Below are 42,740 nucleotides of genomic sequence, written 5' to 3' on the forward strand. Positions count from 1 at the left end.
GCGGGAGCAAGCTCCCTCGCCACAGGTGTTAACCATGCCCCCCGGTCCAAACAGGGGGTTGCGGTGGTTGTGAGCATGTTGTGGGTTATCGTGCTCAGCAGTTTCCCAAGTTTTTCTCCACTCTTTGAGAATTTACCCATGCGCAGAACCCTAGGCTTATCCCTTCTCTTGATGCTGCTCAGCCTGAGCGCCTGCGCCCTCTTCCCGCACCGCGATCCGCTGAACATCACCGTGGTGGGCATCGAACCGTTGCCCAGCCAGGAGCTGGAGATGCGCTTTGCGGTGAAACTGCGATTGCAGAACCCTAACGAAACCACCATCGATTACAACGGTGTCGCGCTCGACCTCGAGGTTAACGGCCGAACGCTGGCATCGGGGGTCAGTGATCAGACCGGATCCATCCCACGGTTCTCCGAGGCGGTACTGAGCGTGCCGGTGAGCATCTCGGCTTTCTCCGTGCTGCGCCAGACGCTGGGCCTGAGCCAGACCCAAAGCCTGGACAACCTGCCTTACGTACTCAAAGGCAAACTGGCCGGTGGACTGTTCGGCACCCTGCGCTTCGTTGACCGCGGCACCCTGGATTTGCCGGGTACTGCGGCCACTTGGTAAATCAACGAGTGAAACGCACACCGGGTTTGGCCCGCTCGTCCACCACCAGTTCGAACACATCGGGCCGGGCGTAATGGCCGACCACGTCATAGTCGTAGCGCGCCGGTACCAGTTCATCGGTATCGATTTGGGCGGTCAACAACCCGCTCGTGCCTTTGAGCGGACCGGCCAACACGTCCCCCATGGGGCCGACAATCACACTGCCACCGGCAATCAAGGGACGCTCGGCAGGCCAGTTCGCTACCTCAATGCCCAGCGCCTGAGGCGAGGCCTGAACCTGACAGGCGCTGACCACGAAGCAACGACCTTCGTGGGCGATATGACGCATGGTCACCTGCCACATCTCCCGCTCATCCACCGTCGGCGCACACCAGACCTGCACCCCTTTGGCGTACATCGCGGTGCGCAACAGCGGCATCATGTTCTCCCAACACACCGCAGCGCCTACACGACCGACCTGACTGTCGATCACCGGTAGCGTCGAGCCGTCGCCCTTACCCCAAATCAGACGCTCGGTGCCAGTGGGCATCAGCTTGCGATGCTTGGCCACCAGGCCGGCATCGGGCTCGAAATACAGGGCGGTGCAGTACAAGGTACTGCCGTCACGCTCAATGACACCCAATACCAGACTTGCCCCCGTGCGCGCAGAAAACCCGGCCAATGCCTCGGTTTCACTGCCAGGCACGTCGATGGCGTTGGCAAAATAACGGGCAAAGGCCTCGCGCCCCTCGGGCAACCGGTACCCCAACTGTGTACCGAAGCTTTCTCCCTTCGGATATCCACCCAGCAGCGCTTCGGGCATCACCACCAGGCGCGCTCCGGCCTCACGTACGGCATCTTCATAGGAAAGAATCTGCGCCAGGGTGTCAGCTTTGCCGCCGGGCAACGAGCCGATCTGCAGGGCAGCCACAATGGATTTGGGCATGGTTTTCAACTCCTCGATCATCTGGGGTTGCTGATTTTCAGGTGCCGGACGATCATGAATAAACCCCCATACGCTGCTAAATGATATGAGTGTTATGAATATCGCGGATGTTGACCTCAATCTGCTCAAGACCTTCGAAGCCTTGCACGATGAATCCAGCGCCAGCCGCGCCGCGCTACGCCTGGGCGTGACCCAGTCGGCCATCAGCGCGGCACTGCGCAGGCTTCGAAACCTGTATAACGATCAATTGTTTGTGCGCACTGGCCGCGGCCTGGCGCCGACCTTACGGGCCAATCAGCTCAAACCGGTGATCAGCGACGCACTGAATAAATGTCGCCAGAGCCTCGCGATGGTGGACCCCGGCGCCAGTCATTACGAAGGTCGCTCGGTCATCGTCGGGCTGTCCGATGATTTCGAAATTGCCCATGGCCGGCGCTTGATCGAGGAAGTGGCACAACGCGCACCGGGGCTACGATTGATTTTTCGCCAGACCCATAGCCAGATCGTCGGCCGGGCCCTGATGGAGCGCAGTTTCGATCTGGCGATCACGGCGGGCGGGTTTACCGAACGCTTGCTCAGCCGTCAGGTACTGGGTGAAGGCGACTACGCCTGTCTCGTCGACCCGGCCAGCCTGACGCCAGACCAGCAGACGCTCACCCTGGAGGCGTTCGTGGCCCGCGAGCATCTGCTCGTCTCTTCGGGTGGGTTCATCGGCATCACCGACGAAGGGCTGGCCGGCCTTGGCCTGAGCCGGCGGGTAGGTGCCTCGACCACCCACTTCGCCGCCCTGCCGTTCTTGCTCAAGGGCAGTCAGGCCGTGGCAACCATTCCGCTGCATGCCGCCCGGGCGATCGCCTCGCTCAGTGGCCTGGCACTGCTGCCCTGCCCCCTGAACCTGCCCCGCTACCCTATCGAACTGGGCTGGCGAACCCATACGCAGATGGACCCGGCCGTGGTCAAGGTGCGCGAGGCCATCATCACGACCTTTGCCTGAGGTTTATTTGTTGGCAGCCATCAGACGATTGACTTCACTGCGCACCATGTTGGCGTACTCGGGGGGCGACATGCCGTCCAGTTCGGCACGCACCCATTCGGACCACTTGCCCTTGCGCTTGGAGCGCTCGCCGAACAACCGGGCCGCGTCGCCCTTGGCCTTGCCCAGATTGTTTTGCCACAGTTCAAAGAGTCGGGACTTTTCGTCTTCCAGTGCCGCGCGCTCGGCCAGGGGCTTGTCAGCCAGATTGAAACTCATGGGAAATACCTGTTGCGTAAATAGGCGCCATCTTACACCTTGCAGAGGAACGTCTTAACCACGATTTCGGGTGAACTGGGCTGCTATCGCCAGACGCTGCAACTTTTGTCCAGCCGCAGCACTCCATTGTTCACTGCCATCATCAGCAAGGAGTAACTCAATGGCTCGCAAAAGCACCGTGCAAGGGAATGGAGAACAGATCAAGGATCAAGCCTTCAGTGAACTGAAGGTTTTGATTGAGGAGTCGGAAAAGCTGCTCAAAAGCAGTGCTTCGCTGGTCGGTGAAGACGCTGAAAACCTGCGAGACCAGATTTCCCAAAAACTGCAACAGGCACTGGATTCGGTCGCCAGCGCACGGGAGCGCACCCGGCCGATGGTCGATGCCACCGAAGTCTATATCGGCGGACATCCATGGCAGACCGTGGCCATTTCCGCAGGCTTCGGCCTGGTGGTGGGGTTATTGCTCGGACGGCGTTAAGTGCTCTTGGCAAAACGGTGAATGATCACAGAAACTGTGGCGAGGGGATTTATCCCCGCAGGGCTGCATCGCAGCCCAATGCGACTTAGCTGCGCAAGGCGTGCGCAGGTTTGAGGGCCGCTGCGCGACCCGACGGGGATAAATCCCCTCGCCACAATCCATGATTCCTCGCCTCTCATTCGAAGCTGGCTTTACACTCCCGCCAACTCCCGCAACTGCACCAATGTCTGCTCGTCCAGTGCGATCCCCCGCTCATTGGATTTACTGCGCTCGCGATGCCGACGATCCCCCGGCAACCTCCGCAACCCAACACCATGCATCTGCCTGACCAGTTCCTGGCTGCGTTCGGCGAAGTTCTGCCCGGCGGCCTTGCTCGGGTCGATCACGATCAACAACTGACCGGTCCAGGGTGTCTTGGCCCCAGGATGGTTGTGCCAATCGAACTCGAAGGAAAAGTTGCCACCGGTCAGGGCGGCCGCCAGCAGCTCGACCATCATCGATAACGCCGAGCCCTTGTGTCCGCCAAAAGGCAGGAGCGCCCCGCCTTCGAGAATCGCCTTCGGATCGCAAGTCGGCTGACCGAGGCTGTCCACCCCCATTCCCGGCGGTAGCAACTCGCCTTTGCGCGCGGCAATCTGCACATCACCATGGGCGATGGCGCTGGTGGCCAGGTCGAAGACAATCGGCTCACCATCGGCCCGTGGCGCGGCGAAGGCAATGGGGTTGGTACCGAAGAGTGGCCGGTCAGCACCGTGAGGCACCACGCAGGTCATGCTGTTGACCACGCTCAATGCCACCAGACCTTCATAGGCAAACGGCTCGACATCCGGCCACAGGGCAGCGAAATGATGGGAGTTGCGAATCGCCAACACTGCAATCCCGGCGCTACGGGCCTTGGCTACCAACAAGGGACGTGCGGCGGCCAGGGCCGGCTGGGCGAAACCGTTACCGGCGTCCACCCGCACAAACCCTGATGCCACATCTTCAACCGTAGGTACTGCCTGACCATCGACCCAACCACTTTTCAGCGTCGAGACATAACCGGGAATGCGGAATACCCCATGACTGTGGGCGCCATCACGTTCGGCTCCGGCACAGTTTTCGGCCAGGGCCCGGGCGACCTCGGCCGAGGTGCCATGTCGCAGGAATACTTTCTCCAGCAAGCTCACCAAAGCGGAAAAAGACAGGGTGCTTGAACCGGCATGATCGGATAGCGCAGACATCTGAAGCTCCAGAGTGATTGTTGGAGGTAGCAACAGCGTAAGGGGAACCAGCCGGCTGATTAAACACCGCTTCACCGACGGAGCAAAGCATGCTCGTGCCGGATTACGCCTATCACCGCGCTTGCGTGCGGTAACTATGTACCACCTTTGCTCATTGATCGTTGCCTAGTCTGGCCGCTCATCCACCAAACGTGCCGCCTCCCGGCGCCTTGAGCGAGAAGCAACGATGACCACTGCAACCACGCCGCTATTATTTCCCGAGGTATTGGCCGCCAGTAACCTGGAGGACTTGAACGCTCCCCACGGATTGACCCAGGCAGACCTCGACTGGCTGCACCACGTGTCCCTGTCCAGCCACACGCTGCGCGCCGCACAGACGCCCCCCATGTCTGCCGAAGCGATTCTCTTGCAGGTCGACGAAAACGCGCCGATCCCGCTGGCCGGCTGCTTTATGCTCAAAGCGCTGACAACAGGCGCAGCGCAGACCCAGCCTGCGTTCCTCTACACGCCCTACGGCGGAATCAGAAAATTCGACAGCCCCGAAGCTCTCGAAGAGAAGATGGAAGAGATGCTGGACAGTCCAGCCGAGCGTGACGATCTTTTTCGCCTTTTATCGATTTCCCAGCGCGCCGAACTCAACAGCACCTCCGCGATCAGGACGACCCGGCAACGTATCGACGGTGACGTCTTCAACACCCAGGTCGAGTCCATCGAGTTCGCTCAAAGCCTCAACGGCCGAACAATGGTGGATGAACTGATCAAGTTACCCTCCCTCAGTGCGATGCTTGACGCGATCTTGAATGAGGTGCTGTCCAACTTTGATCATCGCCAGGCCCGCGTAACAATGAGCACGTGGAGTAGCGCGGGGAGTCAGAAGGCAAGCCAGTTGACCAGAAGCATGACGCTGAGCGAGGCGGTCCTGGTCTACTTCCACAGCCAGGGTCGGCCCGCCGGACATGACGTTGACTTCATCCATCCAGGCATCACCGTATCACCGCAAAACAAGCGCCAATGGGAGAGCGCGTTGAAGGTGACCGCCAGCAACCTGATCCCCAGGCTTGCCCACTGTATCGACGCTTATTGGGACGCCACCGGCCCGTTCAATACCTCGCGCCGGCGTTTTCTTTGCCAAGTTCTCAGCGATGCGCTACAAGCCACGATTCTGATCAAGCGGGAGAAACGTCAACTCACCGAGGCACACGCCCAGGAACTGCTGCGGCTGTACAGGCCATCTCGCCCGGACGAACCGCTGCTGTTTACCGAAACCGTGCGTCTTTGGGAATATGAGCCGCTCTACGTAGAGCTGGCGGGTTCTTTGATGATCAGCGCCAAGGGACACTATCTCTACACCCCCAGTCACGGCCTTGAGAAAGTAGACAACTACCTGGGTTTCAGGGAGGCGCTGCTCAATACCCCCTCCGGCGCAGAGCGAAAGGAAGAACTCTACAGCCTGCTGAGCCTGGAGGAGCGCAACCGCTTCCTGCGCCTTGACGATCCCCAGGTGTCAGGCAAGACGGTGACCTGGCCGGTATTCGAGTCGATGGCAGAAGGGATCATTGGCAAACAGTTGAAAAACCTTCATTTCGCAATGGAGATGTCCCGCCAAGGGGACATGGACGTCCACGCGCTCGTCGACAAGGCCCTGGACATACGCAGCCTGATCGGTAAAAGCCTGCTGACGCAAAAGGCCGATGGACACTGGGGCACGCAACCGGTTTTTTACGGGAACCTGCGCCCGTCCAATTTCATGGCTGATCAGCTGGAGAGGAAGATCAAGAGCTATGCCAGTGTCGAAGAAGCTTTGAATGCCGAACTGACCCGATTGCCATTGTCCAGCGAGATCTCACTGCGTCAGGCATTGAAAGAGCTGCTGCCTAAACTGACCAACGTTTTCTCCCTGGGACTACGTGCAGAAGCTGAACTCAGAGAACTGAACGCCACCCTGCCTCCGGCGGCGCGCGACCTTATCGCCGCGGTCTTTGCCTTTGACGCCGACTATCCGGACCGCACTCAACGCATCGGGGTCAAAGGCTTCCGGCCCGATGTCTATTCGCTGAGGCTGGCATGCACCGAAGCAGGTGAAACGGTTTCCATGCCCCTGGCCAATTGTTTCCTGCTGACCGAACGCGGCGGGCTGGATACGCCTTACTCGGGCCTGGCAATTCTCTGGACGCCGGCCGAAGGTTTGCAAGTGTTTGCGTCAGTCGAGCTTGCCACGAAGCAATTGAATCGACGCCTGCTCGACTCACGAAAGCGCTTTGGTTTGCTCGCCAACCTCTGGCCCGCGCAACGCAAGCCCCATGGACGCTATCAACTTGATGTGTTTGAGCTGATCGAAGACAACGTGCTGCTCAATCGGATGAATTCGTTCATCGCGCTGTTCGAGGCCCAATACAGGTATCTGAGCACGCTCAAGAGCGGGGACTGGCAGTTGACGGGGCCTGAACGACAAAAGAGCCTTGGCTCATTGCTCGAAAAAGCCGCTCCCACCAATCTGACACGCGCCAGTCGTATCGCCCAGGCGATCCGGCTGCAACAGAAACTCCCCGCCTGGCTTGGCGCCGCTCCCCTTGAAGAACAGCGCCTGCAGATTGACTTGCTTGAGCAATACCGAAGCAGTGTGGCCGATGACAAGGATTATCTGGACGGGATCGAGCCCCTGCACACCTATGTGAGTAAAAAGCTCAAAACGCTCCTGGACGCGCGTTTCGCCGTAAAAGACCTGGATCCCGCTACACTGCTGATCACCCCGAACCATGCGTTGGCGGGGCCCGCCAGCAGCTTGACCGAGTTCGCCCTCAATCATTCCGATTTCACTCAAAAGACAGGCTTCAAGGTGTCCTCGACCTCCGGGCGCGCGTTGCCCGACAGCTTGAACGAGACGGCTATCAGGCAAATGCTGTTGTCGTTGGACATCCCCACCACCTATAAAACAATCGTACTGGACGAACTCTCCGCCACCTCGACCGATGGCCAGAAAAGAAAGCAACGATTTCGCCGGCAGTTGCCTTGGCAGCTATTGCAACATGCTCACGCACTGCATCTACAACAGCACCTTTCTCCCACAGGGTTTGACTTGATTCGCCAGGTACTGGACATGCCGGATGCCATCGCTCGCCAGGCAGTGGACGGCGCCAGTGCGTTGATTCGTCCACTGGAGCTGATCAAAACCCAGGGAACTGCGGCGATCAAGGCACTGGGGCTTTACCTGATCGGATCAAGCACCGATGACAAAGCCCCCCATGTGCTGTATGCCCCCTACCACGCAGGCCATAACTTCACCGAGTTCAAGGACCAGGCCAGCCTCATTGCCGCCTTCAACACACCGGGCGCATTGCAGGACCTGCTGATTCGTCGACTTCCCGACAGCCAGCAAGCCACCTTCAAGAACCTGTTCGCCTCCACGGCCGGTGCACTATCGGAAATCACCCTGGCCTCCAATCCGATCAAGACCAACCTGCTCGACGTATTGTTCAACGACAACACCGCCCTGTTGGCGGACATGCTGAGCGCACAAGCGGATAAAAAGCGCCAGTTTGCCTGGGGAACGGCCCTGCATCTGTTCAGTGCGGGCGTCAAGCTGGTGGGGCGACAGTTGCCAGGCAAACTGACGTTTATCGAAACGCTTTGGGAAAGTTATCAAGACTTCAAGGCCTCTGCTGAATCACTGCAGCAGCATGACTGGAAAGCAGGTTTGCACGACTTCATCACCGGCGCGGCAGAGATGGTCTCACTCGGCTTCCTGAATCGCGACGACACCTTCGGCCTGCTCGACCCGATAGCACCGGGCGCGCAGAGCGCCCCTGCGGCAAGCCCGCCGCGTTGGCAGGACATCGCCTCCACCGCCCCGACGCGCACCAACCTGCGAGCCTTCGAAGCCATGGAGGTGAGCCTGCACAACCTGCAGAAGAACGTGATCGACGGAACCTACAGGGCCCCAGGGTCCGACAAGCTTTATGCGCCTGTTGCCGGCATCGTTTTTCAGGTAGCCAAAGCCAACCAGGTCTGGCGCGTGGTCCATGAACAGGGAGAGGGACCAATACTGAAACAGTCGCCTGATAACCAGCAATGGGCCGTAGATCCACAACGGCAGACCATTCGCTACGGAAAAGTGATGTCAACGCTGGCCAATTCCTACAGCGACTACAAGGCTTCAACGTCGCTCAACATTGAGGCGCGGGGCATGGCGCAAATACGTCGCAAATACCCGGCTTACGCAAACATGATCGAACAGGCCCTGGAAGTGGCCAGGTATTACTCATTCAACGCCCTGCATAATCTGGATCAGATCAAACATCAGGTCCCGCCGGGCTCTCGGCTGGATACTTTCCTGAAGGCCTTCTTTGGGGTGAAAAAAGTCGACGCCAGCCTGATCAAGAAAATACACACTGCCGTCTCGCCGCTGTGCCGGGCATTGGCCGACCCGTCCTGGGAAACGCGCAACGCCAAGCGTATTGTCATCGGCCGCTTGAAATACATGGACGATAGGGCGACCGCCTTCGTGCTCGAACCTGAAACGGCAGGAAGAATCTATCTCACCCAATATTTCTTCGAGGTCGGATTGGACTGGTACAAAGACGCGGTCCCGGACTCCTTCAATGTTGATGCCCACGCCCAGGCCGCGGTGCTTATCCACGAAGTTTCTCATCAGCTTTTCGACACGCTCGATATTGTTTATCTGGACGCGGCCCTCCCGTTCCTGGACTTGATTTCCAATGCCACTCAGTTCGGACATGCAAAATACAATTATCAAAAGGACCAGCAACGCAATGGGCTGTCGTTGACCACGCCGCGATACAAACTGTTCATGGGCTGGGACAGCGCTGCCGGCGGGCTCAAAAGCCTGGAGCTTTTCCCGGAACATCGGGATATGGCCCGGGAAATCCTGAAAATGACCGGCGCCAGGACCATGAGCGAGGCACGCAGTATCTTTCTGGATCCAGATTCACCGGCAGGACGCATCGACGTTATCTTGCGAAACGCCGATTCCATGACACTGCTGATCTGTGAGCTGGGTCGACAATTGGACTCCCCACCCATGAGTCCCGCTGCCACGTCTTGACAGCCTCTGCGACGGTGCGCGCTGACGGGTATTGATCTTTTTTTCACGAGATATATGCCACGCTACAAGCACGACCTACCGGTGTCCGAGCCTTTGACCGGAAAAAACAGGCTCATTTTGATATGCAAACGCCATGATGGCGGTTCTCGACAGGTCATGCCGAAGGTTAGAATGCGGCAAACCAGGAAGAGTCAATGACCGAACATACACTCTCGGAAGCCGAATACGACGCCATTACCGATGCGGCCGCGCATTGGTGCATGCGTTTGCACGCCGTCGACTGCACCGACGCCGAACGGCTGGCATTCAAACAATGGCACGATGCCGATCCCCTGCACGCTTTCGAATACCAAGCCATGCTGGAGATATGGGCCGTGGCCGATCATCTTCCGCGTGTCGAAGCGCCACCATCTCCCGCGCCAATACCGCGACCTCGGTCCCGTTGGAGCCGGATGGCTGTCGCCGCCGCGGTGCTTGTGCTGGGCGTGCCCCTGGCCGCCTACACGGGCTGGAACCTGGGCTGGGTTGCCAACTCCTACGAACGATTCGAAGCTGATGCAAGCGTGCGTCATATCACCCTGGGTGACGGCAGCCAGGTAGAACTGAACCTGGGCAGTGAACTGGTATTTGCCAATTACAAGAATGAGCGTCGGGTGACGCTGAAAAAGGGCGAGGCGTTTTTCGACGTCAGCCATGACACACAACACCCGTTCGTTGTACGGGCCGGCCAGGGCCAAGTGCGCGTAACCGGCACTCGCTTCAATGTATGGATGTATCAGGATCAGGTCCGGGTGACGCTGGTGGAGGGCTCAGTATGGGTGACCAGCAACCAGGCACTTGCCAGTAACGGCTCGCAACTGTCGCCGGGCATGCAGGCCAGCTACAAAGCCGGCGACTACCAACCGCAAATCCGTGAAGTCGATGTCAACGACAGCTCGCTGGCGTGGCGCAACGGCAAGCTGGTGCTGGACAACCTTGCCCTCAGCGATGCACTCCCGCTGATCAATCGTTATCTCGAACATCCCGTCATGCTGGCCGACAACAGCACTGGCGCCCTGCGTATCGGTGGTATCTACAACCTCAACGAAGTGAAGAACCTGGTGCCTTCGTTGCCCAAAGTCCTGCCGGTTTACCTGACGCAGAACAAGGATGGCAACCCGGTCCTCAACTCCATCGGTCAACGACCCTCCAACTGAAAAAGCCGCCACCGGCTCCGGTCGCGGCTTTTGTGTAAAACAACAGCGATTAGTGCGCGGCCACCCTGCCCGCCTCATCACGCTCACGGATAGTCACGGCCTGATAGTGCGGATCGGCTTTGATCTGCTGCTCGGTGAAGGGCAGCACACTCCACTGTTTCTTCGAAAATGCCTGGGTCTGGTCGGCCGAATACGGCGATGCAGGGTCGCTGGAAATGGAAAATGCCAACAGACCTTGAGCCCGGGGTCCTTTGCCATCAAAACTCACCACTTGCAGATAACTGGTGCCGCTGACCACTTCCCGCTTGCCGTTGGCCCCCGGCACGCTCTGAATCGCGTTATAGATCCCCAGCTCCCCGGGGCCGCCGTGGATGGGCGTCTGCCGGCTGCCACTGCTGGCAACCTGGACGTCCTGCCAGCGGCTGTCCTTCGGCAACCCTGCCGCCTCCACTGACGCCATCGAGGCCAGCATGGCCTGACGCACCGCCGCCAGCACCGCAGGACGCTCGATCGCCAGGCCGCGTGGGGTGTGTCGCGGATCTTGCGGATCGAACGGGACGCGCCACGAATCAGGCACCGCCTGCAACTGTTCCATGATGTGCTGGAAATGAATGAACCCCACCCCACTGTTCAGGCCGGCTGTTCGATCCCAAGCCTTGAGGCCGTTGCAAACCTGGGTCAACGCCAAGGCATCGGTCCCCAGGTCAGCGGCACAAAAGCCCAGCAGGTCCGGCATCACCTGATCAGCAAGGTAGACCTGATCGTCCATGACCATGCGCTGCAGATCACTCACCTTCACCGGCCCGTCCTTGGCCAGCTTACCCAGTCGGTCCAGGGCGAAACGCGTCCGCTGGCCCAGCGGCAGGTCTTGTTGGCTGATCACAGGCGAGTACCCGGACAAAGGCTGTGAGGGGTTGACCATCCAGGCCGAGTCGTTGGAATTTTGCACATAATCGCGGCGCAACAACTGCGGTAGCTTGTCGGCGGCGTAAATACCCTTCTGCACGGCGTTCGAATCAGTATCCCAGGCGCATTCGCCGCGCGAGCCGTCCAGTACGATGAGTTGCAGCCCTGCCCGCGGGTCGCTGCAGCGGGCCAACTTGTCGGCATCAACATTCGGCACCACCGACACGTTCATGTAGAGACTTTGCCCCTGATCGTCTACCGCCAAGGTGTTGACCCATGGAATACCGTGGATCTCATGGACCGCACTCTGCAAATCCTTGAGCGTGACGGCCTTGTTCATGGCGTACCACTGGGCCAGCACCCGATCATTTTCCAGGTTCGCATCGCGCAGGCTGTAGGCGAACTTGTCATCCCAGTCCAGCCGGCCGGGCCATTGCACGATCGGGCCGAACTTCGAGCCGTAGACCACCCGTGAAACGGTCTGCACCTGGCCATCGGGTTGTTTGATGTCCACCGCCACCGTCTGTTGGCTCATCGGTACGGATTGACCATCGAGCAGGTAGCGGGTCGGGTCTTTCGGGTCGAGTTGCAGACGGTACAGAGTGAAATGTTTGGAGGTATCGACGGTGTGGGTCCAGGCCAGGTGCTGGCTGAAACCGATGTTGATCACTGGCAAACCTGGCAGGGCCGCGCCCATGACGTCCAGTTTGCCGGGAATGGTCAGGTGCATCTGGTAAAAACGCATGCCCCCCAGCCATGGGAAGTGCGGGTTCGCCAGCAACATCCCACGCCCGTTGAAGGAGCGCTCACTGCCGATGGCGACCGCGTTGCTGCCGCGCTCCAGGGCGAAACGCTGCTGCCGGGTTGCTGCGCCTGCAAAACCTGCCCTCGGCTGGCCGGCGTCCGCCGTCGCTCGTGGCGGCTGAGCGCCCGCCAGGGCTTCGGCGAACTGGCCGACGCCACCTTCCACCAATAGACGTCGGGTCAATTTGACCAGGTCCAACGCCGTAATTGGCCGTACCCATTCGCTTGCACATTGTTCAGGCAAGCCTTCGGCCTTGCGCTCGGCCAGCGCGCGGTTGAAACCCGCCACATAGCCCTCGATCAGTTGCTGGACTTGCGGCGGCTGGGCCTGCCAGAAACCGGAAACGGCTTGCGGCGTGTTGAGCCAGTTGAAAAACATATCGCTGACGCGGTTCTCCCGCTGTTCGAGCGTGACCTGCTCCGGGCCGAAGTAACGCGAGCGCTGACCGTTGACCGTTACGATCTCATTGACCAGCAGGCATAAATTATCTTCAGCGTACGCATACCCGATGCCGTAGCCCAACCCGCGCTCATCCTGAGCCCGGATATGCGGCACGCCAAAACTGGTGCGGCGGATCTCGGCACTGGCCTGTTCTTTATCACCTTGAGCGCTGGCGACGCAGCTGAACCCCAGGCTCACTGCGAAAAACACACCTGCGAGGCGAAAGCTCGATAACTGCCCGGACATTCTCACGTTCACTCCTGATCCAATACTTTCTAAAACCAGGACGGCTGCCTGGGAATTCACATACCGCGTGCCTGAGCGGAATGTGCCTCCCTTGAAAACGAATCGGATGAAAAAAAATTAATGGCCTTGCACCGCCTGACTACGGGCGTTTGATCGCATCCGAACAAATTTTTCAGCTTTTCGCCTTCATGATTGGCCGCGTTCGTTCGTCCTATTACAGGAGAGTATCCGTGACCTTTTCTGATCAGGCTGGTAAGGAGTTTTTGCATGCATGACGCGCGTCAGCCCATGGAGGGCAAGCCCAGGTCGACCGGCGTTCCGGCGACAGCCACCCACAACCTGTTCGACAGGCCGGCAGAACGAGGGTGCAATGAGCACATCAGACTTTTGCTCAAGAGCTTCGGCCTCAGGACCAGCCTGATTCGCCTCAAGGTCATCGATGCATTGCTCAAGGCCGCCGATGAAAACCGCAGCCTGGGTGTGCGGGGCGTGCACAGTCAACTGCTGGGGTTGGACATTCCATTGTCCTTTCTCAGCGTGCGCGAGGTGTTGAAGCGCCTGTGCAGCGAGGGTGTCGTCACCCTTAACCCCGATAAGACCTACAGCCTGCACCGCAAGGCCATGCACGTGCTCCAGGGCGGGGAGTGACGCCTGCGCTCAGGACTTGACCTTGCGTCGCATCACGCCGTTGATCACGACCACGATGACCGCGACGGCAATCGCGATGTATTGAAACAGCTGCTCGCTGATCATGCCGTTGTTCTGCATCCAGGTCAGTCCCAGCATGATCGCCAAAACCACGAGGACCACCAGAATCGAGTATTTCAAACGTTGCGATTGAGTCATTGCCAATTTCCTGAATGTATCCGCTCTGTATCCCAGTGCTTGCCAGCCCCAATGCAGAGTTTTGGAGATGGCGGGCAGCAGACGGGGTCTCATGGTACAACCGAAGGGGCGTACTCATGCAACCGACGCCCATCAGATTAATTACCTGCATCTCCACAAAAGTCTGCGCCTATCGGACTTTTTTCTTACAGATTTAACTCACATTTCTGCCACAAACACAGGGGAAGACTTCTTTCGGCCCTGAATTTAACCAACGTATTCTCGAATAAGAGGCGCTTACCTCCTTACTGAAAATCAACGTTGGAAATCATGCAAAACTTGCTGGCAACTCTTTCGCCAATACGATTGACAGGTTTTTGCCTGGCTATCGCTCTTTTCGAACTATTGACTTACCTGGCCAGCGACCTGGTTATGCCGGCCATGCTCGCGGTGACCCAGGAACTGGATGCACCCGCGGATCAAATCCCCCACGCCTTCAATCTGTATCTCTTGGGCGGTGTTCTGCTGCCGTGGCTGATCGGTCCGTTATCGGATCGCTATGGGCGTCGTGCATTCATGCTCGCCGGTTGTGTCGGTTTTGTCCTGGCTTGCGCGGCGATCACCCTGGTCACCCACATGCAGGGATTCAACGGGCTTCGTTTGATCCAAGGTATGGGGTTGGGTTTCGTGATCGCGGTCAGCTACCCGGCCATACAGGAAGTATTCAACGAGTCGGACGCCGTGAAGGTCATGGCGTTGCTGGCCAATCTCGCCCTCCTCTCGCCCTTGCTGGGGCCGCTGCTGGGTGGCTTGCTGCTGCAATGGCTGTCCTGGCGCGAGCTGTTCCTGCTGCTGGCGGGCCTGGGTGCAGTGAGCTGGCTGGCCTTATGGACATTCATGCCCCCAACCCCCGGTCTGGCGCATTGCTGCCCCCGGCAACCGGCCCTGGAGCCGTTCGAGCTGCGCACACTCATCAGGCGCTATGGCGCGCTGCTGGGCCATCGCGGCTTCATGGCCGCGTGCGTGGCGCTGGGGTTGATGAGCCTGCCCCTGATTGCCTGGATCGGTCTGTCCCCACTGCTGCTTATCCAGGACCAGGGCCTGTCGCCCTTGGTGTACGGCCTGTGGCAAATCCCGGTGTTCTCGGGCGTGATCCTTGGCAATCTCCTGCTCAATCGCCTGGTGGAGCGAGTGGGCGTGCACAGGGTATTGCGCTACAGCCTGTGGCCCTTGTCTACCGGCCTCATTGCACTGGTGATCGCCAGCCCGTTCAACCTTGGCGTACCCGCGCTGGTCAGCGGCCTGGCGCTCTACGCCTTGGGGCTCGGCATGGGCAACGCGACCTTGTATCGATTAGCGCTGTTCGCCAGCGACGACAGCAAAGGGCTGGTCTCGGCCATGGTCGGGATGATTTCCATCGCAGTGATGAGCACAGCCGGCTCGCTGCTCGCGCTACTGGGCGCCGGAACGAGCCTGAACGCCTTTGCCTTGATGGTCGGCATTGCCGGGCTCAGCTGCCTGGTGGCGCTGCGTCTGTTCCTGTCGCAACCGACCGCTCACGTCTGAAAATCCCCTCTCTGAGGAACGTTACCCATGATTCATTTTCCCCACGCCGATGCGCTGTGTGCATTGGCGCAGCCTTACGATCCCGATTCGGTACCTGCTGGTCTATTTGATCGGGCCATGGCCCAAATCAGCCTGTTCCATTGCCACCACACCCCTGGCTACGAACACTGGCTCAACGCCAACGGCCTGGTGGTCGAGGACCTGGAGCATTTGACTGACTGGTCGCGCTTGCCGCCCATCTACGCCAATTACTTCAAACAGCGCTTGTTGCTCAGCCCCACCGGCGAGAACGCGCTGGAGCTGACGTCCTCCGGCACCAGTGGCCAGAAAAGCCGCATGCGCTACGACGAGCGCAGCATGGCTGCGGCCCAGGGCATGGTGGCGCGCATCTTTGAACACTACGGCTGGTTCACGCCGGATTCGCCCTGCAACTACCTGCTGTTCAGCCACGAGCCGGAACCGGTCAATCGCGTCGGCACCGCTCATACGGATCAGTTCTTGCGCAGCTTCGCACCGGCCAATCGGATTTTTCATGCGCTGCGGCGCACCGGAAAAGGTCATGAGTTCGATGTCTTTGGCGCGATCCGGGCCCTTCAGGAGTTCGCCGAAGAGGGTCTGCCTGTGAGGATCTTCGGCTTCCCGGCGCTGCTGTGTCATGCGCTTGAGCGCATGCGCGAGACCGCAACGCCAAACCTCAAGCTAGCTCCCGACTCCCTGGTATTTCTGGGAGGCGGTTGGAAAAAACAGGCCGCCCAAGAGATCCCCCGCCACGAGGTCTATGAACACATCACCCGGCAACTGGGCATTGAGGCGCACCGCTGCCGCGACGGTTACGGTGCCGTCGAGCACGCAGTGCCGTACATCGAATGTGCGCACCACAGGTTTCATGTGCCGGTCTATTCGAAAGCTTTCATACGTAAACCCTCGAACTTCAGCGTCCAGCCCTTCGGCAAGGCGGGATTGTTGTCATTCGTCTCGCCTTACATCTCTTCCAGTCCCGCCCATGCCGTGGTGATGAGCGACCTGGCGACCCTGCATCCAGCCAATTGTGAGTGCGGCCTGAACACCCAATGGTTCGAACTGCACGGTCGGGCCGGCACCAGTGCCAGCCGAAGCTGCGCCATGGCCGCTTCCGAATTGATCAAGGAGAATTGATATGTATCTTATCAACGGCCAACTGCACGCTGATCTGCCACTCGATGCAGTCCTTGAACGCCTGCAGACGCAACTGCCTGGTCTTCTGGACGTACCGCCCCCCAGCGATAGCGTGCTTGATTGTGCGCAGGCGTTCGCACAAATGCTGCGGGCCCCAGAGCAAACTCCGTTCCTGGACGACGGCCAGCGCCAGGCATTGATCGCCTTCTGCGAACGCAAGCATTTGAGCCGCAAACTCGAACGGGAGCTGGGGGCGGACGCGCGCTCGCTACGCCGAATCGACTATAGCGATGGCCCTTTCGAAAGCTGGCAACCCCTGGGGTTGGTGGTGCATGTCACCCCCGGCAATTCACTGCTGCTGGGGTTCTTCGCGGCACTGGAAAGCCTGCTGGCGGGCAACGTCAACTGGCTGCGACCCAGCACGCGCGATGCAGACCTGACGGCGCGGGTGTTGGCGGCGTTCCTCGATTGTGATCCAAGCGGCCAGTTGCGCGATTACGTTGCGGTGCTGCCAGTGCCCCACCACGAGTGCCGGCGTCTCTTCGCGCTGGCCCAGGGCGTCAGCGCCTGGGGTGGCGAGACCGCACTCAAGGCCATGCGTGACCAGCTTCCAAGCGGCTGCCGCTGGATCGATTGGGGACATCGCATCAGCTTCGCCTATGTCACGCCGCAAGCCGCCAACGAGCAGGCGTTGGACAGCCTGGTGGATGAGGTCTGCCGCCTCGATCAGCAAGCCTGTTCCAGCCCCCAGTGGCTGTTGGTGGACAGCGACGAGCCGGCTCAGATGCAGGCACTGGGTAACGCCCTGGCTGGTGCATTTGAACGACGCACCGGACAATGGCCGGCGCTGCAATCCAGTGCAGCCGAAGCGTGCGAGATCACCACCCGCACGGCACTTGCCCGACTTGACCACAGCTTTGCAGAACAAACCGGCCAGATTTGGGAAGGCCACGGCTGGCGCATTATTTGGGAGCATCACCGCGACCTGTTGCCATCGCCACTGTTTCGCACGCTTATATTACGACCGGTGCCCCATGGGCTGATCACCGAAACCCTACTGCCTTGGCGAAACGTGTTGCAGAGCTGCGCGCTGATCTGTGAACCGCAACGGGCGCCTGAACTTGCACGTCGCGTATTAGCCGCCGGCGTGACCCGCATCTCGGCAACCGCAGACATCCAGCAAGGCTACGAGGGCGAGCCTCACGACGGTGTCTACGCGCTGCAACGATTGAGTCGTCGGGTATCGGTCGGTCTTGAACCTGAGGTCGCCAGTCATCGTGTGACACTGGACGCCCCGCCGACAACGCCCCCCATTTCACCCTCGACGCCGATCATGGACAAAGCGGCATTCCTGGCGCTGCCTGCTGCACCCCAGGCCCAGTTGTTCTTCCGCTCAGGTGGTAGCAGCGGCGCACCGGTACTGTCGCCCTACAGCCACCGCGATTTTGATCGCCACATGCGGGCCGCCGCCGACGGACTACGCGCGGCCGGTCTGGATCCGGCGAAGGATCGGGTGATGAATCTGTTTTATGGCGGCAACCTCTACGGCGGCTTCTTCAGTTTCTCGAAAATACTCGAGCACATGAGCGCCGTGCATTACCCCATGGGCGCGACGTCAGATGCGGACTTTGAAGAGATCGCACGAATGATCGTCGCTCACAAGATCAATACCCTGGTGGGCATGCCAAGTACCTTGCAGCGCCTGTTTTCCAGCCAGCGAGAAACCCTTCAAGGCTACGGCGGCGTGCGCAAAGTCATGCTGGGCGGCGAGCACCTGGGCCCAGGCTGCCGTCAGTTGCTTGAGGACTGCGGCGTCACGAGTATTCGCTCAGCCATCTATGGCAGCGTCGACGCGGGCCCCCTTGGCCATGCCTGCACTGTCGGCGGCGAGGGTGTTTTCCATCTCATGGAGGACATTCAACACTTGGAGATCGTCCAGTTGGACCAGGACGCTCCGGTCGCGCCGGGGGAAACCGGACGGCTGCTGTTTACTTCTCGCCGACGCCAAGCGCAGCCCCTTCACCGCTATGAAGTCGGTGATTGCGGGCGCTGGCTCACCGCTCCCTGCCCCTGTGGTCTGGAGTCACCCCGGTTCGAGTTGCGCCAGCGCCATGGCGCCCTGATACGCATCGTGACGTACCTAATCAATACCCACGAGTTGGCCGAACAGGCACAAGCAGCCATTCAAATCGTGCTTGATTACCACAGCAGCGGCTGCGAACGCCTACTGATTCGCGCCGATGGCGACGCACCAACAGTTCGGCGCCAGGTCATGGGCCTTGAACTGCTGTCCACGCTGGTAGAGTCCCAAATGCTTGTACTGGACGTGCAATCCTGTCCGGCGGCGAGTTTCGAACATAACAAACACAGCGGCAAAGTCCCGCTGGTGATTGACCGCAGACTCACTGCTTGATGTTTTTTCCGTGTAATTGAACAAGCGGACGTTAGAGTCCGAGAGAACCCTGATGAGCACCTCTTTACCATTCGAACAATGGCTCGCCCATATTCGTAAGCATTCAACGTTCTACCGCAAATCTTTACGGCATTTACCCGCGCAGAACTGCACGTTGGAGGATGTCCCCATTGTCGACGTCGCCGACTATTGGGCCGGCAGTCATGACCTGGACAATTGGGACGTGCTGACCGGCAAAGTCGAAGACGCGCTGATCTACAAAACCGGCGGTACGACCAGCCAGGGAAAACTGTCGGTATACACCCACGCCGAATGGCAGCGGATGCTCGACTGCTTCGGTCAGAGCCTGTCAGCACAACTGATGGCTGGCGATCGAATCGCCAACCTGTTTTTTTCCGGAGACCTGTATGCCAGTTTCCTGTTCATTCATGGCGCCCTTGGCAAAGTCGATGTAGCCATCACCGAATTCCCGTTCACCGGGGCAGTGGATCTCGACGTGCTGACCGAGGCCGTGACCGGCCACCGCATCAATGTGCTGGCTGGTGTGCCTGCGCACCTGCTGGCGTTCGCCGACCACTTGGATCAACAGGGGCGGACGCTGCCCGGCATCACCACCGTGTTGTTCGGCGGGGAAAACCTGTTTGACAGTCAGTTGCCTGCGTTGCAGCGCGCCTTCCCCCAGGCACGCTTCGCCTCCATCGGCTATGCCAGCGTCGACGCCGGACTGGTGGGCGCCAGCGCACCGGACTGCAACCTGGGCGAGCACCGCGTGTTCGGCGAACGGATACGGGTAGAGATCATCGATGAACTGAGCGGTGAGGTCATCCAGGCATGCGATCGGCCCGGCACTCTGGTGGTGACCAACCTCACCCGGACCCTGATGCCCATCGTGCGCTATCCGGTGGGCGATCGAGCGTGCTGGCGCGAGCCGGTTGGAACTCCGCGACGCAAGTTCGCGCTTCAGGGCCGCAGCGCGAAAAGCCAGCGAGTGCGGGTAGGCGTTTTCTCGCTGTTTTCGCAGGAAATCAGCGACATCATCCGCAGCATTGGCGGTGACCTTCAATGGCAATTGATCATCGAGCACGCGCAGAACAACGACCGCGTGTTGCTCAGATGGGTGCCTGGTGGGCAAACGCAGACCTGCCAGTCACTCTCCAGCACATTGAAAGCCGCCTTGACCAAACAGTATCCGGGTATCGATCAACTCGACCTGCACGTCCAGGCCTGCAGCCTGCAAGCGTTGGAACGCCATCCACGCTCCGGCAAGCACCTGTCGATCATCGACCGCCGCGCCTATGCTCCGCTGGCAGCGAGGCACGCCGGATGAACAGCGTGGTCATCCGACCGTTCAGGCCCACGGATGGCGTCGGAACCAGCGAATTGTTCCGCCGGGTTTACGGCGATCACTACGTCTCGCCAGACGTCTACCTGCCACATATGATTGGCCTGCACAACCTGCTGAACCGTTGGCACTCCATGGTCGCCGTGGAGAATGACCGCGTGGTCGGCCATGCCGCATTGTGTCGGCAGACGGCCGAAGGTGAAGACGCGGAACTGGCCCTGATCGCGGTGGACCCCGCGGTGCAGGGCGGCCAGATTGCGACGCGGCTGGGGCAGAAGTTACTCGACAGTTGCCAGGACCTCGGGCTTGCCAGGTTGTCGATCAAGCAAGTCACCAGCCATTGCTACAGCCAACGTCTGGCACAACGCCTGGGGTTCCATGATACCGGGCTGCTGCCTGACCATGTGCCCTCACCTTTCGCCACGGTCGACGCCGAAACCATCGTAGTCGGCAGCCAGGTGGTCAGCGGCCATCGTCGCCCGCTGCCTCACCTTAAGTGGCCGGTGGCATGCCAATGGCTGACGCAACCCTTGGCATCGCTGTTTGGTACCTCGCTTGAGGTGCCTTTGCCTTCGGTACAGCCTTTTCAAATCCAACAACTGCCCGGAAGAATCGACATTGTGGCGGGGTACATAGGCCTTCGCCTGGCCGGGCAACTGCTGCGCTTGCCGGCCCATTGGTCGCTTTCAGTACGACTCGGACTGCGTCAGCAATTTGCCGACGATTACCAACGATTGATGGACGCCGGATTCATTTTCACCGGGATCATGCCTGCCGAAGGCAACCCCGGCTGGCAGGCGCTGTTTCACCGGGGCGCCCTGGATCGCCCGCTCACCTTGCACTCGGAACCGATGCAACGGCTCCACGAACAAGTGCAAGCCCAAGGGCACATTTGGAGATGCGCTCAAGCAGGTTCGGCGGCTTGAAAACGGGAGCAGGGATGCTCAACACATCTCCGAGGTTCTCGACAGGATGGCTCGCACACAGGGCTCAGCGCAGCCTGATGAGTTTGCACCGGATTTCGAATCACTGCCCCCAACCTGACAATTCTGTAATCCCCCCCTCAGCCCACTGTCAGCGCACGCTCGCTACTCTGTTATCCTCCTCCCAAACTGTTCGACACGAGACTGTCCCTATGGCCAACCCCCTGCACCTGCTTGCCCTGAGCGCGCTTTTTGTCACCACTCTGGCCCAGGCCGCCGAACCGATCACCATTGACGTACACCGCGATGCCAATTGCGGTTGCTGTAAAAAATGGATTTCGCATCTGCAAGAAAACGGCTTCAAGGTCAACGACCATGTTGAAACCGACATGGGTTCAGTCAAACAGCGCCTGGGTGTGGCGCCAAACCTGCGCTCCTGCCACACCGCCCAGATCAATGGCAAATTCGTTGAGGGGCATGTCCCGGCCGACCAGGTCCTGGCGTTGAGCCAACGGGACGACCTGCTCGGTGTGGCCGCGCCTGGCATGCCCATGGGTTCGCCTGGTATGGAAACGGACGGCATGAGTGATGCGTATCAGGTGATTGGCCTGAAAAACGACGGGACTCAAACCGTGGTGGCGGATTACCCGGCCCACTGATGGGCGAGGCTTACATCGGCTTGTTCCTGGCGGCATTCGGTGCCGCCACCTTGTTACCGCTGCAATCCGAAGCACTGCTGGTTGGGCTGTTGCTCAGCGAACGCTATGAAGCCTGGCTGTTGCTGGGAGTCGCCACCGTGGGCAACGTACTGGGCTCGCTGGTGAACTGGTGGCTGGGCACACGCCTGGAGCAGTTCAAGGATCGGCGCTGGTTTCCGGTCAGTCCGGCCCATCTGGACAAGGCCCGCGTGCATTACCAGCGTTATGGGCGCTGGTCGCTGCTGCTCAGTTGGATGCCCATCATCGGCGATCCACTGACCTTGGTGGCGGGGGTGATGGGGGAGCCGTGGCGGCGCTTTGTGTTGATCGTGACCCTGGCCAAAGGGCTGCGTTATGGCGCACTCGCCCTCGCGACCCTGGGCTGGATGGGTTGAACGTTCGCGTCTTTGGGTTGCCTGTGGTTAATGTCGCCATAATCGGGCCACGCCAGGATCGGCCGGATGCCCAAAGGAGATTGCCCATGTCGCGTTCCACTGCTCGCTGGTTGCCCAGCCTGTTTCTGACGGCCGCCCTGCCGCTGCTCGCCCAGGCGGAAAACCCGCCTGAAGGCCCGGCCTATGGCCCGGAACTCCAAGGCTTCGAATACCCCTACACACTCAAGCACTTCCCCCTTCAGTCCCAGGGCCAATCATTGCAAATGGGCTACATGGACGTGCCGGCCCAGGGCGAGGTCAATGGTCGCACCGTGGTCCTGATGCACGGCAAGAACTTTTGCGCCGCCACCTGGGGCGACTCGATCAAGACCCTCAGCGAGGCCGGTTACCGGGTCATCGCCCCGGACCAGATCGGTTTCTGCACGTCCAGCAAGCCCGCTTATTACCAGTACAGCTTCCACCAACTGGCAACCAACACCCAGGCCCTGCTCAAGGCCCTCGGGGTGCAGAAAAGCATTGTGCTCGGCCACTCCACCGGCGGCATGCTCGCCACCCGTTATGCCTTGCAGTTTCCCGATCAGGTCGAGCGGCTGGCGATGGTCAACCCCATAGGCCTGGAGGACTGGAAAGCCCTCGGCGTGCCCTACCGTACCGTTGACCAGTGGTACGAGCGCGAACTGAAACTCAGCGCCGACGGTATCCGCAACTACGAGCGCAAAACCTACTACGGTGGCCGCTGGAAACCGGAGTTCGAGCGCTGGGTGGACATGCTCGCCGGGCTGAACAAGGGGCCGGGGCACACGCAAGTCGCGTGGAATTCGGCGCTGATCTACGACATGATCTTCACCCAGCCGGTCTACTACGAATTCAAGGACCTGAAGGTACCGACGCTGCTACTGATCGGCACATCCGACACCACCGCCATCGGCAGCGACATCGCGCCGCCGGCCGTGAAAGCCAAACTGGGTCGGTATGAAGTGCTGGGCAAGCAGGCCGCTGAACTGATTCCCCAGTCGACCCTGGTGGAGTTCGCCCATCTGGGGCATGCCCCACAGATGGAAGAGCCGGACCGGTTCCACCAGGCCTTGCTGGGCTGGCTGAACAAACCCATTCCCTGACGAGGTGTTCCATGGCGGTGCAAATAGCAGTCATCGATGATTGGCAGGACGTAGCGCGGGACGTGGTGGACTGGTCGGTGCTCGATAGCATCGGCCAGGTGACATTTATTCATGAGTACCCTGCCGAGCGCGACACGCTCGCCGCGCGCCTGCACCGCTTCGAAGTGATCTGCGTGATGCGTGAACGTACGCTCTTCGACGAAGGCCTGCTGCGCCGCCTGCCCAACCTCAAGCTGTTGCTCACCGGCGGCATGCGCAATGCCGCCCTGGACCTCAAGACAGCCGCCGAACTGGGTATCCAGGTATGCGGCACCGAAAGCTACAAACACGCCGCCCCCGAACTGACCTGGGCGCTGATCATGGCCCTGACCCGCAACCTGGTGCAGGAGGCCAATGCCTTGCGCGCCGGGCTATGGCAGCAAGGCTTGGGCGGCGACCTGCATGGCAAGACCCTGGCGATCCTCGGCTTGGGCAGCATCGGCACACGGGTAGCTCAGTTCGGTCAGGTCTTCGGCATGCGGGTAATCGCCTGGAGCCAGAACCTCACCGCCGAACGGGCCGCAGAAGTGGGTGTGACCTACGTGAGTAAACAGGAACTGTTCGAACAGGCTGACATTCTCTCCGTGCATCTGGTACTCAGCGAGCGCTCCCGCGGTTTGGTGGACGCCCAGGCGCTGGGCTGGATGAAACCCCAGGCGCTGTTGGTCAATACCGCACGCGGTCCAATCGTCGATGAAGCCGCCCTGATCGACGCCCTGCGCGCCAAACGCCTGGCCGGTGCCGCCCTGGACGTCTTCGCCGAGGAACCCTTGCCATCCGACCACCCGTTCCGATCCCTGGAAAATGTACTGGCCACACCGCACGTGGGTTACGTCACCCGGCACAATTATCAGAAGTTCTATTCCTTGATGATCGAAGACCTGCAAGCCTGGGCGGCCGGCAAACCGATCCGCCTGTTGACCCCCACTGGCGACTGAACACGTCCTAAGTGGGAGCAAGCCTGCTCCCACAGAAACAGCGCATTTCAGGGCCAATAATGGCCACTAAAACGCCTCTATTCCACCCGCCCCCTGATGGTGCGTCGCGCCATTGCATCGCGCACGCCGATGAAACACCCCCTTCCCCCATACACCCATTACGTTTCCAGAAACTGCACTTCGTCGGTGCGTATCCCCCTTTGTCGTGTAAGACATTGCCGCCAATAAAGCTGATTGTCGGACAATTCGACGAAGCGCGCCGCACCGCTCTAGGTTCTGACCTAGACTGCCCAACCGGGGAGAAAACCGACCGGTCGTCCAGACGAAAAAAAGTCGAAACTTTTCGCAACGGCGACGGGTCAGGTTAGAGGTAGGGCAACAACGGCTGGTGCAGTCCTTGCAAGTCCTTGAAGCAGCCCCTTCACCTGATTCGCTTAACCGCATTGGGCAGCGCTTTGCTTACCTTGCGTAGCGCTTGTGCGCCTGGCCGCAGGATTCGGCCAATGAAACAACAGCTCTGGCGCTTGCCGGAAACAGATCGAGAAAATGGGAGAAAGTTATGATCAGTGCTGCCTTGGAACCACAGCAAGTCCGTTCTCAACTTCCGCCGGCGACTGACTCGCCGACGGCACCGGTGCTGGCCACCGGCGGCAAGGCACTGCTCCCGGTCGTCAGGCAGAATCCCAATCGCAAGAAGGTATTGTTCGTCACCTCGGAAATTGCCGATCTGGTGAAAACCGGTGGCCTGGGCGACGTTTCTTCCGCCCTGCCCCGGGCCATGGCCGGCCTGCATGACGTACGGGTGCTGATCCCCGGTTACCCGCAGGTGATGAACAGCGGCAACCCGATCCACATCATCGGCGAACTGGGCGGCCACGCCGCGCTGCCGCCCTGCAAGATCGGGCGCATGGACATGGCCGACGGCCTGGTGATCTACGTACTGATCTGTCCGGAACTCTTTGCCCGCGAAGGCTCACCCTACGGGGCCAACAACGGTCGCGACTGGCCCGACAATCACATTCGCTTCGCCCGGCTGGGCCTGGCCGCGGCTGATATCGCCGCCAACCTCGCCCAAATCCACTGGTGCCCCGATCTGGTCCACGCCCATGACTGGCCGGCCGGTCTGGCGCCGGCCTACATGCACTGGCGCGGGCAACGCACGCCGACCCTGTTCACCATCCATAACCTGGCGTACCAGGGCGTGGTCAGCCTGGCCTCCTGCCCGGAGCTGGGTATCCCGGAGCACGCGTTGCAACAGGAAGGCATGGAGTTCTACGGCAAGTTGTCGTTCCTCAAGGCCGGCATGGCGTACTCCAGCCATATCACCACAGTCAGCGCCACCTACGCCCAGGAAATCACCACCCCGGCATTCGGCTGCGGGCTCGACGGTTTTCTCGCGGCCAAAACCCAGCAAGGCCTGCTCAGCGGCATTCCCAACGGCATCGATGAGAGTTGGGACGCGGCCACCGATACGCACTTGTTCCGTCAGTTCGCCATGGGTGACTGGGAAGGCAAAGCCGTGAATGCGGCTCATGTGCGTGAGCTGTTCGGTCTCGACGACTCCAGCGGCCCGCTGTTCGCCGTGGTTTCGCGCCTGGTGTACCAGAAAGGCCTGGACCTGACCGAAGCTGTCGCCGAGTTCATCGTCGAATCCGGTGGCCAGATCGCGATCATTGGTCGCGGCGAACCCGAAGAAGAGCAAGCCATGCGTGAACTGGCGCTGCGTTTTCCCGGACGAATCGGTGTACGCATCGGCTTCAACGAAACCGACGCGCGGCGGATGTTCGCCGGCAGCGACTTTCTGCTGATGCCTTCGCGCTACGAGCCCTGCGGCTTGAGCCAGATGTACGCCCAGCGCTTCGGCTCGCTGCCGGTGGCACGCAATACCGGCGGGCTGGCGGACACCATCGAAGACGGCATCACCGGTTTTCTGTTCGATGAGTCCACGGTTGAGAGCTACAAACAGGCCTTGAGCCGGGCCTTCAAGGTCTTCGAGTTCCCGGACCTGCTCAACGCCATGCGCTGCCGGGCCATGTCAGCGCCATTCAACTGGTGCAAGGCCGTGGAACCCTACGCCGAACTCTATGAACAGCTAGTGGCCAAGTCACTGGGTAAATCGGCCAGACAATGAGGTAACAATGCCGTCAAGGACGCCTGAAACCTGGACCCATGGCGCGGTCATGCTCGATGCCGAGCACACGCGCTTCGCTCTCTGGGCCCCGGATGCTTTTTTTGTGAGTGTCGAACTCGACACTGGAGATTCAATCCCGCTACTGCCCCAGGCCGATGGCTGGTTCATGATCCAGACCCGCTGTCCCGCCGGCACCCGCTATCGCTACAACATCGACGGCGAACTGGAAGTCCCCGACCCGGCGTCCCGCGCCCAGGCCGGTGACATTGACCGCCACAGCGTGGTGGTCGACCCTCATGCTTATTCATGGCGCCATACCCACTGGTCCGGGCGCCCCTGGCACGAAGCCGTGATCTATGAGTTGCACGTCGGCGCCCTCGGTGGTTTCCAAGGCGTCGAACAGCACCTGGCGCGCCTGGCTGGATTAGGGGTGACCGCCATCGAACTGATGCCGCTGTCGCAGTTTCCCGGGGACCGTAACTGGGGCTACGACGGTGTCCTGCCCTACGCTCCCCAGGCCTCCTACGGCACGCCCGAACAGCTCAAGCATTTGATCGACAGCGCCCATGGCCACGGGCTGGCGGTGATTGTCGATGTGGTTTACAACCATTTCGGCCCCGACGGCAATTATCTGCACCGGTACGCAAAAGGCTTCTTCCGCGAAGACAAGCACACCCCCTGGGGCGCGGCAATTGACTTCCGGCGCCGCGAGGTGCGGAACTTCTTTATCGACAATGCGCTGATGTGGCTGCTGGAATACCGTTTCGATGGCCTGCGCCTGGACGCCGTGCATGCGATCGAAGATCCGGATTTTCTCCAGGAGCTGGCCGCCAGGGTGCGCGAACAGATAGATCCGGTTCGGCATGTCTGGTTGACCGTGGAAAACGAACACAACCAGGCCAGCCTGCTGGAGCACGGCTATGACGCGCAATGGAACGATGACGGGCACAACGCCTTGCACGTACTGCTGACCGGCGAAACCGACGCCTATTATGCTGACTATGCCGAAGAGCCGACGGAACAATTGGCCCGCTGCCTCAGCCAGGGGTTTGTCTTCCAGGGCCATATCAACCGCCACGGCGAATCCCGGGGTGAACCCAGCGGCCACCTGCCGCCCAGCGCTTTCGTGCTGTTTCTGCAGAATCACGACCAGATTGGCAACCGGGCACTGGGTGAACGCCTGCACCAACTGGCCTCGCCTCAGGCCCTGCAAGCGGCGACGGTCTTGTTGCTGTTGTCGCCGATGATTCCGCTGCTGTTCATGGGCGATGAAGTCGCCGCCCGGCAACCCTTCCTGTTTTTCACCAGCCATCATGGCGAGCTGGCGGAGCTGGTGCGTGAAGGTCGGCGCAACGAGTTCAAGGCGTTCAGTGCCTTTGCCGACCCCGAAAAGCGAGAGCGCATCCCGGACCCTAACGCGGCCGATACCTTCGAGGTGTCACGGCCTGATCTGGAGGCGCAGCACGCTGAGCAACACGCCAGTGAAACACTCTATCGACAACTGCTGAAAATCCGCCGTGAAGCGATCGTCCCGCGCTTGCCCGGCGCCCAGGCCTTGGGCACCGAAGTGCTGGGCCATGGCGCAGTCAGCGCACGCTGGCGCATGGGCGACGGCAGCGTTTTGCGCATTGACCTGAACCTCAGCGATCAACCGGTCAAGCATACCGCTCAAGAAGAGGCCGAGATTCTTTTCGAACATCCGCAGCACGCCATGGGTCTGTTGCAGCAGGGGGCCTTGGCGCCCTACAGCGCGCTGGTCAGTCTGACGCAAGCGGCAAACTTGCCCAATATCACTGGAGAGCGCCTATGAGCGATGCGCAACTGGAAATTCTCGCCGGCCGAGCGGGCCTGGCGGTGGACTGGATCGACGCCAACGGCCGGGCGCAAAAAGTCTCGCCCGCCGTCTTGCGTTCAGTCCTCATCGGTCTGGGCCATCCAGCCGGGACCGCCCAGGAAATCGACGCCAGCCTGCTGCAATTGCAGCAGGATCAACAGAATCATCAATTACCACCGCTGATCACCGCCGATGTCGGCGTCAGCGTGGATCTGAGCCGCTACTTCGAAGCCGCCACGCCCTGCGAAATCCAGCTCGAGGATGGCGCCACACTGAACCTGAACCTCGACGCCGACGCCAGGCTGCCGGGGATGGTCCCGGTGGGTTACCAGCACGTCAGCATCCAGGACCAGCATTTCACCCTGGCGGTCGCGCCAGCACATTGCTATAGCGTGGCCGATGCCGTGGATGATCCGACGCCCCGCGCTTGGGGCCTGAGCGCGCAGTTATATGCGCTGCGCCGCCCCGGCGACGGAGGTTTCGGTGACACCCAGGCCCTGGAAGAGCTGGTACGGGTCGCCGGCGAGCGCGGTGCCGACGCCCTGGCGATCAGCCCGATGCACGCGATGTTCAGCAGTGACACCGGTCGTTACAGCCCCTATTCACCGTCCAGCCGGCTCTTTCTCAACAGCCTCTATGCCGCGCCGGGCACCGTTCTCGGCGAACGCGCGCTGCGCGCGGCTATTGACGCCACCGGCCTGACCAACCAACTGCGCAACCTGGAAGAACAACCACTGGTGGATTGGCCCGTGGCGGCCCAGGCCAAGCAGAAAATCCTGCGCGCCCTGTACGACGGCTTCAGCCAGGGCGAGCACCCATTGCATGAGGATTTCAGCAGTTTCCGCCACACCAGCGGCGAACCCCTGGAGAATCATTGCCGCTTCGAAGCCCTGCAGGCCGAACGCGCGGCTCGGGGAGAAAGCCTGGACTGGCGCCATTGGCCCGAAGAATGGCGCAACCCGCGGAGTTCGACGCTGGCGCATTTTGCTGAGGAGAACGCCGACGAAATCGGTTTCTACGCATTTTGTCAGTGGCTGATTACCCGATGCCTGGAGCGCGTCCAGAGCGCGGCTAAATCCAGCGGCATGGGCATTGGCCTGATCGCTGACCTGGCCGTAGGCGCCGATGGTGGAGGCAGCCAGGCCTGGAGTCGGCAGGATGAACTGCTCGCCTCGTTGACCGTGGGCGCACCGCCGGACATCCTCAACCGCTCCGGCCAAGGCTGGGGCATCTCGGCATTCTCGCCGGAGGGGTTGGTACGCAATGGTTTTCGCGCGTTCATTGAGATGCTGCGGGCCAACTTCGCCCACGCCGGCGGCTTGCGCATCGATCATGTGATGGGCTTGCAACGCCTGTGGGTGATCCCCAACGACGCCCCGCCCAGCGATGGTGCCTACCTTTATTATCCGGTGGACGACCTGCTGCGCCTGCTGGCCCTTGAATCCCATCGCCATCAGGCCATCGTACTGGGCGAAGACCTCGGCACCGTGCCCGAGGGTCTTCGCGAGAAGCTCAGCGCCCGGTCGATCCTCGGCATGCGCGTGCTGTTGTTCGAGCAGGACAATACCCACTTCAAGCCCATCCTCGACTGGCCGGACAATGCCCTGGCCACGACCAGTACCCATGACTTGCCGACCCTCAATGGCTGGTGGCACGGCCATGATATCGACTGGAACGCCCGGCTGGACCTGATCGACTCCCACACCGAGATGGACTGGCGCAAACACCGCGCACGTGAACGCGAAGGCCTGAGCAATGTGTTGAATCAGGACCCGCAGAACTTTCGTGAAGAACACCAGGATACCGACGAGATACTCGACGCCAGTGTGCGTTTCCTCGGCCACACCCGTGCACCGCTGGTGTTGCTGCCGCTCGAAGACGCCCTGGGCATCGACGAGCAGGCCAATCTGCCTGGCACCACCGATACCCACCCCAACTGGCGGCGTCGCCTGGCGTGTGACAGCCAGGTGCTGCTGGATGACCCGGGCGCCGCCCGGCGTCTGGAAGTACTCGCCTGCGCACGGCTTCAGGCGAACGAGCGTGACCGATGAATCAGACGTTGATCCAACCATTGCGGGCGACCCTTCGCCTGCAGTTTCATAAAGGCTTCACCCTGGACGATGCCATCCCCCAGGTGCCGTACTTCGCATCGTTGGGCATCAGCCATATTTATGCCTCGCCACTGCTCAAAGCCCGCGCCGGCTCCATGCACGGCTACGATGTGGTCGATCCGACCCAGGTGAACCCGGAACTGGGCGGTGAAGCCGCGCTTCGACGCCTGGTCGCCACCCTGCGTGAGCACCGGATGGGTTTGATCCTCGATGTCGTGTCCAACCACATGGCCGTCGGCGGCAATGACAATCCCTGGTGGCAGGACCTGCTGGAATGGGGACGCTTGAGCCCCTTCGGCGAGTTTTTCGATATCCAGTGGCATTCTCCCGACCCCTTGATGGAAGGCCAACTGTTGCTGCCATTTTTAGGCAGCGACTACGGGGTGGCCTTGCAGGAAGGCACGCTCACGTTACGCTTCGATGCCACGCAAGGCAGCTTCCTGGCCGAGCATTACGAGCATCACTTCCCTATCTGCCCCATGCAGTACGGCGAATTACTCAAACCTGCCGAAACGCTGCCATCCGAACAGGCCGAATCCCTCAGGGCGTTGGCCGAGCGTTTTACCACGTTGAACTACCAGACTGACGCCCATACCCTGGCCCGACCGCTGCAGCAGCAATTGCAAGAGTTGGTCTGCCAGCCGGGTATCCAGGCCACCATTGAAGAGAACTTGCGCACCTACGACTCCCGGCAACCCGAGGGATTCGAGCGTCTGCATCAGTTGCTGGAGCGCCAGAGTTACCGGCTCGCCAGTTGGCGCACGGCGGCGGACGACATCAACTGGCGGCGCTTTTTCGACGTCAATGAGCTGGGAGGCCTACGGGTCGAGCGCCCAGCCGTGTTCGAAGCTACCCACGCCAAAATTTTCGAATTGATCGCCGAAGGGCTGGTGGACGGCTTGCGGATCGACCACATCGACGGTCTGGCCGATCCTCGCGGCTACTGCCGAAAATTGCGCAGGCGTCTTGATTCGCTTTCACCCTCGCGGCACCTGCCCATTTTCATTGAAAAAATTCTCGGCGATGGCGAGAGCCTGCGTCAGGACTGGAACATCGACGGCAGTACCGGTTATGAGTTCATGAACCAGATCTCGTTGCTGCAACATGACCCGGCCGGTGCCGAGCCCCTTGCCGAGTTCTGGAGTCGACACAGCGAGCGACCGGCGCACTTCATCGAAGAAGCCCGTCTGGCCCGTCAACAGATTCTCAATGGTTCCCTGGCCGGAGACTTCGAAAGCGTCGCCCAGGCCTTGTTGCAAGTCGCGCGGGACGACGTGATGACCCGTGACCTGACCCTCGGCGCCATTCGCCGCGCGTTACAGGAACTGATCGTGCACTTCCCGGTGTACCGCACCTACATCAACCCGCTGGGCCGTTGTGGCGAAGACGATGTGTTTTTCCGTCAAGCCCTGGAAGGCGCCCGACAAACCCTCAGCGAAGCCGACTGGCCGGTGCTCGACTACCTGGCCGACTGGCTCGGCGGGATGCGCTGGCGGGATCGCCCGCGGGGCAGTCAGCGCAAACGGCTGCGCCATGCTTGCGTGCGCTTCCAGCAACTGACCTCGCCCGCCGCCGCCAAGGCCGTGGAAGATACGGCGCTTTATCGTTCGGCAGTGCTGCTGTCGCGCAATGACGTGGGCTACAACACCGAACGGTTCAGCGCCCCGCCGCAAGCGTTTCATTACGCCTGCCTCGAGCGACTGGAGCACTTCCCTGACAACCTGATGACTACCGCCACCCATGACCATAAGCGCGGCGAAGACACCAGGGCGCGACTGGCGGTCATCAGCGAACGAGCTGATTGGTACATGGCGTGCGTAGACCAATGGCGCATTCTTGCGCCCTCGCTGCACAGCGACCCCGCCGCTCCTTCAGCCGGTGATGAATTGATTCTGTACCAGGCACTACTGGGAAGTTGGCCGCTAGACTTGGATGTGCACGACCACACGGCACTGGCCGATTACAACGAGCGCATGTGGCAATGGCAACGCAAGGCTTTACGCGAAGCCAAGTTGCAAAGCAGTTGGTCGGCCGTCAACGACGCTTATGAGCAGGCGACCCAGCTCTTCCTGGAACGGCTGTTGCTCGGTGATGAGGGGCTGCCCCTGCGCAATGCCCTCGCCGAGGCGGTCCAGGTCATCGCCCCGGCGGGGGCCCTCAACAGTTTGGCGCAAACCTTGCTGCGCATGACTGTCCCTGGTGTACCGGACCTGTACCAGGGTAATGAGTTCTGGGATTTCAGCCTGGTGGATCCGGACAACCGCCGCCCAGTGGATTTCCTGGCGCGCCGCGAGGCGATGCAAACACCAGGCACCCCGGCGGAACTGGTAGGCACCTGGCGCGATGGCAGGATCAAACAAGCGTTGATCGCCAGGACACTGGCCGTGCGCACCGAACACCTGCCACTGTTCCAGCAAGGTCGCTATCAGCCACTGCAAGTGGTTGGCGCGCAGGCCGAACGGGTCCTGGCCTTTATGCGCGAGCATGAGCAACAACGGGCAATCATAGTGGTACCGATCCATGCAGCCAGCCTGCTGGAAAACGGTGCCGTGCCGCTGGTGGCTGCATCGGACTGGGGCGACACCCGCGTATCACTACCGTTTGCCCGTGGGGATGAAAAACTGAAGGGACTTTTTTCCAGCGCGGCAGTCACACCCCAAAGGGAGCTGATGGTCAGCGACGCACTGGGGGATTTCCCGGTCAATGTCTTTATCCAAACTTGAGTTCAGTCAGGAGCACTGCGATGAGTACCGACGATAAACGCATTCGTGAATTCGCCTATCAGATCTGGGAGTCCGAGGGTAAGCCCGCCGGGCAGGAAAAACGCCACTGGGAGATGGCCCGCAAACTTGCCGAAGCCGAAGCCCTGGCACCGAGCAAGCCCGCCAAAGCGGCCGGCAAACCAGCGGTCAGCAAGACGGATGGCCTGAAGTCTGGCGCTGCCAAGAGCAGCGCCGCCACCAAGACCGCCCCGAAAAGCACTACGCCCAAGGCCAAGCCTGCGGCCAAACCTGCCGCTGTCAGCACCGCGGCGGAAAAACCTGTGGAGAAAAAGCCACGAGCGGCGCGCAAGCCGCCGGCTAACTGATCCATTCCTGACATCCGCCTCAAGGGCATGCGCCCCCGTTCTGACAAGGGCGCGTGCTGACGCCACACCGGGCCGACGCCTGGATGCGCGGTGTCCATCAATGGTGCCGCTAGGCGGCACAGCGGGAGCAAGCTGCCTCGCCACAGTGAAACGAATAGATTTTAAGTGAACAGCATTGCCGTATCTGTCTGTCTTTTGCAGGAGCAACTATGACCCATCCAAAAAACACTACGCCGCCGCCCGTTATCGAGGCTTCGCGGATTCGTGAAGGGCTGCCTTTCCCGCTGGGTGCGACGTGGGATGGCCTGGGGGTCAATTTCGCGCTGTTCTCAGCGAACGCCACCAAGGTTGAACTGTGTATTTTCGATGATACCGGCGAAGTCGAGCTCGAGCGTATCGAGCTGCCGGAGTACACCGACGAGATTTACCACGGCTATCTGCCTGACGCCCACCCGGGGATGATCTATGGCTACCGGGTCTATGGCGCTTACGACCCGGAGAATGGCCACCGCTTCAACCCCAACAAACTGCTGATCGACCCCTACGCCAAGCAATTGGTCGGCCAGTTGAAGTGGTCCGAGGCACTGTTTGGCTACACCATCGGCCACCCGGATGGCGACCTGAGTTTCGATGAGCGCGACAGCGCGCCCTTTGTACCCAAATGCAAAGTCATCGACCCGGCCCATACCTGGGGCAACGACCAGCGCGTCAGTGTGCCGTGGGACAAGACCATCCTGTACGAAACCCATGTTCGCGGTATCAGCATGCGTCACCCCTCGGTACCGGAAAACCTGCGAGGCACCTTCGCCGGATTGATGGTGGACGATGTGCTCGAGCACATCCGCAAGCTGGGTGTTTCATCGGTGGAGCTGCTGCCCGTCCACGCGTTCGTCAATGACCAGCACCTGTTGCACAAGGGCATGACCAACTACTGGGGCTACAACAGCATTGCCTTCTTCGCCCCAGACCCGCGTTACCTGGCCAGCGGCAAAATCGCCGAATTCAAGGAGATGGTTGCGCACCTGCACGAGGCCAACCTGGAAGTCATCCTCGACGTGGTCTACAACCACACCGCTGAAGGCAACGAGCAAGGCCCTACCCTGTCCATGCGCGGCATCGACAATGCCTCGTACTACCGGCTGATGCCGGATGACAAACGCTACTACATCAACGATTCCGGCACCGGCAACACCTTGGACCTGAGTCACCCGTGCGTGCTGCAGATGGTCACCGACTCCCTGCGCTACTGGGCCACGGAAATGCATGTCGACGGCTTCCGTTTCGACCTGGCGACTATTCTGGGTCGATACCACGATGGCTTCGATGAGCGCCACAGCTTCCTCGTCGCCTGTCGCCAGGACCCGGTGTTGCGCCAAGTGAAAATGATCGCCGAGCCGTGGGATTGCGGCCCTGGTGGTTATCAGGTCGGTGGGTTCCCGCCAGGCTGGGTGGAGTGGAACGACAAATTCCGCGACACCGTGCGCGCATTCTGGAAAGGCGACGACGGCCAACTCGCCGACTTTGCCAGCCGCATGACGGCCTCCGGCGAGATGTTCAACCAGCGCGGTCGTCGTCCATACGCCTCGGTGAACTTCGTAACGGCCCACGACGGTTTTACCCTGCACGACCTGGTGTCGTACAACGACAAACACAATGAAGCCAACGACGAAAACAATCAGGACGGCAGCAACAACAACCTGTCCTGGAACCATGGCGTCGAAGGCCCGACAGACGATCCTGAGATCAATGAACTGCGTCAGCGGCAGATGCGCAACTTCTTTGCGACCTTGCTGTTGGCCCAGGGCACGCCGATGATCGTCGCTGGCGATGAATTCGCCCGGACCCAGCACGGCAACAACAACGCCTATTGCCAGGACAGCGAGATCGGCTGGGTCAATTGGGACCTGAGCGAGGATGGCGAGGCGCTGCTCAAGTTCGTCAAGCGCCTGATCAAACTGCGCCTGACCTACCCGATCCTGCGGCGCGGGCGGTTCCTGGTGGGCAATTACAACGAAGACCTGGGCGTCAAGGATGTCACCTGGCTGGCCCCCGATGGCAGCGAGATGACCACCGAGCAATGGCACGATAGCCACGGTCGGTGCCTGGGCATGCTGATGGACGGGCGCGCCCAGGAAACCGGCATTCGTCGCAAGGGTGGCAACGCGACCCTGCTTCTGGTGGTCAATGCCCATCACGACATCGTCAACTTCCGCCTGCCGGAAGTGCCCGAAGGCAGTTTCTGGACATGCATGGTCGACACTAACCAGCCGAAGGTGCGTGGCCAGGAGCGTTTCGATTTTGACTACGAATATTCCGTCACAGGCCGCTCGCTATTGTTGTTCGAGTTGCAGCGTGAGGAGGAGGAATGAACCTTCGATAGACGGGTGAAAAAACACAACCGCAGGGACGCGGTTGTTCACCCGCTCAGTCTCCACGCAGAAAAACAGCATTCGCAACAACATGGGGCGCGACGAATCGCCCAACATGATCAATACTTGTCGAGCGGTAGATTCCAGGATCGGAACATCGCAGCTCGCAGTCAGGCCCTGGTGGGCACCACCAGGCAATCGGCCCGATGCATGGCTGAAAGATTGAATACAAACAGGGACGTCTCTCATGAAACTCGCTTCTCGCTTGCCAGGTCGACAGCATCCGCAAATATGGAACAGCGCCCCCCAGCTGGCCGACATTCCCATTATCAGTACCCAGACCCTCACTCCCGCTGGCGCTCGCGCCGTGATCCTTGCTCCGCATCCGGGTGATGAGGTCGGCGCCTGTGGCGGTCTGCTCCAGTTACTGAGCAATCTGGGTCATCCCATCTTGCTGATCTCGGTCACCGACGGCAGCATCAGCCATCCCGGCTCACCGCTGTGGACCGATGAGCGCCAGCATGCCTACCGCCCCCATCCCCAGGAAAGCGTGGACGCCCTGCATCGCCTGGGGGTATCGGCCCGTGGCATGCAATGGGTGCGCGGTGGTTTCCCGGAAAAAAGCCTCGCCGAACATGAGGCCCAACTGAGCACTTTCATCGCTCGGTACTTGAAGCCCGGAGACGTTGTGTTCAGTACCTGGCGCAAGGATGGTGACAGCGACCATGATGCCGTTGGCCGCGCCGGAGCCCTGGCCGCCGAAAGCATCGAGGCCGTGTTCATTGAGTTGCCGGTGTGGGCCTGGCACTGGCCGCTCCGTGAGCAAAACAAAATCCCTTGGCACCGGGCCCGCAAGCTGCGCCTGGATATCTGGACCACCGCCCGCAAACGCCACGCCATGCACGCCTATGCCAGCCAGCTCAACGGCGAACCCGCCAACGGCATCGCACCGCTGGTGCCACGGGTGATTCTCGATCGCATGGGTTTGCCTTATGAGATTGTGTTCATCTGACCACCGCGCCGTTGTGGGCTTGCTCACGAAAACGGCGGCACATGCAACGTCTTCTGTGGGAGCAAAGCTTGCTCGCGATAGCGGTGAGTCAGTTTGCATCAATGTTGAATGAACCTAAGTCATCGCGAGCAAGCGGTGCTCCCACAGTGGCGAGGTGGTTGACTCGGCAACGGGAAAAATCCGGAACTGCGCCAGCCCCCAAAAGTCGCATGAACAGGTACGTCTGATTCAGGAGTGAACGTGACTGGCGATCCCAACCGGCATGCCGCCAAATCAACGCCTTTGGACACGCCCGCAGCGGTCCATCGGCTACGGGTTCTGACGGTCAATACCCACAAGGGTTTTACCGCCCTCAACCGTCGTTTCATACTGCCCGAGCTGCGTGAAGCGGTACGCAGCACCGGTGCCGATCTGGTGTTCCTGCAGGAAGTGCTGGGCGAACACGACCGCCACGCTTCGCGCTACGAGAACTGGCCGCAAATGTCCCAGTACGAATTCCTCGCCGACAGCATGTGGAGCGATTTTGCATACGGTCGTAACGCGGTGTATCCCGATGGCCATCATGGCAATGCATTGCTGTCCAAATACCCGATCCGTGAGTTTCGTAACCTCGACGTCTCCATCACCGGTCCCGAGCGACGCGGGCTGCTGCATTGCGTGCTGGACGTTCCGGGTCATGCCGAAGTCCACGGCATCTGCGTGCACCTGAGCCTTCTGGAAAGCCATCGCCAATTGCAGCTCAAGTTGCTCTGCCAACTGCTGGATTCGTTGCCCGAAGACGCCCCGGTGATCATCGCCGGTGATTTCAACGATTGGCAGTTGCGCGGCAATACTGCCCTCGCCCGTCGCCAATACCTGCACGAAGCCTTCGAACACCACCACGGTCGTCCGGCGCGGACCTACCCGGCCCGTTTCCCTCTCCTGCGCCTGGACCGCATTTACCTGCGCAACGCCACCAGCCATGCCCCGCAGATCCTGGGCAACAAACCCTGGACACACCTGAGCGATCACCTGCCGCTTTGCGTGGAGGTGCATTTGTGACGCTGATGCTGCGCAACATCTGGCGTACCGGGAGTCGGTGAACCAGAGGGGTTGAAACGGTTGCTTGACGTCAATTCACTGATCTTAATAAACGAAAAAAATCAGTTATTTATTGGCACTGATTTCAGTTTGCCATTCATCGTTCATTTTCTTGACGCGACGGCACCGGTCTTCTTGACTACAACGTACTACCCCCGGAAATACAGTCAGGGGCAAGCCTCGGAACCCCGCTACAGCGGACCGCCCGAGGCATGCCTCAATCCATTCGGTCGCCCCTCGTTCGGGGTAGGAGAGACGCCATAAGCGAGAAACGCATGCGATTGCAAGGCAGGCCCCCATGAAAACTTCCCTCCGTCCACAAGAGATCACTACCACTTTCTACACAATCTCGACTTCGTTGTTGCTGTGTTCGTCCATGGAGGTGTGGGCCTGGCCCGCCGAGCAGACGTCGCAACCCTGGTATGACCGAACACAGGCCGACAGCCAGGGCGTCGCATCCATAAACACTGATCCCACCTCCAGCAAGAGCCCCGCCCTCTTTACCTTGCGAAACGACAGCGGCCATACCCAACGCGTGGGGCTGATCAGTGGACAGAATCAGGTCATCACCCGCGTCGATGGCACGCTGGTGACACCGGCCATGGCCGAGCCCGGCAAAGAAGCACTGAACCTGCAAGGCACCCATCTGGGCGCGTACTGGAGCCTGACCGGTCCGGCAGGCTGGCATGTGGACCTGAGTGCCAGCGGCGGGCGGGTCAACGGTTACAGCCGCACCGAACAAGGCCAGCGTCAGGCCGCTGAAGGCAATGCCGTCACGTTGTCGGTCGAAGGCGGTTTTCCCATCGGTATCAGCGACCATTGGGTGGTCGAACCCCAGGCGCAACTGATCAACCAGCGCATCACCCTCGACAGCCCCAATGCCGAGAACGGCTCCGGTAACGAACTGAGCACCTGGAGCGGGCGCGTCGGGGCACGCCTCAAAGGGACGTATCAGGTCAACGGCCTGGGCGTGGAACCCTACGTGCGTACCAACCTTTGGCACACGGTCCAGAGTGCCGACACCTTGACCCTGGACAAAGTCGACAAGATCAGCAGCAGCCGCAAATCCTCCACCGTCGAGGTAGGGCTGGGGTTGGTGGCGCGGGTTACACCGGTGGTGAGCCTCTACATCAGCGCTGACTACAGCAGCGACGTCGACGACAACGACCTCAACGGGCTGATCGGCAGCCTGGGAGTACGGATGCGTTGGTAAACCCTCGCTTCAGGGCGGGTCGCAGCCAGGTGCTGGCGGCTCGCCATGCCAAACGGCAATGAGTCCAGCCTGCCCGCCTCCATACTTCCCTGACGCCGATAAAATCCTGTCCCTCGCCCCCCGGCACTTAAAAAGCACCGCCATTTGGGCGTATAACCCTAAAAGCGATTTACGCCTGCAAGCCGTCAGCCCATGGCTCATTTCATTGATGGAGTAACGACATGACCCAAGCCAACCTCTTCGCCAACCTGTTTCCCAGCGCTGCCGATGTTCCGCAGGCCTACCGCCTCGAGGGACAGATCGAGCAGCGCGAATACCTGATCGATGGCGTGCTGCAAACCTGGCAAGGGCCGCTGGCAGTTGTTCGCAGCCCGGTCTACCTAGCAGGCCCGCAGGGGGACGAGCAAGTGATACTGGGCAGCACACCACTGCTGGATGCTCAGACCGCACTCACCGCCCTGGATGCAGCCGTGCGCGCGTATGACCGCGGCCAGGGCCAGTGGCCAACGATGCGCGTTGCTGAACGCATCCGCCATGTGGAGGCTTTCCTGGCGCGCATGCGTGAGCAACGCGAGGTGGTAGTCAAACTGCTGATGTGGGAAATCGGCAAGAACCTCAAGGACTCCCAAAAAGAATTCGACCGCACCTGCGATTACATCGTTGACACCATCAACGCCCTCAAGGAACTGGACCGCCGCTCCAGCCGCTTCGAGCTGGAACAGGATACGCTCGGGCAGATCCGTCGCGTGCCGCTGGGCGTGGCCTTGTGCATGGGACCCTACAACTATCCGCTGAACGAAACGTTCACCACGTTGATTCCGGCATTGATCATGGGCAATACCGTGGTGTTCAAGCCGGCCAAGCTCGGCGTACTGCTGGTGCGGCCGCTGCTGGAAGCGTTTCGCGACAGCTTCCCGGCCGGTGTGATCAATGTGATTTACGGCAGCGGCCGGGAAACTGTCAGCGCGCTGATGGCCAGCGGCAAGATCGACATCTTTGCCTTCATCGGCACCAACAAAGCGGCCAGCGATCTGAAAAAACTCCATCCGCGCCCGCACCGTTTGCGTGCCGCCCTGGGCCTGGACGCCAAGAACCCCGGCTTGGTGCTGCCGGATGTGGATCTGGACAACGCCGTCAGCGAGGCGCTGACCGGCTCGCTGTCCTTCAATGGCCAGCGCTGCACAGCGCTGAAAATCCTGTTTGTCCACGAAGACCTGGCACCGGCATTTATCGAGAAATTCAACGCCGGGCTGGCCGCCCTGAAACCTGGCATGCCGTGGGAAGACGGTGTGGCACTGACACCGTTGCCCGAGGCGGGCAAGGTCGATTATCTGCATGCGCTGGTGGCCGATGCCGTCGCCAAAGGCGCAGAGGTGACAAATAAACACGGTGGCGAATCCCGCGGCTCATTCTTCTATCCGGCCGTGCTCTATCCGGTGAACACTGCAATGCGGGTCTACCACGAAGAACAGTTCGGCCCGGTCGTCCCCATCGTGCCGTACCGCGACCTCAATACCGTGGTCGATTACGTGCTTGAGTCCGATTTCGGCCAACAGCTGAGCATCTTCGGCAACAACCCGGCCGAAGTCGGCAAACTGGTGGACATCTTCGCCAACCAGGTCGGACGCATCAACATCAACGCCCAATGCCAGCGAGGCCCGGACACGTTCCCGTTCAATGGCCGGAAAAACTCGGCCGAGGGCACGTTGTCGGTCCACGATGCGCTGCGCACCTTTTCGATCCGCACGCTGGTGGCGACCAAGTTCCAGGACAGCAACAAGACGCTGATCAGCGACATCATCCGCGGGCGGGACTCTAACTTCCTGACCACCGACTACATCTTCTGACCCGCGCCGAAGGATGGGTTATGGCAGGGCTGGACGGCGCACCTTGATGCCCCAGCCCTGCTGCATGCCGGCTGCCGCCAGCAGGATCGCTGCCACACCCAGCCACTGCAGCAACTCGAGGCGATGACCGAAGGCGAACCAGTCGACGAAAATCGCCGCGATCGGGTAGATGAACGACAACGCGCCGGTCACTGCGGTGGGTAGCCGTTGAATCGCGCTGTATAACAACACGTACATCACGCCGGTATGAACCATGCCCAGGGTTACCAGGCTAGCCCAGGCCTCAGGCTGCTGAGGCAACGCCGAAAAGTTCGCCCAAGGTGCCAACAGCAACACACCGGTGCTGACCTGGATCAGCGCGATCAAGTGCGGCGGTGTCCCGGTCAGATGTTTGATGATCAACGCCGCAATGGCGTACAGCAAGGCAGCGCCCAGCGCCAGAGCGATACCCGTCAGATAGTCTCCGCCCCCCTGCCCTTGCTCACCGTGGGCGCTGACGATGGCCAACATGCCGAGGAACGACACCGCCAGCCAGAACAGCTTTTGGGCGGTGATTTTTTCCCCCAGCAACAACGCTGCCAACCCCACCAGCATGAACGGCTGAACGTTGTACACCGCTGTACCGATGGCAATCGAGGCGCGGGAGTACGAAGCAAACAGCAGCACCCAGTTGCCCACGATCGCCACGCCACTGAGCACCGCCAGCAGGAAGGTGATGCGCGTCAGGATACCCGGACGCAAGAAGCCGAAACCGGCGCAAATCAGCAGCAAGGTCGCAGCACCGAACACGCAGCGCCAGAACACCACGTCCAGCACCGGCACACCGGAAATCAGCACGAACCAGCCTATGGTTCCGGAAATCAACATGGCGGTGGTCATTTCCAGCGAACCGCGACGTAAGGTCTTGTCCATCTTCAGGCTCCTTCAGCAAGTGGGCACAGTATGCCGAGCCGAAGGGGCGATCCTCCATGGCAGGAAAAAGGCTAAACTGGCTTTTGACCTTTTTTATCAAGGCAACTTCGGACATTGGCCTAACGGAGTGGAAAATGACTGACGACATCGACCAGATCCTCATCAGCGCCCTGATGGAGGACTCCCGACGTTCCCTCAAGGCCCTGGCAAACTTGAGCGGCCTGTCCTCCCCCAGCGTCGCCGAGCGCCTTCGCAGGCTCGAAGAGCGCGGCGTGCTCAGGGCATACACCGTTGAAGTGGACCCCAAGTGCTTCGGCTACCAACTCCAGGCGATTGTGCGTATTCGCCCGCTACCGGGGCAGTTGCAGGAAGTGGAACGGCAGATCCAGGCCATCGCTGAATTTACCGAATGTGACAAGGTCACCGGCGAGGACTGCTTCATCGCCCGCCTGCATGTGCGCTCGATGGAACAACTGGACACGTTGCTGGACAAGCTCAATGTTCTGGCAGAAACCAATACCGCTATCGTCAAGAAGACCCCGGTCAAGCGGCGACTGCCGCCCATGGCATGAGCCTGCCCCCCCCCCC

The 42,740-nt window shown here is 60.5% G+C and carries 32 protein-coding genes; 26 read left to right on the forward strand and 6 right to left on the reverse strand.

The genetic code is table 11. The annotated features are described in order from the left end of the window. The first annotated feature begins 138 nt into the window (after nucleotides 1-138). A complete protein-coding gene (locus HU811_RS07020) occupies nucleotides 139-609 on the forward strand; it encodes an LEA/WHy family protein (RefSeq protein WP_092397914.1) in 471 nt (156 codons plus the stop codon). A 1-nt stretch (nucleotide 610) separates the two neighbouring features. Here the strand turns inward: HU811_RS07020 and HU811_RS07025 are convergent, their stop codons facing one another. Then, complete coding sequence (locus HU811_RS07025) at nucleotides 611-1,534, reverse strand: carbon-nitrogen hydrolase family protein (protein WP_186654890.1); 924 nt, start codon at nucleotides 1,532-1,534, stop codon at nucleotides 611-613. Nucleotides 1,535-1,628: 94 nt separating this feature from the next. Between HU811_RS07025 and HU811_RS07030 the strand changes: the two genes are divergently transcribed. Then, nucleotides 1,629-2,528 (forward strand): LysR family transcriptional regulator, encoded by a 900-nt coding sequence (locus HU811_RS07030; protein WP_186654893.1) that lies wholly within the window; start codon nucleotides 1,629-1,631, stop codon nucleotides 2,526-2,528. Nucleotides 2,529-2,531: 3 nt separating this feature from the next. Here the strand turns inward: HU811_RS07030 and HU811_RS07035 are convergent, their stop codons facing one another. Continuing rightward, on the reverse strand, nucleotides 2,532-2,786 hold the full coding sequence (locus HU811_RS07035; RefSeq protein WP_076384979.1) for a hypothetical protein: 255 nt from the start codon (nucleotides 2,784-2,786) through the stop codon (nucleotides 2,532-2,534). A gap of 160 nt (nucleotides 2,787-2,946) precedes the next feature. Here HU811_RS07035 and HU811_RS07040 point away from each other — a divergent pair, with 160 nt between their 5' ends. Next, nucleotides 2,947-3,264: an ElaB/YgaM/YqjD family protein gene (locus HU811_RS07040; RefSeq protein WP_092397910.1), complete on the forward strand. Its 318-nt coding sequence runs from the start codon at nucleotides 2,947-2,949 to the stop codon at nucleotides 3,262-3,264. Between the two features lie 191 nt (nucleotides 3,265-3,455). Here the strand turns inward: HU811_RS07040 and HU811_RS07045 are convergent, their stop codons facing one another. Further along, the gene (locus HU811_RS07045) at nucleotides 3,456-4,487 is read right to left on the reverse strand and encodes an Ldh family oxidoreductase (RefSeq protein ID WP_092397908.1); all 1,032 of its coding nucleotides are present in this window, start codon (nucleotides 4,485-4,487) and stop codon (nucleotides 3,456-3,458) included. A 226-nt stretch (nucleotides 4,488-4,713) separates the two neighbouring features. Here HU811_RS07045 and HU811_RS07050 point away from each other — a divergent pair, with 226 nt between their 5' ends. Both HU811_RS07050 and HU811_RS07055 read left to right on the forward strand, forming a co-directional pair. After that, on the forward strand, nucleotides 4,714-9,549 hold the full coding sequence (locus tag HU811_RS07050) for a dermonecrotic toxin domain-containing protein (protein ID WP_186654896.1): 4,836 nt from the start codon (nucleotides 4,714-4,716) through the stop codon (nucleotides 9,547-9,549). A gap of 194 nt (nucleotides 9,550-9,743) precedes the next feature. Further along, nucleotides 9,744-10,745, forward strand: coding sequence for a FecR family protein (locus tag HU811_RS07055; RefSeq protein WP_092397904.1), 1,002 nt, complete (start codon nucleotides 9,744-9,746; stop codon nucleotides 10,743-10,745). A 49-nt stretch (nucleotides 10,746-10,794) separates the two neighbouring features. On the opposite strand, the gene pvdQ is transcribed toward HU811_RS07055, so the two are convergent. Then, on the reverse strand, nucleotides 10,795-13,143 hold the full coding sequence (gene pvdQ / locus HU811_RS07060; RefSeq protein WP_186654899.1) for a bifunctional acylase PvdQ: 2,349 nt from the start codon (nucleotides 13,141-13,143) through the stop codon (nucleotides 10,795-10,797). A 267-nt stretch (nucleotides 13,144-13,410) separates the two neighbouring features. Here pvdQ and HU811_RS07065 point away from each other — a divergent pair, with 267 nt between their 5' ends. Continuing rightward, nucleotides 13,411-13,791: a fe2+ zn2+ uptake regulation protein gene (locus tag HU811_RS07065; protein ID WP_092397900.1), complete on the forward strand. Its 381-nt coding sequence runs from the start codon at nucleotides 13,411-13,413 to the stop codon at nucleotides 13,789-13,791. Between the two features lie 9 nt (nucleotides 13,792-13,800). On the opposite strand, the gene HU811_RS07070 is transcribed toward HU811_RS07065, so the two are convergent. Beyond that, on the reverse strand, nucleotides 13,801-13,989 hold the full coding sequence (locus HU811_RS07070) for a hypothetical protein (protein ID WP_186654902.1): 189 nt from the start codon (nucleotides 13,987-13,989) through the stop codon (nucleotides 13,801-13,803). 309 nt (nucleotides 13,990-14,298) lie between these two features. Here HU811_RS07070 and HU811_RS07075 point away from each other — a divergent pair, with 309 nt between their 5' ends. The 19 genes from HU811_RS07075 to HU811_RS07165 all read left to right on the forward strand — a co-directional run bounded on the left by HU811_RS07075 (nucleotide 14,299) and on the right by HU811_RS07165 (nucleotide 41,240). Next, nucleotides 14,299-15,534, forward strand: a complete 1,236-nt coding sequence (locus tag HU811_RS07075) for an MFS transporter (protein WP_186654905.1) — start codon at nucleotides 14,299-14,301, stop codon at nucleotides 15,532-15,534. A 27-nt stretch (nucleotides 15,535-15,561) separates the two neighbouring features. Continuing rightward, nucleotides 15,562-16,689, forward strand: coding sequence for a LuxE/PaaK family acyltransferase (locus tag HU811_RS07080; protein ID WP_186654907.1), 1,128 nt, complete (start codon nucleotides 15,562-15,564; stop codon nucleotides 16,687-16,689). 1 nt (nucleotide 16,690) lies between these two features. After that, a complete protein-coding gene (locus tag HU811_RS07085; protein WP_186654910.1) occupies nucleotides 16,691-19,102 on the forward strand; it encodes an acyl-CoA reductase in 2,412 nt (803 codons plus the stop codon). Between the two features lie 52 nt (nucleotides 19,103-19,154). Next, nucleotides 19,155-20,429, forward strand: a complete 1,275-nt coding sequence (locus tag HU811_RS07090; protein ID WP_186654912.1) for a phenylacetate--CoA ligase family protein — start codon at nucleotides 19,155-19,157, stop codon at nucleotides 20,427-20,429. Next, nucleotides 20,426-21,370 carry a GNAT family N-acetyltransferase gene (locus tag HU811_RS07095; RefSeq protein WP_186654913.1) on the forward strand — a complete coding sequence of 315 codons (945 nt, stop codon included), beginning with the start codon at nucleotides 20,426-20,428 and terminating at the stop codon, nucleotides 21,368-21,370. The genes HU811_RS07090 and HU811_RS07095 overlap by 4 nt, the downstream gene beginning before the upstream one ends. A gap of 209 nt (nucleotides 21,371-21,579) precedes the next feature. Continuing rightward, nucleotides 21,580-22,026: a DUF411 domain-containing protein gene (locus HU811_RS07100; RefSeq protein WP_186654914.1), complete on the forward strand. Its 447-nt coding sequence runs from the start codon at nucleotides 21,580-21,582 to the stop codon at nucleotides 22,024-22,026. Next, nucleotides 22,026-22,460, forward strand: coding sequence for a YqaA family protein (locus HU811_RS07105; protein WP_186654915.1), 435 nt, complete (start codon nucleotides 22,026-22,028; stop codon nucleotides 22,458-22,460). The genes HU811_RS07100 and HU811_RS07105 overlap by 1 nt, the downstream gene beginning before the upstream one ends. 86 nt (nucleotides 22,461-22,546) lie before the next feature. Continuing rightward, nucleotides 22,547-23,578 (forward strand): alpha/beta fold hydrolase, encoded by a 1,032-nt coding sequence (locus tag HU811_RS07110; protein WP_186654916.1) that lies wholly within the window; start codon nucleotides 22,547-22,549, stop codon nucleotides 23,576-23,578. An 11-nt stretch (nucleotides 23,579-23,589) separates the two neighbouring features. Continuing rightward, complete coding sequence (locus HU811_RS07115; RefSeq protein ID WP_092397884.1) at nucleotides 23,590-24,555, forward strand: D-2-hydroxyacid dehydrogenase family protein; 966 nt, start codon at nucleotides 23,590-23,592, stop codon at nucleotides 24,553-24,555. 559 nt (nucleotides 24,556-25,114) lie between these two features. Next, entirely contained in the window at nucleotides 25,115-26,686 is a 1,572-nt protein-coding gene (gene glgA / locus HU811_RS07120) for a glycogen synthase GlgA (RefSeq protein WP_186654917.1), read from the forward strand. Nucleotides 26,687-26,693: 7 nt separating this feature from the next. Beyond that, a complete protein-coding gene (gene treZ, locus HU811_RS07125) occupies nucleotides 26,694-28,496 on the forward strand; it encodes a malto-oligosyltrehalose trehalohydrolase (protein ID WP_186654919.1) in 1,803 nt (600 codons plus the stop codon). Beyond that, a complete protein-coding gene (gene malQ / locus HU811_RS07130; RefSeq protein ID WP_186654921.1) occupies nucleotides 28,493-30,571 on the forward strand; it encodes a 4-alpha-glucanotransferase in 2,079 nt (692 codons plus the stop codon). The genes treZ and malQ overlap by 4 nt, the downstream gene beginning before the upstream one ends. Further along, entirely contained in the window at nucleotides 30,568-33,354 is a 2,787-nt protein-coding gene (locus tag HU811_RS07135; RefSeq protein ID WP_186654923.1) for a malto-oligosyltrehalose synthase, read from the forward strand. Before malQ ends, HU811_RS07135 begins: the two co-directional genes overlap by 4 nt. Before the next feature lie 20 nt (nucleotides 33,355-33,374). Next, on the forward strand, nucleotides 33,375-33,719 hold the full coding sequence (locus HU811_RS07140) for a DUF2934 domain-containing protein (protein WP_186654925.1): 345 nt from the start codon (nucleotides 33,375-33,377) through the stop codon (nucleotides 33,717-33,719). Between the two features lie 209 nt (nucleotides 33,720-33,928). Next, nucleotides 33,929-36,088 (forward strand): glycogen debranching protein GlgX, encoded by a 2,160-nt coding sequence (gene glgX, locus HU811_RS07145; RefSeq protein ID WP_186654928.1) that lies wholly within the window; start codon nucleotides 33,929-33,931, stop codon nucleotides 36,086-36,088. Between the two features lie 247 nt (nucleotides 36,089-36,335). Further along, a complete protein-coding gene (locus HU811_RS07150; RefSeq protein WP_186654929.1) occupies nucleotides 36,336-37,100 on the forward strand; it encodes a PIG-L deacetylase family protein in 765 nt (254 codons plus the stop codon). Between the two features lie 240 nt (nucleotides 37,101-37,340). After that, complete coding sequence (locus tag HU811_RS07155) at nucleotides 37,341-38,141, forward strand: endonuclease/exonuclease/phosphatase family protein (RefSeq protein WP_186654931.1); 801 nt, start codon at nucleotides 37,341-37,343, stop codon at nucleotides 38,139-38,141. 337 nt (nucleotides 38,142-38,478) lie between these two features. After that, on the forward strand, nucleotides 38,479-39,393 hold the full coding sequence (locus HU811_RS07160; protein WP_186654934.1) for an autotransporter domain-containing protein: 915 nt from the start codon (nucleotides 38,479-38,481) through the stop codon (nucleotides 39,391-39,393). Nucleotides 39,394-39,614: 221 nt separating this feature from the next. Beyond that, complete coding sequence (locus HU811_RS07165; protein WP_186654936.1) at nucleotides 39,615-41,240, forward strand: NADP-dependent glyceraldehyde-3-phosphate dehydrogenase; 1,626 nt, start codon at nucleotides 39,615-39,617, stop codon at nucleotides 41,238-41,240. An 18-nt stretch (nucleotides 41,241-41,258) separates the two neighbouring features. Here HU811_RS07165 and HU811_RS07170 read toward each other — a convergent pair whose 3' ends face one another. Beyond that, complete coding sequence (locus HU811_RS07170) at nucleotides 41,259-42,152, reverse strand: DMT family transporter (RefSeq protein WP_186654938.1); 894 nt, start codon at nucleotides 42,150-42,152, stop codon at nucleotides 41,259-41,261. Nucleotides 42,153-42,286: 134 nt separating this feature from the next. Between HU811_RS07170 and HU811_RS07175 the strand changes: the two genes are divergently transcribed. After that, nucleotides 42,287-42,724: an Lrp/AsnC family transcriptional regulator gene (locus HU811_RS07175; RefSeq protein WP_092397860.1), complete on the forward strand. Its 438-nt coding sequence runs from the start codon at nucleotides 42,287-42,289 to the stop codon at nucleotides 42,722-42,724. The last annotated feature ends 16 nt before the right edge of the window (nucleotides 42,725-42,740 follow it).

Origin of the sequence: Pseudomonas tehranensis (assembly GCF_014268615.1) — a bacterium.
GTDB lineage: Bacteria > Pseudomonadota > Gammaproteobacteria > Pseudomonadales > Pseudomonadaceae > Aquipseudomonas > Aquipseudomonas tehranensis.

Bases quoted from the DNA above. Each gene is read 5' to 3' on its own strand.
- HU811_RS07020 (WP_092397914.1), top strand. From the start codon at position 139: ATGCGCAGAACCCTAGGCTTATCCCTTCTCTTGATGCTGCTCAGCCTG.
- HU811_RS07025 (WP_186654890.1), bottom strand. From the start codon at position 1,534: ATGCCCAAATCCATTGTGGCTGCCCTGCAGATCGGCTCGTTGCCCGGC.
- HU811_RS07030 (WP_186654893.1), top strand. From the start codon at position 1,629: ATGAATATCGCGGATGTTGACCTCAATCTGCTCAAGACCTTCGAAGCC.
- HU811_RS07035 (WP_076384979.1), bottom strand. From the start codon at position 2,786: ATGAGTTTCAATCTGGCTGACAAGCCCCTGGCCGAGCGCGCGGCACTG.
- HU811_RS07040 (WP_092397910.1), top strand. From the start codon at position 2,947: ATGGCTCGCAAAAGCACCGTGCAAGGGAATGGAGAACAGATCAAGGAT.
- HU811_RS07045 (WP_092397908.1), bottom strand. From the start codon at position 4,487: ATGTCTGCGCTATCCGATCATGCCGGTTCAAGCACCCTGTCTTTTTCC.
- HU811_RS07050 (WP_186654896.1), top strand. From the start codon at position 4,714: ATGACCACTGCAACCACGCCGCTATTATTTCCCGAGGTATTGGCCGCC.
- HU811_RS07055 (WP_092397904.1), top strand. From the start codon at position 9,744: ATGACCGAACATACACTCTCGGAAGCCGAATACGACGCCATTACCGAT.
- pvdQ (WP_186654899.1), bottom strand. From the start codon at position 13,143: ATGTCCGGGCAGTTATCGAGCTTTCGCCTCGCAGGTGTGTTTTTCGCA.
- HU811_RS07065 (WP_092397900.1), top strand. From the start codon at position 13,411: ATGCATGACGCGCGTCAGCCCATGGAGGGCAAGCCCAGGTCGACCGGC.
- HU811_RS07070 (WP_186654902.1), bottom strand. From the start codon at position 13,989: ATGACTCAATCGCAACGTTTGAAATACTCGATTCTGGTGGTCCTCGTG.
- HU811_RS07075 (WP_186654905.1), top strand. From the start codon at position 14,299: ATGCAAAACTTGCTGGCAACTCTTTCGCCAATACGATTGACAGGTTTT.
- HU811_RS07080 (WP_186654907.1), top strand. From the start codon at position 15,562: ATGATTCATTTTCCCCACGCCGATGCGCTGTGTGCATTGGCGCAGCCT.
- HU811_RS07085 (WP_186654910.1), top strand. From the start codon at position 16,691: ATGTATCTTATCAACGGCCAACTGCACGCTGATCTGCCACTCGATGCA.
- HU811_RS07090 (WP_186654912.1), top strand. From the start codon at position 19,155: ATGAGCACCTCTTTACCATTCGAACAATGGCTCGCCCATATTCGTAAG.
- HU811_RS07095 (WP_186654913.1), top strand. From the start codon at position 20,426: ATGAACAGCGTGGTCATCCGACCGTTCAGGCCCACGGATGGCGTCGGA.
- HU811_RS07100 (WP_186654914.1), top strand. From the start codon at position 21,580: ATGGCCAACCCCCTGCACCTGCTTGCCCTGAGCGCGCTTTTTGTCACC.
- HU811_RS07105 (WP_186654915.1), top strand. From the start codon at position 22,026: ATGGGCGAGGCTTACATCGGCTTGTTCCTGGCGGCATTCGGTGCCGCC.
- HU811_RS07110 (WP_186654916.1), top strand. From the start codon at position 22,547: ATGTCGCGTTCCACTGCTCGCTGGTTGCCCAGCCTGTTTCTGACGGCC.
- HU811_RS07115 (WP_092397884.1), top strand. From the start codon at position 23,590: ATGGCGGTGCAAATAGCAGTCATCGATGATTGGCAGGACGTAGCGCGG.
- glgA (WP_186654917.1), top strand. From the start codon at position 25,115: ATGATCAGTGCTGCCTTGGAACCACAGCAAGTCCGTTCTCAACTTCCG.
- treZ (WP_186654919.1), top strand. From the start codon at position 26,694: ATGCCGTCAAGGACGCCTGAAACCTGGACCCATGGCGCGGTCATGCTC.
- malQ (WP_186654921.1), top strand. From the start codon at position 28,493: ATGAGCGATGCGCAACTGGAAATTCTCGCCGGCCGAGCGGGCCTGGCG.
- HU811_RS07135 (WP_186654923.1), top strand. From the start codon at position 30,568: ATGAATCAGACGTTGATCCAACCATTGCGGGCGACCCTTCGCCTGCAG.
- HU811_RS07140 (WP_186654925.1), top strand. From the start codon at position 33,375: ATGAGTACCGACGATAAACGCATTCGTGAATTCGCCTATCAGATCTGG.
- glgX (WP_186654928.1), top strand. From the start codon at position 33,929: ATGACCCATCCAAAAAACACTACGCCGCCGCCCGTTATCGAGGCTTCG.
- HU811_RS07150 (WP_186654929.1), top strand. From the start codon at position 36,336: ATGAAACTCGCTTCTCGCTTGCCAGGTCGACAGCATCCGCAAATATGG.
- HU811_RS07160 (WP_186654934.1), top strand. From the start codon at position 38,479: ATGAAAACTTCCCTCCGTCCACAAGAGATCACTACCACTTTCTACACA.
- HU811_RS07165 (WP_186654936.1), top strand. From the start codon at position 39,615: ATGACCCAAGCCAACCTCTTCGCCAACCTGTTTCCCAGCGCTGCCGAT.
- HU811_RS07170 (WP_186654938.1), bottom strand. From the start codon at position 42,152: ATGGACAAGACCTTACGTCGCGGTTCGCTGGAAATGACCACCGCCATG.
- HU811_RS07175 (WP_092397860.1), top strand. From the start codon at position 42,287: ATGACTGACGACATCGACCAGATCCTCATCAGCGCCCTGATGGAGGAC.